Source organism: Streptomyces sp. NPDC002499 (assembly GCF_053595415.1).
The window spans coordinates 1-57,671 of sequence record NZ_JBSFXO010000021.1 but is presented as its reverse complement, the minus strand read 5'-3'; the positions used below and the strand labels follow the sequence as shown (position 1 = coordinate 57,671).

Below are 57,671 nucleotides of genomic sequence, written 5' to 3'. Positions count from 1 at the left end.
CGCAGCGGTTCTTGCCCTGCCCGTTCGGACCGGCCGGCGAGCGCATGTACCGGACCGGGGAGCGGGTGCGGTGGGTCGCCGAGGGCCGCCTCGCCTACCTGGGTCGGGCCGGTGCCCCGATCGAGGTACGGGGTGTCCCGGTCGAGCCGGCGGAGGTCGAGGAGGTGCTGTCCGAGCACCCCGGGCTCGCCCAGGCGGTGGTGGACGTCAGGAACGACGCCGTGGGACAGCGGCGGCTGGTGGCCTTCGTGGTCCCCGCGGCCGGCCGCGGCCCCCGGGGCGGCCCGTCGGCCGGGGACCTGCGCCGGTTCGCCGCGGAGCGGCTGGCGGAGGTCATGGTGCCGTCCGCGTTCGTGGTGCTGGAACACCTGCCGGTGACGGCCGGCGGGAGGGTGGAGCGGACGGCACTGCCGGAGCCCGCCTTCGACGACGAGCACTACCGGCCGCCGCGCAACCGCACCGAACGGGTGCTGGCCGAGGCGTTCGCCGACGTGCTCGAACTGGGCCGGGTGGTGGGCATCGACGAGGACTTCTTCGACCTCGGCGGCAACTCGCTGCGGGCGATCAAACTGGTCGGCCTGATCCGGGCCGGGCTGCACCAGGAAGTGTCCATCCGCACACTGTTCGCGGCCCGCACCGTCGCCGGCCTGTCCGACCTGTGGAAGGACCTCGCCCAGTCCAGCAGGCCCGCCCTGCGGCGCAGGACGAAGGACGGCGAGCTCCTGCTCTGAGCACGCGCGAAAAACGGCCGACGGCCCACCGCAGATGCGTGCGGTGGGCCGTCGGCCGGTGATGGCGCCGCAGGTCAGCGGCTCGTGGTGCCCTCGCGCAGCCGGTCGATCATGTGCCGGGTCGTCTCGATCGGAGTCTCGGACAGGTCCTGGGAACGCACCGGCAGTGCCCCGTTGAGCCGGGCGGCCTCGGCGTCCCACTCCTCCTGGCCGGCGAACGGGATCGTCTCGCCCTCCTGGTACATGGGGAACGGACGGTAGCGGTTGAAGCCGTTGGTGTCCGTGCCGCGCACCAGCAGCGGGTCGATGTAGACCCGGTCGCCGTGGGTGCGCGTGTTCGTCGAGATGTAGCCCATGTCGAGACCGCAGCGCCGCTTGGCGGAGGTGTTGGGGTCCGAGCAGTGCAGCAGGTTGGGGTGGTGGATGGAGACATCGCCCGGCTGCAGCTCGATGTGCACGATCCCGCGCTCGCGCACCCACTCCCGCACCAGGTCCTCGTCGGAGGAGGAGAACAGCATGTTGTCCGTGTCCGTGCGGGACGTCGGCCGGTGCAGCGGCAGCACATGGCTGCCCGGGATCATCTGCAGGCAGCCGTTCTCCTTGGTGCTCTCGTCGACGGCCAGCCACACCGTGAACGCCTCCATGGGCGTCAGCGGCCAGTACGCGCCGTCCTGGTGCCACAGCACGGGCTGACCATCATACGGAGGTTTGCATATGTAATGGGCGGTGAATGACGCCACATTCGGACCGAGGAAGTATTCCGCGATGTCCACCAGCCGGGAGTCCGAGACCAGCCGCGCCCAGAAGGCGTCGTTACGGATCAACGGGTGGTGGAAGTGCTCGGGGCGAAGATCCGGATACTTGCGGGTGAGCCAATCGACGTGCGCGTTCACCTCTTCCAGGAGTTCTTTCGGCACGACGTTGCGGATGATGGAGAAGCCCTGTTCGGCGTATTCCGCCGCAGCCTTCTCCAGAACACCATCGCCGAGTGTTTCCATACGTCAGCTCCTTCTCGGTGTCTCGGTACTCCATGCCTTGCGGAACGAGTTCGTGGAGTCGCCCGCAGCCACACGGCCCGCGGCGTCGGAGGGCGTTCCCGCAGCAGATCAGTATTCTCCGGCCGGCCGTCCCCGAAGGCGCCGCTCCGCCCTTCCGGGGCCTTTTCGTGTCCCGTCGACAGGACAGCGGAGCGGACGCCGGCGGTTGCCGGTTATTCTTCAGATCCCTCGTCGCGGCCGACCCTAGGACGTCCCCCGACCGTACGTCCATTCCGTCACAGAAAGACGGACCAGAAATCGGCAGCCGGAAACCCTCCCGCACCGGGACGGCTCACCCTACGTGCCGGCCCTTGCCCGCGGAGGAGATTTTGTGGTGCACGGGCGACTTCCAGCTAGACTCACATTCGTGGCACATGAAGACGGGAATCAATTCATGGACCCGCATTGCAAATCTTTGCAAACGGATAGCGAATCATCTTTCGCACACCGGACGACATCGACCAGAAGCGGGGCGAGTACGCTGACCGAGTTGGAACAGCTGGTGCGCGACGTGCCCGATCCGGTCGTACGCGAGTTCCTGCTGATGGCGGACGACAGCATCGTCGCGGTGCTCCCCTACACCCTGGCCATCGCCGCGCGGCTGGGCGTGGCCGACGCCTGCGCGCCGGACGGGTCCTCCCCCGAGGAACTCGCTGCCGCCGTCGGCTTCGCGGCGGAGCCGCTCACGAGCCTGCTCAACGCCCTCACCGGAGCCGGCTTCTTCGCCCGGGACCACCGCGGGCGATTCGCCCCCACCGACCTGGGCGCGGTGCTCACGACCGGTTCGGCCGTGTCGATGCGGGCCACGCTGTCCAACCTGGACTCCCACCGGGCCTGGCTGCAGGCGGCCGACGCCGCCGCGAACCGGCAGCCGCTCCCGGCGGCCCACGGCGAGACCTTCTTCGTGGACCAGGACGAGAAGCCCACCACCGAGGCCGCCTTCAACACCCGGATGAAAGAGCGGGCCAAGCGCCTGTACAGCGGCCTGGCCCACCTGCCGGTGTGGGACACGGCGCACACCGTCATGGACATCGGCGGCGGCACCGGCACGGTGCTCTCCACCATCCTCCAGGCCCAGCCGCGGCTGAAGGGCGTGCTGTTCGACCGCCGCCCGGTGATCGAACTCGCGGCCCACGACTCCCCGCTCGCACCGGTCCGGGACCGGTGCGAGCTGGTGGCCGGCAGCTTCTTCGACGGGCTTCCCGAAGGCGCCGACACCCATCTGCTGGGCAGCGTGCTGCACGACTGGGACGACGAGAAGGCGGCCGACATCCTGCGCGCCGGCGCCCGGGCCCTCGCCCCCGGCGGCCGGATCCTCGTGTGCGAACTCGTCGTCCCGGAGAGCGCCGCACCCCATCCGGCACGGTGGAGCGACCTGGGCATGCTGGTGCTCCTCGGCGGCCGGGAACGCACGCTGTCGGAGTTCGACAAGCTGTTCGCCGCCGCGGGCCTGGTCCGCTCCGGGGTGCTGCCGGTCGGCGAGTCGAGCTTCAGCCTCATCGAGGCCGTTCCCTCCGGCCAGGCCCCGCAAGGCACCTGACAGCCGGTCCGGACCCGTGCGGAGCCCACCGTAAGGGCGGGCTCCGCCGGAAAGCACCATCCGTTGGCAGGCGCCACCGGAACGTCGAGCAACGCCCGGGTGCGTCCGCAGCATCCTCTTCCGTTGCCGGCCCAGGAGGGGGAAATGATCTCGATGAAAGACGCCCTGGTGGTGGGCACCGGTCTGATCGGGACCTCGGTCGCACTGGCCCTCAGGGCCCGGGGGGTGACCGTGTACCTGCGGGACGCGGACCCCGCCGTGGCCACGATCGCGGCCTCGCTCGGCGCCGGCACCGCACAGGACCCGCCGAAGGCCGTGGACCTGGCCGTGCTGGCCGTCCCGCCCGCGCTGGTGGCCGACGTCCTCGTACAGCTGCAGGCCGAGGGCGTGGCGAGGCACTGCACCGACGTCGCCAGTGTCAAGGGCAGGCCGCAGCACGACGCGATCGCCCTCGCCTGCGACAGCACGCGCTACGTCGGCGGGCACCCGATGGCGGGCAGCGAGCGCAGCGGGCCGCTCGCCGCCCGGGCCGACCTCTTCGACGGCTGCAACTGGGTGCTCACCCCCACGGCCGACACCGGCACCGACACGCTGAACGCCGCACTCGAACTCGTGGCGATGTGCGGGGCCGTGCCCGTACTGATGGAGGCCGCGGCCCACGACCGCGCCGTCGGCCTGGTCTCGCACGCCCCGCATCTCATGGCGAGCCTGGTGGCCGCCCTGCTGGAACCGGCCGAGGAACGCATGGTGAGCCTGGCGGGCTCCGGCGTCCGCGGCCTCACCCGCACGGCGGCCGGCGATCCGAGCCTGTGGGTGGACATCCTCGGGGCCAACGCGCTCGTGGTGGCCGACCTGCTGGAGGAGCTGGCGCAGGACCTGGACGACGCCGTCCTGGGGCTGCGCGCCATGGGGGCCACCGACGAGGACAAACGCAGTGGCGGCGCGCGCGTGGTCGAGGACCTGCTGCGCCGCGGGCAGGCCGGGCGGGCCCGGATCTCCGTCAAGCACGGCACCGGCCCGCAGCAGTACGAGAAGGTCACGGTCATGATCGGTGACCAGCCCGGCGAGCTGGCCCGGCTGTTCACCGACGCCTCCCGCGCCGGTGTCAATGTCGAGGACGTCCACCTGGAGCACTCGGCCGGACGGCCGACCGGTCTGGTCCAGCTCAGCGTCACCCGGGAGCTGCGCGAGGTACTGGTGAAGGCCCTGCACAACCACGGGTGGCGGCACCGCTAGGTCCCCCACCCGGATGCGGCCGGGCGCGCGGGGCCCCGGCCCGGCGCCGCGCCCGGCCGCGTCGTCGCCGGTCGCCACGGCCGCGCCACGTCCTCTCCCCCGGCCCCCGGTCTCCGGTCTCCGGCCGGGGGCCTCCGCGTTCGCCCTGCGACGCGGGGCGCCGGAGCCCCGCTCCCTGGTCCGGCCCGATCCACACCGACGACCCCGGCGCCGTGACCTGCGGAAAACCTGAGGGGCGGCCCGGCTCGTGGCCTGGCCGCCCCTCAGGTTCGCTGCTTCCGGGACCGTCCGGCACACCGGCCGGCGGTCCGTGTCCGCCGCGCCGGGCGTGCCCCTCTACCGCGGCAGGACTGCGGGGGTCCGGTGGTGGCGGGCCCGGTCGCCGGCGTCCGCGGCGGACCGGACGAGGCCGGGACCGATGCCGGCCAGCGCCTGGACGCCCGCGAGCGTCATGGCGTCGGTCAGTTCACCGAGCAGGATCTCCAGCACGTCCCTCACCCCCTGCTCCCCGTCGACGGCGAGGCCGTGCAGGACCGGGCGGCCCAGAAGCACCGCATCGGCGCCGAGCGCGAGCGCGGCGAGCACGTCCCGGCCACGGCGCACTCCCCCGTCGAGCAGCAGGGGGAGGCGGCCGGCCAGCGCTGCCGCGATCTCCGGCAGCACGTCGAGGGTCGCGGGAACACCGTCGAGCTGCCGTCCGCCGTGGTTGGACACGATGACGCCGTCCGCCCCCGCCTCGGCGGCGCGCACGGCGTCGGTGTCGGTGAGGATCCCCTTGAGCAGGACCGGCAGCGCGCTGACCGAGCGCAGCCAGTCCACCACCGACCAGTCCAGTGCCGGGGCGAACTCGGCCCTGGTGTGGGCGGCCGGCACCGTGAAGTCGTGCCCGTCGAGGTTGGCCGGGCCGATGCCGTCGGGGAGCTTGAAGCCGTTGCGCAGGTCCCGCAGTCTGCGCCCCATGTGGGGGGTGTCGACGGTGAGGACGAGCGCCTCGAAGCCCGCTGCCTGCGCCCGCTCGATCAGCCGCCGCGTCATCGAGCGGTCCCGCAGGCAGTAGACCTGCAGCCACAGCGGACCGTCCGCGGCGGCGGCCAGTTCCTCGATGCCGCGGCCGGCGAAGGTACTGACCACGACCGGCACGCGGGCCGCCGCCGCCGTGCCGCGGACGGTGGCCAGCTCGCCCAGCGGGTGGGCCAGTGTCTGGTAGGCCAGCGGGGCGACCGCGACCGGCGCCTCCCAGCGACGGCCGAGGATCGTGGCCGCGGTGTCGGGAAGGCCGGCACCGCTCAGGACCCGTGGCCGCAGCCACAGCCGGTCGAAGGCTGCGGCATTGGCCGCGAGCGTCCGTTCCTCGCCCGCGCCGCCCTCGAAGAAGTCCCAGACCGCGGGGTCGAGCCGGGACCTGGCCGCCCTCTCGAAATCGCCGAGGGTCAGTCTCATCGCCTGTCCTCCACGGCGCTCGTCGCGGGCGCGGGGGCCCGGCCGCCGGCGCGGCGCACCTCAGGCCTGGCCGGTCGGGTTGGCCGTCTGCTGACGGTCCACGGCCTCGTAGAGGGCCTTGATGTTGTTGCTGCCGAAGGTGTGGGCGCCCCGGCGGTCGATCAGCTCGTAGAAGAGCGTGCCCCTGGGGTGCCGTGACTCGGTGAAGATCTGGAGCATGACCCCGGTGTGGTCGCGGTCGGCGAGGACGCCCACCTCGCGCAGCGCGTCCACCGGGACGCCGATCGGGCCCAGGCGCGGTGCCAGCATGTCGTAGTAGCTCTGCGGTGTGCGGAGGAACCGCACGCCCCGCTCCGCGCTGCGGGGCACGGCGGTCAGGATGTCCTCGGTCAGGAACGCGATGTGCTGGACCCCGGCGCCGTCGTGGGCCGCGACGAACCGGTCGATCTGGCCCGGAGCACGGGTGACGTCCGGCTCGATGATGGTGAGGGTCAGCCGTCCGGACCCGCTCTGGACGACCTTGGAGTCCATGGCCTGGGACCCGACGACGATCCGCTCCTCGAAGGTCTGGCGCAGGCCGAAGATCTCCTCGTAACGGTGCACCGTCTCCTTCAGCGTGCCGGCGGGCACGCACACGGCGAGGTGGTCGATCTGCGTGAACAGTCCCTGGTCGAAGCGGCCGGGGCCGCTCTCCTCGATCAGGGGGGCGAACGGGCCGTCGTGGCGGCCGCGGGAGACGAAGCGGTGTTCCACGTCGCCGAACGCGCCCACCGAGGCGAAGACGACCTGGGCTCCCGCGCGGCCCGCCGTCTCGGGCGGGGCGATGGGTTCGGCCCCCCGCTCGACCGCCTCGGCGAACGCGGCCTGCGCGTCCTGGACCCGCAGGCCGATCACGCCGACGCCCTCGCCGTGCCGCTCGACGTACTCGGCGGCACGGTGGCCGGGGCTGGTGGCCGAGGTCACCAGCAGGGTGATGTCGTGCTGGCGCAGCAGCACCGACTCGCAGCCGCGCAGCCCCGTACGGGCCCCGCCGCGGCCGGCGACGACGAAGCCGAACCGGTCGCACAGCCCCAGGGCCGCTTCCTCGGCGTTCTCAACGAAAAGCTCTATGTGGTCGATCGCCTGGATCTCCACAGGTCACCTCCATGGTGCGCACGTGAGCGGACTTTGCCGCGGGAGTGCCGCGGCAACCTCGGACTCGACGAAATCGGCCAGCCGCCGGAGCCCCTCCTCCACGTCCTCGTGGCTGAGGTAGCTGGTCGACAGCCGGATGGTGTGATCACCCCCGCCCTGCGGATGGAAGTAGGACATCGGCGTCCAGATGACCCCGAAGTCCTGTGCGGAGCGGCCCAGCGCGGCGTCGTCGGCGCGGAAGGGCACGTGCAGGGTCAGGAAGAAGCCGCCGGCGGGCGCGTTCCAGCTCACCCCGAGCCGGGAGCGGCGCTCGGCGGGGAACGCGCGCTCCAGGCCCCGCAGGGCGACGCGCAGGGTGTCCCCGTAGTGGGCGGCCGCCTGCGCGTTCAGTTCGGAGAGGCGGCCGCCGGACGCCAGCAGGGCACCCGCCACGGCCGCCTGGCTCAGCGCGGAGGTGTTCACGGTGATCATGCTCTTGATCTTGGCCAGCTCGTCGGCGAGCAGACCGGTGCTCCCGTCCGCCCTCGCCACCCTCTGGTCGGCGACCGCGTAGCCCACGCGGGCGCCGGGGAAGAGGGACTTGGCGTACGAGCCCAGGTGGATCACCCGCCGGCTGCGGTCCAGCGACTTCAGCGTGGGCACCTGGGGGCCGGGGCTGACCAGCCGGTAGGGGCTGTCCTCCAGGACCAGGAGGTCGAGCCGGTCGGCCAGGGCCAGCAGTTCGTGCCGGGTGTCCAGGGCCATCGTGGTGCCGGAGGGGTTGGAGTGGTCGGGGACCACGTACAGCGCGCGGGGCCTGCGCCCGCGCCGGCGTTCGGCCAGGACCGCGCTCTCCAGGTCGGCGCAGGACAGCCCGTCCTGGCGTTCCTGCACGGCGACCACCTCGGCGTCCAGGAGCCGCGCCGCGCCGGTGATCCCCACGTAGCAGGGGCTGGAGACCAGCAGCACGTCCTGGGGCGCGGACATCAGCGCGCGCAGCACCAGGAACATCGCTTCCTGGCACCCCACCGTGACCACGATCGACTCCGCCGGGACGTCGATGCCCTCGTCCGCGCGCAGCGAGTCGGCGACCAGTTCGCGGATCAGCCCGGCGGACGGCCCGTACTGGAAGATCGCGCTGCGCACCTCGGCCGGTGAGCGTCCCTGGGCGGCCAGGTGGTCCAGGTAGCGGCGCAGGTGGGTGAAGATCTGCTCGGTGTCGAAGAGTTCCTCATACGGCCTTCCCGGGGCGAAGGAGATGGCCCGGGGGTAGGTGAGGGTGACTTCGTTGAGGAAGTTCATCGTGTCCATCACCGGGTCCGCGACGCCGGGGTGCAGGTCCTCCATGGCCAGCACCACCGCCTGGCCGGCCGCCGGGGCGGAGCGCGGGCCGTCGTCGGTGCTCACAGGCGCACGGGGAACGCGGCGAGCGGCCTGGCGCCGCCGGCGACGGGCTCGTGGTAGCTCAGGCGGCCCGCGATCTCCAGGCTGTCGCGCTGGATCAGCAGATGGTCCAGGGCCACCTCGCCCTCGATGTACGCGAGGGTCGCGCCGAGGCAGTAGTGCGGTCCCGCGCCGAAGGCGACGTGGCTCTCCTTGCGCTTGGGCATCCGCTCCACATCGCAGCGTTCGGGCTCGGGGAAGAGGCTGGGGTCGTAGTTGGCGGACTGCAGGGAGCCCGTCAGGGCGTCGCCCTTGCAGATCGGGACCCCGGCGAACTCCATGTCCTGGGTCGCGTACCGGGGGCCGGCGAGCGGTACGGGGTTGGCGACCCGCATCAGCTCGTACATGGCGTGCGGCAGGGCTTCGGGCCTGGCGCGCAGCAGGGCCAGCTGGTCCGGGTTGTCGAAGAGCGTGAGGATCGCGTTGGGGATGAAGTGGGCCGTGGAGTGGTGCCCGTTGTTCACCACCACGAGCACCAGCGAGACGATCTCGGCCTCGGTGAGCCGGTCGCCGTTCTCCTCGCTCTTGCGCAGCAGGAAGGAGATCATGTCGTCCGCGGGTTCGGCCCGGCGCCGCGCGATGAGCTCCTTGACGTACTCGACCAGGCTGCGGATGCTCGCGGCGATGTCGGCATCGGCGTCGGCGTAGTCGTTCATCCACTTCCGCACCTGCGGCTGGTCGGGCTCGTCGACGCCGATCAGTTCGCAGATGACGGTCCCGGTCAGCGGTGAGGAGTACTCGTCGATGAGGTCCCCGGACCCCTTGCGGGCCAGGTCGTCGATGAGCGCCGCGGAGATCTCCTCGATGCGCGGCCGCATCGCCTTCATGCGCCGGGCGCTGAACGCGGGGGTCACCAGCCGGCGCAGCCGGGAGTGGTACTGGCCGTCCACGAGCATCAGGTTGGCCGCCAGGTACTCGCGGAAGTCGTCCGGCAGGTCGAGGGCCGCGATCGCGTGGTCGGCCAGGCTGGGCCCTCGATGGCCCGGTACGTTCTGGTAGTCCACCACGAGCCGCGGGTCGCTCAGCGCCGACGAGAGGTCCTCGTTGCGTGTGATCATCCACACCGGCGGTCCGCCGGGGAACCCGATGCGGACCAGCGGGGACAGTTCCCGCAGGCGCGCGTAGGCGGCGATGGGGTCGTCGGTGAATTCCGGGTCCAGCAGGCTCACGATCGGCTCGGGCATGGTCTTTCGTCTCCTCGACGTCCTCATCGGACGGTTGTGGGGCATGACAGGCGTCGACAGGACAGGCGTCCCGCGCCGGACGGGTCCGGCGCGGGACGCCGGCGGCCTCAGGCGGTTTCCGCCTCGATCAGGTCCAGGACCTCCCGGCCCCGGTCCACCAGGTACATGTGGTCGCCCGGGAACTCCGCCCAGCTGAACCCGGCCGTGGTCGCCTTGCGCCACTCCTGTGCCTGTTCCGCGCCGACCAGGCCGTCGTCGGCGCCCCGTATCGAGCAGATCGGCACCGACACCGGTTCGTCGGTGCTGGGGACGTAGTTCTCGTGCATCTCGCAGTCGGCCTGCAGCGCGGGAAGGATCAGGTCGCGCATCTCCGGGTGGTCCAGGGCCTCGTGCCGGAACCCCGCGAACTCCTCGACCCGGGCGAGGAACTCCTCGTCGGGCAGCCCGGTGGCCCGCCGCTCCCGCTGTGTCCACGGCCCCGGCGAACCGCTGACGAACAGGTGCTCGACCTGCACGCCCCGCGCGCTCAGCAGGTGCACCAGTTCGTAGGCGAGCACCGCGCCCAGGCTGTGCCCGAACAGCACGGTCCGGGCCCCCTCGCCGAGGTCCGCGACGATGTCGTCGAGCGACTTGCGGGCCGCCTCGACGACGTTGCGGTACGGCGTCTGCATGATCCGCCGCTCCCTGCCGGGCAGCTCGAGCGAGGTCACCCGCCACCGGTCGCCGGCCAGGGCCCGCCACGGGTGGAAGAACGACGCTCCCGCCCCGGCGAACGGCACGCACAGCAGCACCCCGCGGTGGCGGTCCTGCCCGCTCATGCCAGGTCCCCCAGCCTGCGCGCGATGACCTGCATGACCTTGCCCGCGGGCTGCGGCATGTGCAGGTCGTTGTGCGAGGCGTCCACCGGGTGCTCCTCGATCGACCCGAGGACGAAGGGCTTCCAGTCGGGTGCGTACGAGGTGTCCTTGTCCTTCGTCGCGCTGAAGAACAGCAGGTCGCCGCGGAAGACGGGGGACTCGAACTCGGCCATCCGGTTCAGGTTGTTGGAGCCCACCCGCGACATGTTCTCCAGCAGGGAGTCCATGTTGCTGGTGTTCATGAACTTGCCGAAGACCTCCTCGAGGTCGCCCCGGTACAGCTCCGCCGTCCGGCCGGCGATGGCCTTGAACCCGCTGCCGGCGTCGGAGCTGGCGGGCTGGGCGTCCAGGACGGCCAGGAGGGCGACCTCGTGTCCGCTGCGGTCCAGGGCGGCGGCGAGGGCGTGTGCCATCGGGCCGCCGAAGGACCAGCCGACCAGGTGGTAGGGCCCCTCCGGCTGGACGGCGACGATCTGGGCGAGGTAGTCCTCGATCATCTCCTCCACCGACGCCGCGAGCGGTTCCGTGCCGTTGGAGCCGCGGGACTGCAGGGCGTAGGCGGGCCGGTCCAGGTAGGGCGCGAAGGTGAAGTACGCCCAGCCCAGGCCGCCCCCGCCGTGGAGGAACCACACCGGCAACTTGCCCGTGCCCGGATCCCTGTTCAGCGGCAGCACGACGCCGAACGCGTCGGCGTGGTCGCCGGGGATACGGCCGGTGAGAAGCAGCGCGGCCAGCTCGGCCACCGTGGGGAACTGGATGATCGTTCTGAGGGGCATGTCGAGGCCGAACTCCTTGCGGATGCCGGCGCTGAGGCGGGTGGCCAGGAACGAGTGCCCGCCGAGGGCGAAGAAGTCGTCGTGGATGCCCACCCGCTCCACGCCGAGGAGTTCGCTGAAGAAGGAGCACAGCTTCTCCTCGTGGGAGTTGCGCGGGCCTCCGCCCTGCTCGGCGGTCGTGTGCTCCGCGGGCAGTGCCCGCCGGTCGAGCTTGCCCGCCGGGTTCAGCGGAAGTTCGGCCAGCGGCACCAGCACGGCCGGGACCATGTACTCCGGAAGGCGTCCGCGCAGGTACTGGGGCAGTTCGGCCAGCAGCGGGCCGAGCGTCGTGGCCAGGGCGGGGGTGTTGGTCCGGGTCCGCTCGGCCCCGGTACCGGGAACGAACCCGCCGCAGACGACCGTCCGCCCGGCTTCCCGTGCCGGTACAAGGACCGCGTCGAAGGCGTGGACGGTCTGGCCCGACCAGGTCACAACCGCCTCCAGGTCCTGCTGCTTCGCCCAGGCGGCGAGGTCGTGCGGGTCCACCGGCGGGCCGGCCGGTGCGTCCGTGCGCACCACGCCGGCGGCGGCCGCCGCGGCGGCCTCGTCCACCAGGCGTGCGTTGGGTATGCCGGTCACCCGCACCGAGCCGCCCGCCCGCCGCACGCAGCCGGCCAGGGCGCCCAGCTCGGACACCTCACGGCCCCACGCCGCCGAGGGCACCGCGGTCAGGTCCAGGACGTCGGCCGGCTCCTTGTGCAGGACGACCTCGTAGCGGTGCCGGGTCAGCGCGTTGTGCGCCTGCCCCGCCTTCAGCCGGATGTCGGCCCCGACGCGACGGCTCGCCGCCCAGGCGGCGAACCAGTCCGGGGCGACCACCAGCTCCCGCTCGGCGAGAAGCGCCTGCTCCACCTGCGCCCGCACCTCCTCGTGCGAGGCGTAGGGCTGCGCCGCGCGCTGCTTGGCGGTCAGCAGGAGGCGGAGGGTCGCGGCGTTGCGGACGTCACCGACGATGACGCGGCCGCCCGGCGCGAGGAGTTCCATGGCCTGCTCCAGCACCTGCTCCAGGTAGGAGGCGCTGGGGAAGTACTGCGTCACCGAGTCGAGGACGACGGTGTCGAACCGGCCGGGGGGCAGCCCGCGGACGTCGTCGGCGGCCTGGACGCTCAGCCGGACCCGGTCGCCGTGGCCGGCCTCCCGGGCCTGCGCGCGCACCCGCTCGACCGCGGTGGCCGAGAGGTCGGTGCCCCAGTACTCCTCGACCTGACCGGCCAGCCGGGCCAGGAGCAGGCCGGACCCCACCCCGATCTCCAGCACCCGGCGCGGTGCGAACCGCAGCACCTGTGCCACTGCCGCGTCCCGCCACTGCGCCAGCTGGTCCTGCGCGACGGGCTCACCGTCGTAGAGCGACCGCCACGGCTGGAAGTCCTCGCCCCACACCTCGTCGGCGGACTCGGCGTGGCCGGCGTCCCACAGCCGGCGCCACTGATCGACCTGGGCGCCGGTGTCGGCCGCCGCGGCGTCCGGGTCGGGGACGACATAGCCCACCAGGTGCTTGTCGCCCTGCGGGGCCTCGCGCACCACGGCCACCGCCTGCGCGACGGCGGGGTGTCCGGCCATCGCGTGCTCGATGTCGCCCAGTTCGATCCGGTAGCCGCGGACCTTGACCTGGAAGTCGCTGCGGCCGATGTACTCCAGCCGGCCCTCCTTGTCCCAGCGCACCAGGTCGCCGCTGCGGTACATCCGCGCGCCGGGCTCGCCGTAGGGGCAGGCGACGAACCGGTGCGCGGTCAGCGCGCTCTGCCCCAGGTAGCCCCGGGCCAGGCCGGCGCCGGCGATGTACAGCTCGCCGGCGACCCCCGGCGCGACCGGGCGCAGGGCCGTGTCCAGGACGTACACCTGGACGTTCCACAGGGGCACGCCGATCGGCAGCCGGTCGGCGCCCGGCTCGTACTGCCAGGCCGTGGCCTCCACCGCCGCCTCGGTGGGGCCGTAGTGGTTGTGCGCCCCGCAGCCGGGCAGCAGCTCGACGAGCCTGCCCGCGAGCGCGGCGGGGAACGCCTCCCCTCCGGACTCGATCCAGCGCAGGCTGGTGCACTGCTTCGCGGTGGGTTCGGCGACGAACGCGGCCAGCAGGGAGGGGACGAAGAAGGCGCTGCTCACCCGCTCGCGCCGGATCAGTTCGGCCAGGTAGGCCGGGTCCCGGCGGCCGTCCGGGCGGGAGACGACGACGGCGCCGCCCGCCTGCAGGTTGGCGAACATCTCCTGCACCGAGGCGTCGAAGCTGACCAGCGTGCTGAACAGCATCCGGTCCTGGTCCGTGACGGCGAAGTGGTCCAGGCCCCACCGCATCCGGTTCATGATCGACCGGTGCGAGACGGGCACGCCCTTGGGGCCGCCGGTGGAGCCGGAGGTGAAGATGACGTAGGCGACGTTGTCCGGCGACAGCGTGCGCCGCGGGTCGGTGTCGGGGTAGCCGCCGACGTCCGGGAACGCGTCGTCGAGCACCAGCAGCGGCCGGGCGCTGTCGAGCATGTGCCGCACCCGGTCCTGGGGCAGTTCGGGGTCGACCGGCACGTACGCGGCGCCGGTCTTGACCACGGCGTAGATCGCCGTCAGCAGGTCGACCGAGTGGGGGATGCGCACGGCGACCAGCTGTTCGGGGCCGGCGCCCTGCTCCAGCAGCCAGTGGGCCAGCTGGTTGGCGCGCCGGTTGAACTGCGCGTACGTCAGCGTCTCCTGCTCGCCGATCACCGCGGTCCGCTCCGGGGTGCGCCGGGCCTGCGCCTCGAAGGCGTCCGCCAGGGTGTCCGCGACGAGCGGGTGCGCGGTGTCGTTGACCTGCCCCAGCAGCCGCTCCCGCTCCTCCTCCAGGAGCGTCTCGATCGTGCTGACCGGCGCGTGCGGCGCGGCGACCGCCTGCTCCAGGACCCGCACGTACCGGGCGGCGAGGGCCTGCACCGTGTCCCGGTCGAACAGCTGGGTGGCGTACTGGATCTCGCCCCGCAGCTCCCCCGAGTCGTTCACGTCGAAGAACAGGGTGAGGTCGACCAGGGACGTCTGCGTGACGTGCTGCTCGAACTCCACCTGGAGGCCGGGGAGCTTGAAGTCCTGCTTCTCGAAGTTCTGCCAGGCGAGCATCACCTGGAACAGCGGCTGGTAGGCGGTGGAGCGGTCGGGGTTGATCAGCTCGACCAGCGTCTCGAACGGCACGTCCTGGTGCTCGTAGGCCTTCAGCGTCTTCTCCCGCACCTGCGTGAGCAGGTCGGAGAACGAGGGGTCCCCGGTGAGGTTGACCCGCAGCACCTGGGTGTTGACGAAGAACCCGACCAGGTCGGCCAGCGCCTCGTCGGTGCGTCCGGCCATCGGGCCGCCGATGGTCACGTCGTCCCCGCCGCCCAGCTTGCCCAGCAGCACCCCCAGCGCGGCCTGCAGGACCATGGCCATGGTCATCCCGCGCTCGTCGGCCAGCTTCTGCAGGCCGCCGCCGACCCGCGCGTCCGCGGTGAAGGGGACCTTGTCGCCCTGGGGGTCCCGTTCGGTGGAGCGCGGGCGGTCCAGCGGCAGGTTCAGCGGCTGCGGCACCCCGGACAGCTCGTCGCGCCAGTACTGCGCCTGCGCCGCGGCCAGGCTGCCCGGGTCCGCCACGTCGCCGAGCAGCTCGCGCTGCCACAGCGCGTAGTCCTTGTACTGCACGGGCAGCGGCTGCCAGTGCGGCGCCCGGCCGTCCAGGCGCGCGGTGTAGGCGATGCCGATGTCCCGTGCCATCAGCCCGCCCGAGACGCCGTCGGAGGCGATGTGGTGGACGAGCAGGACCAGCAGGTGGTCCTCGGGGCCGCAGCGGAACAGGGTCGCCTGGAAGGGGATCTCGGTGGCCAGGTCGAACCGGTGGGTGATGAACTTCTCGACCGCGCCGGACAGGTCCTGGGACGTCACCTCGACCACGGGCATCCGCACCGACGCCTCCGCCGGCGAGAGGATCCGCTGGTGGGGCTCGCCCTTGTCGTCCGTCACGAAAATGGTGCGCAGGGGCTCGTGCCGCTCGGCCAGGTCACGGATCGCCGCGCCGAGGGCGGCCTGGTCCAGCGCCCCGGTCAGCCGGAACGCCGGGGAGATGTTGTAGGTCTCGGCCCCGCCCTCCAGCTGGTGCGTCAGCCACATGCGGCGCTGTGCAAACGAAAGCGGAATCACTGGTTTTGCTCCTCTGTGATCATCCTGCGGAGATGGGGGCGAAGCGGAACAGCCGATTCCTCCGTCCACGCGGCGAGCGCGGATACCGTCGGCAGGTCGAAGATCGTGCGGATGGGTATCTCGATCCCCAGCTCGGTGCGGGCCCGGTTGATCAGCCGGGTGGCGAGCAGGGAGTGCCCGCCGAGCTCGAAGAAGCCGTCGTCGACGCCGACCTTCTCCAGGCCGAGGACCTCGCCGAAGAGCCCGGCCAGTACCTCCTCGCGGGCGGTGCGGGGAGCCCGGAACGGTGCGGCGGGGGTGAGGTCGGCGGCGGGCAGGGCCTTGAGGTCGAGCTTGCCGTTGGCAGAAAGCGGCAGCCGCTCCAGCGGGACGCAGGCGGCCGGGATCATGTAGTCGGGCAGCCGCGCCGCCACGTGGGCGCGCAGTTCGTCGGCGGGCGGGACGGCCGCGCCGGGCTCCGGGACGAGGTAGGCGACCAGGTCGGGGGTGCGGTCGCCGTGCTGCTGGACCACGACGGCGGCCTGGGCGATGCGGGGATGGGCCGTCAGCGCGCTCTCGATCTCGCCGGGTTCCACGCGGTAGCCGCGGATCTTGACCTGGGTGTCGACGCGGCCCAGATGCTGCAGCTCCCCCTCCGGGGTGAGCCGGGCGATGTCGCCGGTGCGGTACATCCGGGCGCCGGGGGGCCCGTAGGGGTCGGGGACGAAGCGTTCGGCGGTCATGACGGCCTGGCGGTGGTAGCCGCGTCCGGCCCCGGCGAGGTAGAGCTCGCCCGGTGTGCCCGGGGGCAGCGGGCTCAGGCCCGGACCCAGGATGTAGGCGCGCACGCCGGGGAAGGGCCGGCCGATGGGCACGCCGTCGGCGTAGGGCCGGCCGGGGTCCAGGAGATGGGCGGTGGCGTAGAAGGTCTCGCTGGGGCCGTAGCTGTTGATGACCCGCGCCCGCGGCCACAGGGTGCGCACCCGCTGCGCCAGGGCCGGGGTCAGCACCTCCCCGGAGATGTTCAGCGCCGTGGGGTCGATGCGGTCGCCGAGCTGCTCGACGAGTTCCGCGAAGGCCGACGGCACCGAGCAGACGACGTCGACGTCCCAGCTGTCGCGCTCGGTCAGCGCCAGCACGTCCCGGACGATCTCGACGCTGCCGCCCCGGGTCAGCGCGGAGAACAGCTCGAAGGTGGCGACGTCGAAGCCGAACGAGGCGGCGAGCAGCACCCGCCGGCCGGACTCGATCCCGGCCTGCGCGGCCATGGTGTCCACGGCGTTGACGATGGTGGTGTGGGTGACGCCGACGCCCTTGGGCACTCCGGTGGAGCCGGAGGTGTAGACGACGTAGACGAGGTTGTCCGGGCGGGCCGCGCGCCGCGTTGCCGCCTTCTCGCCGTCCGCGGCGGGAGTCTCGAGCTCGAGGTCCTCGACGAGGACGACGGGGACGTCTGTGGCGGGGACGACCGGCCGGGTGGCGGCGTCGGTGAGGAGCAGGTGGGGCCGGGCGCCGGGCAGGATGCGCGGGAGGCGGGCGGCGGCGTAGGCGGGGTCGACGGGCAGGTAGGCGCCGCCCGCCTTGAGCACGCCCAGGAGGGCCACGACCATGGTCGCCGTGCGCGGCAGGACCACGCCCACCACGCTCTCCGGTCCCACCCCGCGGGCCGCCAGCTGGGATCCGAGCCGCTCGGCGCGGGCGTCCAGCTCGGCGTAGGTCAGCGACTCGCCCTCGGCGACCACGGCCACCGCGTCGGGGGTCCGCGCCGCCTGGGCCGCGAAGAGCTCCGTGAGCGTGGCCTGCCGGGCCGGGCCGGAGGTGTCGTTCAGCACGGCCAGCATCCGCTCGTGCTCGCCCGGCTCCAGGGAGTCCACCTGCGCGATCCTCAGCCGGGATCCGGCGGCGAACTGCCGCAGGATGCGGACCAGGCGGGCCGCGTACGTCTTTACGGTGGCCCGGTCGAAGACGCCCGGGGCGTAGTGGACGATGCACTCCAGGTGCGGGGCGGCCGCCGCCATCAGGCACAGCGGGTAGTGGTTGCCCGCGGACGGGCGGAAACCGTCGTAGCCGATCCCGTCCCGGGCGGCGGAGGCGGCACTGAGCGCGTCCTCGTCCACGGGGAACGACTCGAAGACGACCAGGGTGTCGAAGAGGGACTTCAGGCCGGCGGACCGCTGGATCTCCGCGAGCCCGTGGTGGTGGTGGTCCACGAGGCCGCTCTGCCGGCTCTGCAGCCGGGTGAGGAACTCGGCGAGGGTGTCGCCGGGCGCGTACGTGACGCGCACGGGAACGGTGTTGATGAGCATCCCGATCATCGACTCGACGCCCGTCACCGCGGGCGGGCGCCCGGACACGGTGGTGCCGAACACCACGTCCTGGCGGCCGGTGAGGTCGCCGAGCAGCAGGGCCCAGGCCCCCTGCACCACCGTGTTCATGGTGATGCCCAGCTCGGCGGCCAGCCCCTCGAGGCGTTGTGCCACCTCGCGCGGAACGGTGACGGCGATCTCGCCGCGGCCCTCGTCGTCGGTGCCCGCGAAGCCGGGGGCGAGCAGGGTCGCCTCCTGGAGTCCTTCCAGCTCCCGGGCCCACACCCGTGCGGACTCCTCCTTGTCCTGCCGGGTGAGCCAGGTCAGGAAGCCGCCGAAGTCACGGGTCGCGGGCAGCCCGGAGGGGTCGCCGCCGGAGGCGTAGAGCAGCAGCAGATCCTGCAGGAGCAGGGGGGTGGACCAGCCGTCGTAGAGCGCGTGGTGGGCGGTCAGTACGAGTTCGGGGCGCTCGGGGTCCAGGACGGCGAGCGCCATCCGTATCAGCGGGGGGTCGCCGGCGTCGAAGTACGTGGTCCGGTCCTGCTCGAGGAACTGTTCGAACGCCTCCTCCCGTTCCGTCTCCTGGAGCCCGGTCAGGTCGAGGTGGCGCCACGGCAGGGTCACCGTCTGCGGCACGACCTGCACGACGTCGCCGTCGGCCCGGTTGACGAACGCCGCGCGCAGCACCGTGTGGCGGTCCAGCAGTGCCTGTCCGGCCCGGCGCATCCGTTCCGGGTCGACCGCGCCGGTCAGGTGGAACACCAGCTGGAGGTGGTAGGGGTCGAACGACGCCCCGGCCAGGGTCGCCTGGAAGAGGATCCCGGACTGTGCCGGCGTCGCCGGCCACACCTGGGCCAGCCTGCCGAAGCGGGCCTCCCAGGCCTCGATCTCCTCCTGGCCCACCTCCACCAGCGGGGCGTCGCTGGGGGTCAGTCCGCCGGCGCCGGGGGTGGCGGCGTGCCGGGCCAGGGCGGTCAGCGCGCTCACCCACAGCCCGGCCAGCTCGCTGACCTCCTCGCGGGTGAGGACGCCGGTGGGGAAGCCGAAGTAGGCGGTCAGTTCTTCGCCGTGGGCCGTGTCGGCGGCCACCGCGCTGATCTCCAGGGCCGACAGCACCGGCAGGTCCGCGTCCGGTGCGGCGATCAGGTCCTGGTGCGTGGTGTCCAGGCCCCAGCCCAGCCCGCGCAGCCGCGCGGGGATGTCCGCGCCGGAGGACTTGCCGAGGTAGTTGAACCCGATCCGCGGCTGCCGCGCCTTCGCCAGCCCGGGGGCGGTCCTGGTGTTCAGGTGGCGCAGCAGGCCGTAGCCCATGCCGTGGTCCGGTACGGCCCGCAGCTGTTCCTTGACCGCCTTGATCGCTCGGCCGGCGGCCCGACCGCCGGCGAAGGCGTCCGCCAGGTCGACGCCGGCCACGTCCAGGCGGACCGGGTACATCGCGGTGAACCAGCCGACGGTGCCCGAGAGGTCGGCGCCGGGCACCAGGTGCTCCTCGCGGCCGTGTCCTTCGAGCCGGACGAGCGCGGAGGTCCCGCCCTGGCCCCGGGTGCGGCGCCAGTGGGCCAGCGCGAGCGCGAGGCCGGTCAGCAGCACGTCGTCGACGCCGCCGTGGAACACCGCGGGCACCACGTTCAGCAGGGTGTGCGTGACGTCGGCCGGCACCTGGACGCGGACGGTGTCCGCGGTGGCCGTGACATCGCGCGCCGGGTCCAGCTCCCGGCTGCCGAGCACGGGGTCCTCGCCGTCCAGGATCTCCTGCCACACGGGCAGTTCCGCCGCCCGCGTGGGGGTGGTCGCCTCCTCGGCCAGGGCGTGCAGCCAGCGCCGCAGCGAGGTGCCCGTCCCGGCCTCCGGCACCAGGTGGCCCGCGCGGACCCGCTGCCAGGCGGACGCCAGGTCCGGGAAGAGGACCCGCCAGGACACGCCGTCGACGGCCAGGTGGTGCAGCACGATCAGCAGCCGGCCCGCCTGCGCGGGCGTGTGGGGGGTGAACCACACGAACTGCGCCATCACGCCCGCGCCCGGGTCCAGACGGTCCGCGGCCGCGTCCAGCTCGCCCTGCACGTCGGCGCCGTCGTAGGCGACCTCCCGTACCAGGGCGCGGGCGTCCACACTGCCCACCGGTCGCATCCGCAGGCCCGGTACGACCCGGTCGAGCTTCGAGCGCAGCACGTCGTGACGGTCCAGCACCGCCTGCAGCGTCGTGAGCAGTCCCGCCCGGTCGATGTCCTTGGGCAGCGTCAGCATCGCGGACATGGACAGCCGGTCGATGCCGCCGCCGAGCGCGAGGATGTGCGCGGCCGTGGGCGGCAGCGGGGCCCAGCCGACGCCGCCGCCCGGCAGTTCGGCCAGCGTCACCCGCTCCTCCTCGGCCCGCCCCTCGACCAGCTCCGCGAGCCGGGCGACGGTGCGGTGCTCGAAGATCTCCCGTGTGCTGACCACGACGCCGCGCGTCTTGGCGCGCGCGACGACCTGGATGGAGCGGATGCTGTCGCCGCCGCTGGTGAAGAAGTCGTCGTCGATCCCCACGTGTCCGGCGCCCAGCACGTCGTCGTACACCTCGGCCAGCACCCGCTCCGCCCGGGTGCGGGGCGCGCGGTACTCGGCCCCCGAGAACTGCGGCTCGGGCAGCGCGGCCCGGTCCAGCTTCCCGCTCGCGGTCAGCGGCAGCCGGTCGAGCACCACCAGCTGGGCGGGCACCATGTAGTGCGGCAGCCGCTTGGCCACGAACCGCCGCAGCTCCGCCACCGGGAGCCCGGCGGCCGGGTCCGTGGCGGCGTCCGGGGCCGTGTCGGCGTCCGTGGAGATCGCCGGTGCCACGTAGCCGACGAGCCGCGCCGCTCCGGCGTGGTCCTGGTGGACGGTGACCGCGGCCTGGCCGACCGCGGGGTGCTGGGCGAGGACCGTCTCGATCTCGGTCGGCTCGACGCGGATGCCGTTCACCTTGACCTGGGCGTCGGCCCGTCCCGCGTACCTCAGCCGGCCGTCCCGGTCCCATCGGGCCAGGTCGCCGGTGCGGTACATGCGGGTGCCGGCGGGACCGAAGGGGCAGGCCACGAACCGCTCCGCGGTCGCCCTGCCGTTGCGGTGGTAGCCGCGGGCGAGCCGGCCGGCGACATACAGTTCGCCGACCACGCCGGGCGGGACCGGGGCCAGTTCGGGCCCCAGGACGTGGACGCGCATGTTGGCGAGCGGCTGTCCGATGGGCACCGCGCCGGTCTCGGTCCACTGCCGCGGGAGCGTGCACGTGGTGGCGTAGAAGCTCTCGGTCTGTCCGTAGGCGTTGACGACCCGGACGCCGGGCAGGGTGTCGTGCGTCGTGCGGACCAGGTCGGCGGAGAGCGCCTCGCCGGCGAGGACAACGGTCTTCACGTCGAGTTCGAGACGCTCCGGGCCCTCGTCGGCGATCCGGTCGAGCAGGGCGGAGAACACCGTCGGCACGGCGCTGAGGGTGGTGCCCGACCAGCTGCCGCGTTCGGCGAGTTCGAGGACGTCGCGGACGATCTCGACGCTCGCTCCGGTGGTGAGGGCGGTGAACATCTCGAACACGGAGACGTCGAAGTTGACCGAGGTCGCGGCGAGCATCCGGGATCCCGGTGCGACCTGCACCACCCGGCGCAGGTCCCGCACCCCGTTGGCCACGGCGGCGTGGGTGACGGCGACGCCCTTGGGGGTGCCGGTCGACCCGGACGTGAACATCACGTAGGCCAGGTTCTCCGGCCCGGCCGAGGCGTCCGGTGCCTGCCGGCCGGGACCGTCGGGGTCCGGGCCGTCGAGGTCCGGGCCGTCGAGGTCCAGGCCGTCGAGGTGGAGCAGCGACGGCCGCCCCCGGACCGTCGTCTCGGCGGTCGGGTGATCGGTCAGGATCAACAGCGGATCGGCGGTGTCGAGCAGAAGGCCGACGCGCGCGGCCGGGTAGTGGGGGTCGATGGGCAGGTAGGCGCCGCCGGCCCTGAGCACGCCCAGGAGGGCGACCGCCAGGTCCGCCGACCGCGGCAGCGCCACGGCGACCAGGACGTCCGGGCCCACCCCCCGCTCGCGCAGCACCGCGGCCAGCCGGCCGGAGCGGGCGTCCAGCTCCGCATACGACAGGCAGGTCTCGCCGGACACCACCGCCGTCGCGTCGGGTGTCCGTGCCGCCTGGGCGGCGAACAGCTCCGCCACCGTCGCCTCGGGCACCGGTGTGCCCGTGTCGTTCAGCTCCGTCAGCCGGGCCCGTTCGGTGCCGGTCAGGGCGTCCAGGGCGCCGATCCGTGTCCGCGGGTCGGCGACCGCCTGGCGCAGGAGGCGGAGGTAGCCGTCGATGAGCCGTTGGGCCGTGGCGTGGTCGAAGAGTTCCGCCGCGTACTCCAGGCGCCCGTAGGCACCACCGCAGGAGTCCGGGACGAAGTTGAGGAACAGGTCGAACTTCGCCGTGCCGGTGCCCACCGGAAGGGGGGTGACCCGCAGGCCGGGCACCTCGATCTCGGACCACGGGAACTGCCAGGCCAGCATCACCTGGAACAGCGGCGGGTAGGAGGTGGTGCGCTCCGGTGCCAGCAGCTCCACCAGGCGCTCGAAGGGCAGGTCCTGGTTGTCGTAGGCGGCCAGCGCCCTGCGCCGTACCTGCTCCAGGAGGTCTGTGAACGAGGGGTTGCCCGACAGGTCGACGCGCAGCACCCAGGTGTTGACGAAGAACCCGATCAGGTCGTCGAGCTGCTCGTCGGCGCGTCCTTCGATCGGGCTGCCGATGGTCAGGTCGTTGCCGGCGCCGAAGTGGTGCAGCAGCACCGCGAGCACCGCCTGGGCCACCATCGGCGCCGTGGCACCGCGGTCCGCGGCCAGCTTCCCGACGCCGGAGAACAGCTCCGGTTCCAGGGCGAAGTCGACGTGGCCGCCGCGGTGCTCGGTCAGCGTCGGCCGCGGCCGGTCCAGCGGCAGCTGCACCGGCTGCGGCACACCGGCCAGTTCCGCACGCCAGTACTCCAGCTGTGTCGCGGTGATGCTGCCCGGGTCACTCTCCTCGCCCAGCAGCTGGCGCTGCCAGAGCGTGTAGTCCTTGTACTGCACCGCCAGCGGCGTCCAGTGCGGTGCGGTGCCCTCGCGGCGGGCGGTGTAGGCCGTCAGCAGGTCCCGCAGGAACGGTGCCATCGACGCGCCGTCCGCGGTGATGTGGTGGAAGACGAACGCCAGCACGTGCTCCTGCGCGGCGATCCGGAACACGGTGGCCCGCAGCGGGAGTTGGGTGGACAGGTCGAACGGCTCGCACGCCGCCTCGTGCAGCGCGGCGTCCACCGCGTCCGCGGCCACGTCGGCCAGCCGGAGCGGGACGGCAGCCTCCTGCGGCGGCAGGATCCGCTGCTGCGGGGTGCCGTCCGCGTTCTCCACGATCAGGGTGCGCAGACTCTCGTGCCGGGTGACGACGTCCCGCACCGCCGCGGTCAGGGCGGCGATGTCCAGGGGACCCTCCAGACGCAGCACGAACGGGCCGTTGTACGTGGCGGACGGGCCCTCCAGTCGGTGGAGGAACCACATGCGGCTCTGGGCAAAGGACAACGGGATCATCGACGCTTCTCCTAAACGGTCATCTGACGCAGCTGGGGCCGGTTCGACGTGGCCTGTTCATCGAGCTGATCCGCCAACTGGGCGACGGTCGGGCTGGCGAAGATCGTCGTGACCTTCACGTCGATGCCGAGTTCGTTGCGTATGCGGCCGATCAGCCGGGTGGCCAGCAGCGAATGGCCGCCGAGGTCGAAGAAGCCGGCGTCGATGCCGACCTTCTCCACGCCGAGCAGTTCGGCGAACAGCCGGCACAGGACTTCCTCTTTGTGGTTGCGCGGCCCGCGTCCGGCCGCGGCTTCGGCGTGGTCGGGGGCGGGGAGCGCGGCCCGGTCGAGTTTCCCGGTGAGGGTCTTGGGGAGTTCGGCGAGCGGGACGATCGCCGAGGGGACCATGTACTGCGGCAGCCGCTCCTGGAGCAGGCCCGTCAGGGCCTCGACGTCCAGGCCGGCCGGGTCCATCGGGGCGGCCGGTACCACGTACGCGAGCAGTCGCTGGTCGCCGGCGGTCTCCTCGCGCACGACGGCCACCGCGCCGGCGACGTCCGGGTGGGAGGTCAGCGCCGATTCGATCTCGCCCAGCTCGATGCGGCGGCCGCGGATCTTGACCTGGAAGTCGCTGCGCTCGACGTACTCGAGCTGGCCGTCCTTGTCCCAGCGCACCAGGTCGCCGGTGCGGTACATCCGTGCGCCGGGCTCACCGTAGGGGCAGGCGACGAACCGGCGTGCGGTCAGCTCGGCCTGGCCGAGGTAGCCCCGGGCCAGTGCGGTGCCGGCGAGGTAGAGCTCGCCGGCGACTCCCGGTGCGACCGGGCGCAGCGCCGTGTCCAGGACGTACACCTGGGTGTTCCAGATCGGGGTGCCGATCGGCAGCCGGTCGGCGCCCGGTTCGTGCCGCCGTGCCGTCACCTCCACCGCCGCCTCGGTGGGGCCGTAGAGGTTGTGCGCGACGCAGTCGGGCAGCAGCTGGGCGAACCGGTTGGCCAGCGCGGCCGGGAACGGCTCGGCGCCGACCTCGACCCAGCGCAGGCTGGTGCACTGTTTCGCGGTGGGCTCGTCGACGAACGCGGCCAGCAGGGAGGAGACGAAGACGGCTGCGGTCACTCCTTCGCGCTGGATCAGTTCGGCCAGGTAGGCCGGGTCCCGGCGGCCGTCCGGGTGCGCGATCACGACGGCGGCCCCTGTCTGGAGGGGGGCGAACATCTCCGGGACCGAGGCGTCGAAGCTCGGCGCCGTGCTGAACAGCACCCGGTCCTGGGCCGTGACGGCGAAGTGGTCCAGGCCCCACTCGATCCGGTTCATGATCGACCGGTGCGAGACCTGCACGCCCTTGGGGCCGCCGGTGGAGCCGGAGGTGAAGATGACGTAGGCGACGTTGTCCGGCGACAGGGTGCGCCGCGGATCGGTGTCGGGGTGGCCGCCGACGTCGGGAAGGCTCTCCTCGAGCACCAGCAGCGGCCGGGCGCTGTCGAGCATGTGCCGCACCCGGTCCTGGGGCAGTTCGGGGTCGACCGGCACGTACACGGCGCCCGCCTTGAGGACCGCGCAGGCCGCCACCATCAGGTCGACCGATCGCGGGATGCGCACGGCGACCGGCCGTTCGGGGCCCGCGCCCTGCTCCAGCAGCCAGTGGGCCAGCTGGTTGGCGCGCCGGTTGAACTGCGCGTACGTCAGCCTCTCCTGCTCGCCGATCACCGCGATCCGCTCCGGGGTGCGCCGCGCCTGCGCCTCGACCGCGTCCGGCAGGGTGTTCCCGGACACCGGGTGCGCGGTGTCGTTGACCTGCCCCAGCAGCCGCTCCCGCTCCTGCTGCGACAGCACCTCGATCGCGCCGACCGGGGTGTGCGGGTCGGCGAGCACCTGCTCGAGCACGCGGACCAGCCGGGTGCCGACGGCCTCGGCCTCCGCCAGGCTGTAGAGGTCCTTCTGGTAGTCGAGGGAGAGCCGCAGGTAGGGGTCGGCGGCGCCGAGGGCGAGCGCGTAGTGCGCGCCGGCGATCGGCCGGATGGCATCGATGGTCAGCCCGGCCGAGGTGTTCGCGTCGACCATGCCCTCGCGGTCCATCGGGTAGTTCTCGAACCCGATGAACGTGTCGAACAGGGCGGGCAGTCCGCTGTCGCGCTGGATGTCGGCCAGGCCGTAGTAGTGGTGGTCCAGCAGCGTCGTCTGCCGGTTCTGCAGCGCGGTGACGACGTCGGCCACGCTGTGCTCCGGCTGCCAGAACACCCTGATCGGCAGGGTGTTGATGAACAGGCCGACCATCTCGTCGGAGCCGATGAGATCCGCCGGGCGGCCGTTGACGGCGGCGCCGAACACCACGTCCTGGCGTCCGGTCAGCTTCGACAGCAGGACCGCCCACGCCCCCTGCAGGAGCGTGTTGAGGGTGACCCCCAGTTCCGCGGCGCGCCGGGCGAGCTCGCGGCCCTTGTCGATCGGCAGCGGCACCTCGACCTTCCCGATGGCCGAGGCCCCTTCCCGGACGGAGGCGTCCGGGGCCACCAGGGTCGGCTGGTCGAATCCGGCGAGTTCGGCCTTCCAGCGGGCGGCCGACGCCTCGCGGTCGTGGGTGGACAGCCAGGTCAGGTAGTCGCCGTAGCTGCGGACCGGGGGCAGTTGGCCGGTGCCGGCGTACAGCCGGATCAGGTCCCTGATCACCAGCGGTGAGGACCAGCCGTCGAAGACGGTGTGGTGGGCCGTGATGACCAGCTTGGACTGCTGCGGTCCGCAGGTGAGCAGTCCCAGGCGGAACAGCGGCGGCCGGGCGGGGTCGAGCCGGTCGGCCCGGTCCTGGGCCAGGAGGGTGTCGAGCGCCGTGTCCTGCTCGGCCCGGCTGCGGCCGGTCACGTCGGTGTGCCGCCAGGGCAGGGCCACCTGCTCCGGCAGGACCTGCACGGGGTCGCCGTCGGCCGTGGTGCAGAACGCGGCGCGCAGGTTGGGGTAGCGCTCCAGGAGCTGCTGTCCGGCCGCCCGCATGCGGGCGGGGTCCACCGGTCCGGACAGGTGCAGCACCAGCTGCATGTGGTAGACGTCGTAGGAGTCCTGGGCGAGCGCGGCCTGGAACTGGATGCCGGACTGCCCCGGGGACTGCGGCCACACCGCGGTCAGCCGACCATGGCGTGCCTCCCACTCCTCGATCTCGTGCTGTTTCACCGCGACCAGCGGGGCGTCCGAGGGCGTGAGCCCGCCGGCCCGCGGGTGCGTGGCGTGTGCGGCCAGGCCGCGCAGCACCTGGACCCACAGCTCGGCCAGTTCCCGCACCCGTTCGGGGCGCAGCACGCCGGTGGGGAACAGGAAGACGGTCTGCAGCCGGGTGCCGTCGGCGGTGTCCGTGGCAACCGAGTTGACCTCGAGGGCGGACAGTGCGGGCAGGTCCGGGTCGGGTGCCGGGATCAGCTCGGCGGACCAGGGGGCCGGTCCCCAGCCCTGGGCGCGCAGGTGCTCGGGCACGTCGGTGTCGGAGATCCGGCCGAGGTAGTTGAACCCGATCTGCGGTGCCGGGCGGCCGGCGAGGCGGGCGGCGGTGCGCGGGTTGAGGTGGCGCAGCAGGGCGTAGCCCACGCCCTTGTCCGGGATCCGGCGCAGCTGCTCCTTGACCCGTTTGATCGCCTTCCCGGCCGCGGGACCGCCTGCCAGAACCTCGGCCAGGTCCAGGCCCCGTACGTCGACGCGGGCCGGGTACATGCTGGTGAACCAGCCGACGGTCCGGGAGAGGTCGGCGCCGGGCACGACGTCCTCCTCGCGGCCGTGGCCCTCGAGGCGGACCAGGGTGGAGCGGTGTGTGCCGCTCCACCGGTCGACCGCCAGGGCGAGCGCGGCCAGCAGCACGTCGGTGCCGGTGGCCTTGAACGCGGCGGGCAGCGCGGTCAGCACGGCGTCGGTGACGTCGGCGGGCAGCTGCACCCGTACCGTGTCGACGGTGGACCACACGTCTGTCGCCGGGTCCAACGCGCGTGTGCCCAGAGGGGGTTCGGGCTCCTCGGTCTGTTCCAGCCAGTAGGCCAGTTCCGCTTCCCGGCGCGGGCTGAGCGCCTCGTCCTGGAGCGCCAGTGCCCAGCGGCGGGCCGAGGTGCCGGACGCGGGCAGTTCGGGTGTCGTGCCGGAGCGGATCTGCTGCCATGCCTCGGCGAGGTCCGACATGAGGATCCGCCAGGAGACGCCGTCCACCACCAGGTGGTGCAGCACCACCAGCAGCCGGCCGGCCCCCGATGCGGCGGCGAACCAGACGAACCGTGCCGTCGTGCCGGCTTCCGGGTCGAGCAGGCCGGCCGCCTCGTCCAGTTCGGCCTTGGCCGCGGCGAGCGCGGACGGCTCGTCCCAGCGGCCGTCGCAGGCGACCCGGCGGATCAGGTCGGCCGCCCGCACGGCGCCGGGCGGGCGCACGTCCAGGGAGGGTTCCTGGCCGCGCACCAGCCGGGCGCGCAGCAGGTCGTGCCGGTCGAGGACGGCGTCCAGCGTCGCGGCCAGCGCGCTCGCGTCGATGCCGTGGGGCAGTTCGAGCGCCATCGCCATGGCGAACCGGTTCATCCCGCCGCCGTGCTCGAACACCTGGCGTGCCACCGGCTGCAGCGGCATCGGGCCGACGCCGCCGCCCGCCTCCTCGGCGAGCGCGGGCGCGGGTGCCTGGTCCGGGCGGGCGCAGGCCACCTCGGCGAGGCGGGCCGCCGTACGGCACTCGAAGATCTCCCGGGTGGTCAGTCTCAGGCCTCTGGCCCGGGCCCGGGCGACCACCTGGATGGAGCGCAGGCTGTCGCCGCCGGCGGCGAAGAAGTCGTCGTCGATGCCGACCCGTTCCACGCCGAGCACGTCCACGTAGGCCGCGACGATGATCTCCTCGGTCTCCGTGCGGGGTTTGCGGTAGACCTCGCCGGTGAACTCCGGGTCCGGCAGGGCCGAACGGTCCAGCTTGCCGGTCGGTCCCAGCGGCATCCGGCCGACGGTCACGAACGCCGAGGGCACCATGTAGTCGGGCAGCCGGGACGCGACGAACCTGCGCAGTTCGGCGGCCGACGCTCCGGCCATTGTGTTGACGTCGCCGACGCCGCCGGCGCCGTCGTCGGGGACGGCTCCGTCGCCTTCGTGCACCACGTAGGCGACCAGCCGCCGGCCGCCCGCGGGCACCTCCCGGCTGATCACCACCGCCTCGCGGATGCCGGGGTAGAGCTCGCACACCGCTTCGACCTCGGCCGGTTCGATGCGGAAGCCGCGCACCTTGACCTGGCCGTCGCTGCGGCCCAGGCACTCCAGCTGGCCCTGCGCGTTCCAGCGGGCCAGATCGCCGGTGCGGTACATGCGCTCCCCCGCCGGCCCGAACGGGCTGGCCAGGTAGCGCTCGGCGGTCAGGCCCGGGCGGCCGTGGTAGCCGCGGCCCAGGCAGGTGCCCGCCACGTACAGCTCACCGACCACGCCCTGCGCCACCGGGGCCAGTCCGGGGCCCAGCACGTAGGCGCGCATGTTCCCCAGCGGGGTGCCGATGGGGGCGACCTCGCCCTGGTCCCACTCCTGGGAGGGGGCGAGGCAGAACGTGGTGGCGTAGAAGCTCTCGCTCTGCCCGTAGGAGTTGATGATCCGCACGTTTGGCAGGGCCTGGCGCACCTGGCGCACCAGCCGGGCCGGAAGGACGTCGCCCGCCAGGACGAGCGTGTGCACGTCGGTGGTCTTGTCCAGGTGCTCCACCAGTTCGCCCAGCACCGAGGGGACCGTGCTGATCACCTGGCCGTCCCAGCCGTCCCGCTCGCCGAGCACCAGCGCGGAGGAGACCATCTCGGCCGTGCCGCCGGTGGACAGGGTGGACAGCAGCTCGAAGACCGAGACGTCGAAGTTCACCGAGGTGCCGGCCAGCATCCGCCCCGCGGGCGGCGCGTCCAGCACGCGCACCAGCTCCCGCACGCCGTTGACGACATTGCGGTGGGTGATCGCCGCGCCCTTGGGCGTGCCCGTGGAGCCGGAGGTGTACATCACGTACGCCAGGTTGTCCGGCGCCGGCGGCGGGATCCGGCCGGTGTTCTCCGGTGTGGTCCCGGGCCGCTCCCACTGCGTCCGCAGGTCCAGGTTGACGCATGCCATGTCGTTGTCCGGCAGCTCGCGTGCCGTCGCGGTGTCGGTGACCACGAACCGCGGTGCCGCTTCGGACAGCACCGTCTGCGCCCGCCCGCTGAGGTACTGCGGGTCCATCGGCAGGTAGCCCGCACCGGACTTGAGGATCCCCAGCAGACCGGCGGCCAGGTCCTCGGTGCGCGGCAGTGCGAGGACCACCAGGTCCTCCGCTCCCGCGCCGCGCCTGACCAGCTCGCGGGCGACGGCGTCGGCCCGCGCGTCGAGCTCCCGGTAGGTCAGCGTGCGCTCGCCGCACACCAGTGCCGGGGCGTTCGGCGTCCTGGCGACCTGCTGTTCGAACAGCTCCGGGACCGTCAGCGCGGGCACCGTCGTGGTGGTGGTGTCGTTGAACTCGGTGAGCAGCCGCTCCCGTTCGGCCGCCTCCAGCACGTCGATGCCGTCGATCGGGCGCCCGGGGTCGGCCACGAGCCGGCCCAGCACCCGCACGAAGCGGGCCGCGAGCGCGCGGGCCGTGTCCGGGTCGAACAGGTCGGTGCGGTACTCCAGCCGGCAGTCCGCCCCGCCCGAGCCGTCCGGGATCAGGTTGAAGAACAGGTCGAACTTGGCCGTGGCGGTCTCGAGCTTGTCGACGTGGACCTCGAGGCCGGGGAAGTCCATCCGCGGAACCGGCTCCTGCCAGGCGAGCATGACCTGGAACAGCGGGTTGTAGGCGGTGGAACGGTCGGGGTTGAGCAGCTCCACCAGCCGCTCGAAGGGCAGGTCCTGGTTGTCGTAGGCGGCCAGCGCCCGCTCCCGCACCCGCTGGAGCAGCTGTGTGAAGTCCGGGTTGCCCGACAGGTCGGCGCGCAGCACCCAGGTGTTGACGAAGAAGCCCACCAGGTCGCGCAGTTCCTCGTCGGTGCGGCCCGCGATCGGCGCGCCGATGGGCACGTCGTCACCGCAGCCGAGGTGGCGCAGGAGCACCGCCAGTGCCGCGTGCATGACCATCGACACCGTCGTGTCCGCCTCGGCGGCCAGTTTCTGCACCGCCCGCAGCAGGTCGCCGTCGATGGTGACCGCGGTCATGTCGCCGCGGTGGCTCATGGCCTTGGGGCGGGGGCGGTCGGTCGGCAGGGCCAGCGGCTGGGCCAGATCGGCCAGGGTCTGGCGCCAGTACGCCAGCTGCCGGCCCGCCAGGCTGTCCGGGTCGGACTCGTCGCCCAGGACGTCCTGCTGCCACAGCGTGTAGTCCGCGTACTGCACCGGCAGCGGCTCCCATGCCGGGGCCCGGCCCTCGGTGCGGGCCGCGTAGGCCGTGTTGAGGTCACGGAACAGCGGGCGGAAGGACTCCCCGTCCACGGCGATGTGGTGCATCACCAGCACCAGCGTGTGCTCGTGCGGCCCGCACCGCACCAGCCGGGCGCGGATGGGGATGTCGGTGGCCAGGTCGAAGGTGGCGGTGGCGAACTCCCCGACCGCGGTGTCCCGCTCCTGCCGGCCCGCGGCCCGGAGCACCGGCAGGTCGAACGCCGTGCGACCAAAGGGCAGCACCTGCTGGTGCGGGACGCCGTCGTCGTCCTCGACGATCACGGTGCGGAGGATCTCGTGCCGGTCGATGACATCGCGCAGCGCCGACTCCAGCGCACCCACGCTCAGCTCACCGGTCAGCTGCAGGGCGAAGGCGCCGTTATAGGTCGCGGACGAACCGTCGAACCGGTCCACGAACCACAGGCGGCGCTGCGCGAACGACAACGGGATCATTGAGTCTCCAAATCGGCAGGCCTGTCGGGGAGCGATCCGCCGGTCAGCTCTGGTCGAGTACGGTCAGCAGTTCGTTGTTGTAGAAGTCGTCGAAGGAATAGGCGCCCGACACCGTCGAGAAGTAGCGGTCGACCAGGTCCTGGTGGCCGGCCAGCTTGCGCACCATCTCCGTGTGCCGCTCGGGCTTGAGTTCGGCCACGTTCAGGGCGCCCTGGTAGAAGCTGTAGAACTTGCTGTCCAGGTCGCGTTCGTAGCGCCGCAGCGCCGCCGTGAGCGCGGTGTCGTCGTGCAGCTGCTTCCCGATGTGGTCGGTGAGCGTCTGCGCCTGGATGAAGGCGTCGGTGATGCCGCGGGCGGTGATGGAGTCCTTGTGGTGCACCGCGTCGCCGAGCAGGACCCACCCGGGCCCGGAGGCCTTGCGGAAGTAGTTCTCCTGGGCGCCCGTGCCGTACATCTGCTCCACGCGCCGGCCCGCGGACATCCGCTCGTACAGTTCGGGGGCCGTGGTGCGGACGGCTTCGAGGTAGTTGGACTCCACCGCGGTGCGGACGCTCGCGAACTCGCTCTGCGGGAAGTAGGTCATGATCAGCGTGAGGCCGTCGTTGGTGGGGGCCAGGGCGATCCAGCGTCCCGGCCGCTCGTACAGCTCGAAGTGGGCGGGGACGCCCTCCCAGTAGCTGTAGTAGGTGCAGGTCATCCGCGGGCGCTCGACGACCTTCGGCGCGCCGACCTTGCGGGCCACCAGCGAGCGCATGCCGTCGGCGCCGACGACCAGGCGCGCGCGCTCGGTCGCCTCGGCCCCGCCGGGCGTGGTGTACCGCACGCCGACCACCCGGTCGCCCTCGAACAGCAGGTCGTTGACCGTGCAGGACTCCTGGAAGTCCACGCCGGCGGCCACCGCCCCGCGCGCGAGGATCGGGTCGAGCACGAAGCGCCGGGGCGCGTACGTGGTGCGGTGGCCGTCGACCGGAAGGGAGAACCCTTCGAGCCGGACGCCGAGCGCCTCGTAGCTCTGGTGGTCGATCGGCCGGCAGCCCGCGGCACGCAGCTCGCCGAGCAGCCCCCACCGGTCGAGCAGCGCGATACCCGGCTGGTGGATGTAGTGCGAGGACAGCGTGTCCTGGGGGAACCTCGCCTTCTCCAGCAGCAGGACACGGTATCCCTGCCGGGCGAACAGCATGGCCGCCGGCGAACCCGCACACCGTGCACCGATGACAATCACGTCGTACATGACGGCGCCTTTCTTGCCGAATGGATTCATGGATCTCATCGGCCGCAGCCGGAAGAGTCATTGCGATGGAGCACTGTCGACGCAGCGGACGGATATGCCGCCGAAAACGGAATCAATTCAGCACGGGATCACGAGACCACCGAGTCCATGGACTCGATGTAGCCGGAAATCGAGGCCACCGTCGGGTTGAGGTACATCTGGTCCATCGTGACCTCGACACCCAGTTCCTCGATGAAAGCGATCTGGATCTTCGCCATGGCCACGGACTGGCCGCCGAGGAAGAAAAAGTCGTCGTCGGCCGATATGTCATCGCGCCGGAGTTCCCGGCACCATATGGCGTGCACCCTGTCGGCAATCATCACAGTCCTCTCGGAATTCATCAAGGTCCGCCGGCTACGCCGTCGCGCCGATTTCGGCGAAATGATTACGGCACGCCTCGGCCAATGCCTTTCGGTCCACTTTTCCGTGGGGGCTCAGCGGGAGCTGCGGGATGGGGATGTAGCGGGCCGGGACCATGTTCCGCGGCAGGACCTCCAACAGGCGGGTGCGCACGTCGCTCCCGGTGAGCTCGCCCTGCGACGGGACCAGGAACGCGACCAGTTCCGCCTCACCGGCCCCGCTCTGGCCGATCACCACGGCGGCCTCCCGGACCCCGGCCAGCCCTCCCAGCGCGCGCTCGATGTCGGCGGGATCGATGCGCATGCCCCGCACCTTCACCTGCGCGTCGATCCGGCCCAGGACGACGAGGTCGCCGTCCTGGGTCACCCGGCCGCGGTCGCCCGTGCGGTACAGCCTGCGCGGCTCGCCGTCGACCTCGAGCGTCGTGAACCTCCCGGCCTCGGGGCCGGAGCCGTTGAGATAGCCCGCGCCCACACCGGCCCCGGAGATGCAGATCTCACCGCTCTGCCCCGGCGCGACGGCGCGCAGCTGCTCGTCGAGCAGGTGGATGTCGGTGTTGTGGGCGGGCCTGCCGACCGGGGGGATCTCGTGTCCGCCGGGCCAGTGGCCGGCGAGGTCGTACGAGGTGGCGACGTCCGTGCACTCGGCGACGCCGTACTGGTGCAGCAGGGTGCACGTAGTGCCCTCGCGCTGCGCCCAGGCGGCGATCCGCTGGGTCTTGAGCGGTTCCCCGCCGAAGAGCACGTAGTCGAGCCGGCCCAGCGCCTCTTCCCCGCGCGCGCTCTCCCAGTCCACCAGCAGGTACAGGGTGCTGGAGGCGCAGTGCACGGTGCGGATGTCGTGGTCGGTGAGCATGCGGTACGCCATCAGGGCGTCGAAGTTCCGGCTCGCCATGAGGTATTGGGTGGCGCCGCAGAACAGCGGTGTCATCAGGCTGCGCTGGGAGAGGTCGAAGCCGAAGGCGCTGACGACCAGGTTGTGCGACCCGCGGTGCAGGCCGTACTCGAGCATCAGCCAGTTCATCAGGTTGAACCAGCCCTCGTGGCGCACCGCGGTCAGCTTCGGGGTCCCGGTCGATCCGGAGGTGAAGACCGCGTAGCAGATGTCGTCACCGGTGACGGTGACGTCGGGGCCGGTGGCGGGCAGCGTCTCCAGCCGGCCGGAGAGCCGCTCCAGGTCGACGGCCTCCACGTCCGTGGGCCCCAGCAGTCCCGCCGTCGCCGGGGAGGCCACGATCAGGGCGAGTCCGGGCACCTGGTCCAGCAGCAGCTGAAGCCTCTGCGCCGGGTAGGCCGGGTCGAACGGCACGTAGGCCGCTCCGGCCTTCAGCGTGCCGAGGACGGCGACGAGCAGGTCGATCGAGTAGTCGAGACAGACCCCCACCCGCGCCCCCCGGCCGTGTCCGCGCGCCAGGAGGTAGTGGGCGAACCGGTTCGCCCGCCGGTCCAGCTCCGCGTACGTCACCTGCCGGCCGGCGCAGACGACGGCGACGGCGTCGGGGGTGTCCGCCGCGTGCGCCTCGAACCGCTTGTGGACGACGGGTTCGGGGGGAAGGGCGACCCGCTTTCCCTGAAGGATCATCAACTGACTCCGATGTGAGAGGTGTCCGGTCGGGCAGGGCGCCGGACACCACGGACGACATGCCGGGCGACGCCTCCGGCCGGCCGGCGGTGGAACGGCGGGGCGGTGGTGGGGCGGTGGGGTGGTCCTGCTCCGGTGGCGGCCGGGGCCACGGCGTAGCGCTCAGGCGATCGAGGCGGCCGCCCCGGTCGTTCTCGTCGACGACCGCCGCGGCGGGTTCTGCGGGACCCTCCCGTGCTCCGGTGCCATGTCCCTCCCGGCCCCGGCCCGCCGCCGCCTGCGTCCGCCCCGTTCAGGGGGTCTTCGCGGGTCCGGACCGGTCACCGGGCCGGGCGGCGATCACCCGTGCGCTTCGCGGACGCCGCCGGGCCGCGGACGTCGCCGGGCCGCGGACGTCGCCGGGCCGCGGGTACCGGGGGGGTGGGGTTGCGGCGCCGGGCACCGCGCATCCCGCCGGCGGGGATGCGTACGGTGTTCAGTCCGCCGCCATGGCCTCGCGCAGGCTCCTGGGACGCAGGTCGCTCCAGTGCCGCTCGACGTACTCCAGGCACTCGGCCCTGGTCGCCTCGCCGAAGACGACGCGCCAGCCCGCGGGCACCTCGGCGAACACCGGCCACAGGGAGTGCTGCTCCTCGTCGTTGATCACGACGTTGAAGCGGCCGTCCTCGTCATCGAATGGGTTCGTGCTCAACTGGCACCGTCCTTAAGCGTCATGGGGTGACTCGCGATGGGCGATCGCCGGGCCGGGTGCGAAGGAGCACCGGGCGCGGGTCGCCGGCCGGCGTTGTCCGGTCGACGGGACATCCGGCACGGGGGGCGACCCCGGCATGCCACGTCACCGTATGGACGCGGCCGCCGGCGCAACAAGGCCGGCGTGCCCGCGGCCGGCCGGCCGTCCCCGCCGGCCCGCACTGTGCCGGGATCCGCTGTACCGCCTGGTGTTCCTGTGCCACGATGCCCGGCCCCCCGGGTGGCCGGGACGGGCCTGCCGGATCGCGCGGGATCCGGATCGGCCCCCGAGGATCGCTCGAGAACCGCCGCAGCCGTGGCGGAGCTCCTCTCGTGCCCCCGCCCCGCCCGGCGGGCACCGCTTACGGTCGGTGCGGCACGGCTCGATCCGAGGGGGAGCGATGAAGAGCACACCACCTGTCTTGCGCCTGTTCGTCCTGCATCACGCGGGGGGCTCTCATCTGCTGTACCGGACCTGGCCGGCCGGGCTGCCGGACACGTGGGACGTGCGGCTGCTGGACGCCCCGGGCCACGGGCACCTGCTCGACCTGCCGCGGATCACGGACGTCGGCGACCTCGCCGAGTTCCTGCTGCGCGACATCGGGCCCGACCCGGCCTGCCCCTACGCGCTCTTCGGGCACAGCATGGGCGCCGTCCTGGCCTACGAGATCACCCGCCGGCTGGTGGACCGGGGCCTGCCGGCGCCGGTGTGGATCGGTGTCTCCGCCCATGCGGCACCGCAGTCGACCCGGCGGGAAGACGAGTACCAGGAGCTGTCCGGGGCCGGCCTGAGGACCTATCTGAAGCTGATGGGCGGCACCCCCGACGAGGTGCTCGACGACCCCGACCTGTGGGAGCTGTTCGAACCGATCATCCGGGCCGACCTGCGCCTGGTGGACACCTGGCGGCCCGCTCCCGACGCCGGTCCGCTGCCGGTGGCGCTGTCCGCCTACGCGGGCACCGAGGACCACTCCGCCGCACCGCCGCGGATGGCGGGCTGGCAGGAGCACACCGGGCAGTTCCTGGGGCTGCGCGCCTTCGACGGCGGCCACTTCTACTTCGTCGACGACCCGGGGCCGCTGCTGCGGCAGATCGAACGGGACGTGAGCGAGGCACTGCACGCGGCGCGGACGGGCGCACCGGGCCCTGCGGCCGGACGGCTGTGACCTCCCGCCGCCGGGAGGACTCCCCCGGTCAGCCCGCCGGACCCACCACGTGCCCGGCCCTCCCACAACCGCCGGTGACGCCGGTGCCGCCGGCGGCGGTGCGGCGCCGCACCGCGCAGCCGTATCGCGCGCAACCGTTCGGCGCGCAGCCGTTCGAGCGGCGCTCCGGCGCCGCTTCAGCCGTCCCCACGAGACTTCCGGCCGGTGGCAGGCACCCAACCCATGGAGGCATGATGGCGCGTCAGGCCGGTGGAACCCCGGGGTCGCACGACGGCCCGGCGGCCGCCCTCCCCCCGACCCCGTCCCCCCGGCCCGCCGCGGCGGGCGCGCCGGGCCGGGGCCAGGTGCTGACGACCAAGGTGGGGCTGCAGATGCCCACCGGCATGGCCTACGACGAGTGGGAACGGTCCGGACGCCAGCTCGCCGGCGTCCTGGACTCGTCCTCCTGGTGGCTGGGCGACTGGCTCGTCTACGGCAAGGACAACTACACCGACCGCTACCAGCGCGGGATACGCGCCGTCGGCCTCTCCTACCAGACCCTGCGCAACTACGCGTGGGTCTCCCGGCGTTTCGACCTCACCCGGCGCCGGGCCGCCCTGAGCTTCCAGCACCATGCCGAGCTGGCCTCCATGCCCCTGGAGGAACAGGACCTCTGGCTCGACCGCGCCGAGCAGCGGCAGTGGACCACCAAGCAGCTGCGCGGCGCCCTGCGCGCCACCCAGCAGGGCGAGCAGCAGCAGTCCCGCGCCGCCGCCGAGCCCAGCCGCCGTCTGGAGCTTCCCGGCAGCCGCCTGCAGTGGTGGCACAAGGCCGCGCAGCAGTCGGGCGTCGACTTCGAGCAGTGGGTGACGGCCACCCTGGACAGCGCGGCCGCCAACGCCCTGGACGATCTCGGTGAGCCGCCGCAGCGGGAGGTCCCCCAGCTCACCGGCGTCACGGTGGCGGCCGTGCCGGGCGCGGGCTCCCTCCAGGACAGCCCGCGGCCCGGACACCTCACCGGGCAGGCCTCGCCGGTGGCCGTCGGCAGCTAGGCCTCCCGCGCCGGGATCCGCGGCCCGTCACAGCAGCCGGCCCGTCACGGCAGCCGGCCCATCAGGGCAGCGGTCTCCCGCCGGTATCCGCACGGGCTCTGCTCGAACGTCTTCTGCACCCGCTCGCGCACCTCGCCCGGCTGCTCCTGGCTGAGCTTGAACATGCCGTCGGCCCCGGTCACCGTGAACCGGAAGGCCCCCACCGCGGGCGCGATCTTACGGAAGTAGCCCAGCGAGTCGGTCATCTCCCAGCCGTCGCCGAAGGCCCCCTCGAAGGCGCGCACGGTGGACTGCACCACGCCCAGGGTCTCCTCCCTCGAGTCGATCTTCTCCACCACGCCCCGGACGTGCACCGCGGTGAAGTTCCAGGTCGGGGCGGCCGGTGTGACCTCGTACACCGAGGGCGACACATAGGAGTGCGGGCCGGTGAACGCCAGCACCAGGACACTGCCCGTCTCCAGTGCCGCCCAGTGCGGGTTGGCCCGGTTCATGTGTCCCAGGAGCACGGTTCCCGGCAGTTCGCCGGACCGGCCGCCGGGCGTCCCGGGGTCGAAGATGACAGGCAGATGCGTGGCAAACGGACCGTTCTCCGGGCTGCCGTTCGCCATTGCGAGCGCCAGTGGATTGTCGCGGATCAGGTCGACCATCCACGAACTCTCCGGTTCGCGGTAGAAGCGGGGCACAAACATCCGGATTCACCCTTTCGGAAATTGGCTCAGGGCATGACTGCGGCTCGGGCCATGGCTGGTCGCACGCTTTGAAGAAGCGGCGGCTCCGGCCGCGTCATGCAGCGGTTCTGGAATCCGCGCCGACCGTATCTCCGTCCCGTCAACAGGACAACTGTCCCGAATGCAGAGCGCTTCTGCAGAAGTCTTCGAATGGACTTCATGGCGACTTCGAGTTGCCTTTGAGGCGCTCCCCGGAGCACACTGCAGAACGGTCTCTCGGGCCAAATGCCGAGTTTTCCATACGCAAATCGGGAGAGTTTTCAATGGGTATAACGGGCAGGCGCAGTCAAGAGATCTACGACGTGGTCGGCATCGGGTTCGGCCCGTCCAACCTGTCGCTCGCGATCGCCTTGGAGGAGCACGGGGCGAGTGCCCCGCGGCATCCGGTCACGTCCCACTTCTTCGAGCGGCAGCCCGCTTTCGGCTGGCACCGGGACATGCTGCTGCCGTCGACGACCATGCAGATCTCGTTCCTCAAGGACCTGGCGACCTTCAGGAACCCGATGTCCCGGTTCAGTTTCGTCTCCTACCTGCACGCCTCGGACCGGCTGGTGCAGTTCGTGAACAACCAGGACTTCTTCCCGACCCGGCAGGAGTTCCACCAGTATCTGGAGTGGGCGGCGGCCGGCCTGGGCGAGCAGGTCACCTACGGCGCCGAGGTCACCTCGATCCGGCCCCGCCGCGCGGCCGGAGCCCGGGCACAGGACCTCCTGGAGATCGAGGTGCGCGGCAGCGACGGCACCACCCGCACGGTCACCGCCCGCAACGTGGTCCTCTCGACGGGCCTGGTGCCGCGACTACCGGACGGCGTGCGGGCCGGCGAACGCGTCTGGCACAGCTCGCAGTTCCTCAGCCGCTTCAACGCGCAGGCCCCGGAAGACCTCAAGAACGTGGCGGTGGTCGGCGCCGGCCAGAGCGCGGCGGAGATCACCCGGTTCCTCCACGACACGCTGCCGCACGCCGAGGTCTCGGCGGTCATCCCGTCCTACGGCTACTCCGTCGCCGACGACACCCCCTTCGCCAACCAGGTGTTCGACCCCGGCGCGGTCGACGAGTACTACTTCGGCACCCCGCAGGCGCAGGACGCGTTCTGGCGCTACCACCGCAACACCAACTACTCGGTGGTCGACGCCGACGTCATCCGGGACCTGCACCGGCGCACGTACGACGAGCAGGTGCGCGGCAGCCGGCGTCTGCACTTCCGCAACCTCACCCGGGTCGACGAGGTCAACGGGCTCGAAAGCGCGGCCCAGGTGGTGCTGCGCTCACTGCTCGATGGCCGCAGGGAGGAACTGAGTGTCGACGCGGTGGTCTTCGCCAGCGGCTACGACGGCCTGGACCCGGCCCACCTGCTCGGCGACTTCGACCAGCACTTCCAGCGCGACACGGCGGGCAGGCACCGCATGGAACGCGACTACCGCCTCGTCCCCGCATCGGGGCTGACCTGCGGTGTCTATCTCCAGGGCGGCACCGAGCACAGCCACGGCCTGTCATCGGCGCTGCTGTCGAACATCGCGGTGCGCAGCGGCGAGATCGCGGACTCCATCGTGCTGCAGCGCACCGGGCGCGAACTGGAGGGCGACCGCCCCGCCGAGAAGGCGCCCTCAACCGTCTGAAGCGGCCGGCCCCCGGGGGCGCCGCCGGCAGGCGCACGGTCAGCACGGTCACCTCACGCGGCAGCGGGACCGGCTTCCCCTGTGTCCTCAGGGTTGTGCGGTCGCGAATCCTTTCGCTGCCCGGCAGCAGCCGGCCGCCCGGGCCGTCGAACGGATCACCGCCCACAAATCCACTCCGCTTCAAGCCGTCCGCAATTGAATCCCGAGCACAAAGCGGAACGGAACCGCTCTCGCAGGAGAAACGGCCGGCCGTGTCGAACGAGTCGACGGGAAAGAAGCTTTCCCTGGTTCACGTCCGCGCCCCCCTGACGGAGCGCGATCGCGGCCCGCACCGACCGGCATTGCGACCGGCATTCAGCCTCTCAGGAAACCGCACCGCGGCCACGTGTTCTCATGCCGGGCTCAAGGGCATGTCCACCGGCCGCAGGGGCCCGGCCCGCCGCCGCGGTCCTCCACCCAAGGAGTCGTGCCCATGAGCACCCACCCGCCCGGCCGGCCTCGTCGCCCGGCACTCGCTCCGCCGAGCGCCGGCACGCACCCGGCCGTCGCCGGCGATGCCCTGCCCTGGCCGGCCCGGCACCGGGGCCGGACGGTCGTCATCAAGCTGGGCGGCCACGCCATGGTCGACGACAGCCTCACCGAGGCCTTCGCCCGCGACATCGTCTCCTTGCACCGGGCCGGGCTGCGGCCCGTGGTGGTGCACGGCGGAGGCCCCCAGATCGATGCCGAACTCACCCGACGCGGCCTGGAACGCACCTTCAGGGCCGGACTGCGCGTCACCTCACCGGCCGCGATGGACGTCGTACGGATGGTCCTCGCCGGCCAGGTGCAGCGCGAACTGGTCGGACTGATCAACCGCTTCGGCCCGCTGGCCGTCGGGATGACCGGCGAGGACGCCAACACCCTCACGGCGGTGCGGCACGTGCCGTGGGTCGACGGAGAGCCCACCGACATCGGCCGGGTCGGCCACATCACCGGTGTGGAGACCGGTGTCCTGGATTGCCTGCTGGCGGACGGCAGGATCCCGGTGGTCTCGCCGCTGGCCCGCAGCGCGGAGGACGGCCTGGTGCACAACGTCAATGCCGACACGGTGGCGGCGGCCCTCGCCGCCGCGCTGCACGCCGAGGCCCTGGTCATGCTGACGGACGTCCCGGGTCTGTGCTCGGGCTGGCCGCACAGTGCCGAGGTCATCGAGCGGCTGACGGCCCACGAGCTGGAAAAGCTCCTGCCGGAGCTGAGCGAGGGCATGGTGCCCAAGATGACCGGCTGCCTGCACGCCGTCCGGGCAGGCGTGGGCGCGGTCCGTGTGCTGGACGGACGGATCCCGCACATCCTCCGGGAGATGTTCGCCGGGGACGGGATCGGCACGCTGATCGTGCCGGACCCGCACGAGGCGGAGATCCCGTCGTGACCGGCCGGCGCCACCGGCGGCTGGGCGGCCCGCCGCCGGCCGCCGACAGCGGCCGGTGCCCGCTCCCCGGCACCCCAGCGGCGACACTCCGACGAAGGCGAGGGCAGTGCCTGTGACACACACCCCCTGGGCCCCAACCCCGGCCGGCGGCCGCGCCCCCGCGCCGCCGTCATCCCCTCCGGCGGAGCGGCCCGCCCACGGACCGGGCGAGCCGGTAGGCCCGCCGCCGCGCTCCGAGCGGCCGACGCACCGCGCGGATCCCCCGCCGTACCCGGCGGGCCTCGGGGCACAGCTGGCCGCCGCGGCCGGTTCGGACCGGGCGGAGGCCCGCCGGCTGGCCCGCCTGCTGGCCGCCTCGCTCACCCCCACGGCCCGGCTGGTGCTGCTCGACGCCCTGGCCGAAGCCGGCACCCCGCACGGCAGCGGCCGCCCCGGTGCATCCGGCAGCGACCGGGCCCCGGCCCGCGAGACGGCCCCACCTCCCTGCGGCCCGGAGACGGCGCCAGGGGGTCCCGGGCCGGGCCGGGATGCCTCCCGGAGCGGGCCGCCGAGCGCTCTGATCCGCCTGCGGTTCGCCGACACGGCCGCCCTCGAACGGGCCGGCGCCGCTTTCGGCGCCCGGCTGCCCCCGGGCCTCGGCCGTCCGTCCAGCGACCGCGCGGCGCTCACCCTGCGGCTGAGCGGCGACGCCGGCACCCAGACCCTGCGGGCGGTGCTCGCGGTCCTGGAGACGGCAGCCGTCACCGCCGAGTCGCTCACGGTGCACACCCACGAACTGGACGACGTCTTCGCCGCGTTCACCGGCCTGCCCTGAGCTCTCGGCGGCACCAACCCTCAGCCCCGGCGGCGGCGTGTCATGACAGGGCCAGGGTGCAGCACTTGACGCTGCCGCCCGCCTTGAGCAGTTCCCCCAGGCTCACCCCGATCGGGCGGAAGCCCCGCTCCTTGAGCTGTGCGGCCAGCCCGGTGGCCGCCTGGGGCAGCAGCACGTTCAGTCCGTCGCAAAAAGCGTTGAGGCCGAACACCGCGGCGTCCTGGGGCGAGGCGAGGACCGCGTCCGGGAACATCTCCCGCAGCACCGCCCGGCTTCCCGGGCTGAAGGCGGCCGGGTAGTACATGATCTCGTCCTCGGAGAGCACCGACAGCGCGGTGTCCAGGTGGTAGAAGTTCGCGTCGACCAGGGTCAGGCCCGTCACGGGGATGCCGAAGAACTCCTGTGCTTCGGCGTGGGAGCGCACGTCGGTACGGAAGCCGGTGCCGGCCAGCAGCCGGCGTCCCACCCTCAGGTAGTCGCCCTCCCCCTCGTTGATGTGCTCCGGCCACAGCAGCTCGCGGAAGCCGTTGTGCGCGAACCAGTCGAGATAGGCCGGCCCCTCCGCGGTGCGCTGCTGATGGCGAAACCGCGCGCCGAGCACCTTGCCGTCCATCACGGTGGCCCCGTTGGCGGCGAAGACCATGTCCGGAAGCCCCTGGATCGGTTCGATCACCTCGACGGTGTGCCCGAGCGAGAGGTACAGCTCCCGCAGCTGCTCCCACTGCAGCAGAGCCGTCTCGGTGTCGGTCGGCTTGTCCGGGTTCATCCAGGGATTGATGCTGTAGGTCACGTCGAAGTACTGCGGGCGGCACATGAGCAGACGGTGCGCAACGGCCCTGCGTTCCGCCCGGGGCGCCCGTTCGTCGGTCGCGGCACTGGTGGTGGACATGGTGGGTTCCTCCGTGTGTCCTTGGTGGGACTGTCCTTCGTGGGGACGGGGATACGCGCTCGGTACGGCGGGGCGGGCGGCGGCTGCCCCGGGCCCGTGACCAAGGTGCTCGGACGGCGGTGGCCGCGCAGCGCTGCGGGTCCGGCCCACCCGCGCTCGCCGGACCGCCGACGGACCGTCCCGCCGGCCTGGACAGGGCGGTGCGCGCCGGGTGCCCGGCCGCCCGGCGGACGGGGACCGCCCTCCCTTTGTGCCGACTGTGTCGACGCGCCCGCCCCGTCGCAGGTGACGGGGCGGGCGCGGGCGGGGAGTGCTGCCACCCTAGGCACCGGACAGGCCCCGGCCGCCCTCGCTGTGCGGAACGTCGAGCTCAGCTTCAGGGGGTCTTTACCGGCGGACAGCCGGCCGGCGCCCGCTCGGGGCATGCGGGCCGGCTCGAGTCCGCCCGGGCCAGATCGTCGCGGACCACCCGGCGGTGCGCGGTGCGCCACACGCCGCGGGCGCCCACCAGGACATCCTCCATGACGTACACGGACAGGACTCTGCCGCTCCCGCCGTGCGGGGTCAGGTAGACCAGGGCCGAGCAGCGGGTGCGCAGCGACCCGTCCGCGCGGGGCTGGAGGTCGAGCTTGCCGACCCAGTGGTTGAGACGGCTGCCGGCCCGCTGCCGGCGTTCCGCGCCGGCGCGCAGGTAGTGGGCGAGCCCGGCCCGGCCGCAGAGCGGCCCGGGCAGGGACGGCAGCTCGAAGACGGCGTCCGGGGTGAACGTGCGCGCCCAGCGCTGGCTGTCATGGGTGTCCAGGAGCTGCATCTGGTGCGCGTAGAACTGCTGCACCTGCGCGTACAGGGCGGCGAACTCCAGGCCGTGCAAGGGGGGTGCGGCGGTGTCCGCGAGTACGGCGGTGTCCGCGAGTGCGACGGTCATGATCTCGGTCCCCGATTCCGTCGTGTCCTTGAGATGGTGAGGGACGCCGGGGGTTGCCGGCGCATTCCAAGGCATCCGAACTCGGTAGGGAACACTCTTCGCACCGGATCGAGCATCCGTCGAATGCTCCTCGAGCGGCCCGCGCAGCAAACGGCCACCGGCCCGGTCCAGGCCGCCGGGACGCGCCGGCCTGGACCGGGCCGGTGTGCACGGCGCCCTGCTCGGGGCCCAGGGCTCTGTCCACAGCCGCGTGAGGAGCGCCCTCGGCCTCGCCCCCCGGGTCGGGAGCGGTCAGGGTGAGCGGGGTGGGGGTGAGCGGGGCGGGCGGGTACCGGCGGGGCCGCGCGGCGTGTCGGTCCACGGCGCGGTCCTGGTGTCCTGCGGGTCAGCCCGCCGCCGCCTGCCCGAGCGCCCGGGCCAGTTCCTGCACCCCGTCGCCCTCGCCGCTGCCGAGCACCACCAGCGGAGGGGTGCGGCCCGCCGCCATCAGGTGGCGGGCGATCTCGTACGCGATGGCGCCCGCGCCGGAGATGCCGCCCAGCACCAGGCGGCCGCCCGGGCCGGCGAGCGGGCCGAGGGCGGCCGCGCCGCCGCGGGGCCCGTCCGCCGCTGCCCGCAGCACGAACAGCGCCTCGGGGCCGTCGTAGCAGCGCACCAGGGTGCGCCACCATGCCTGGTGCGCGCCCGGAGCGGCGACGAGGCAGATCGTGGCCCGGCCCGGCGAAGCCGCCGCGCGCAACGGGAGGAGCCGGCTCGCGGGGCCGGGCCGGTCGTACAGCAGGGGCAGCTGCTCGCCGCCGAGCGGGCCGATGACTTCGGCGACGGTGGTCAACTCGCGCACCGTGTGCGGCAGCCGGCGCAGCAGCCGGGCGCTGTGCACGAGCATGGCCTGTGCGCGGTCGTCCTCCAGGCGCTCACGGTCGTGGACCGCGGACAGCGTCAGGGCGCCCTGTCCGTCGTGGTGGGCCAGGACGCCCAGCGCGCTCGCGGTGCGGGCCGCGGTGGGCACGGGGTGCTCGACGTGCACGCCGTGCGCGGCGAGCGCGTCGGTGAGCCGGTCGCCGCTGAGCAGGGTGTGCTCGAAGGCCAGCAGGGTCTCGGGGGGTGCGGCCTCCGTCCTGCCCAGCCACTGCTGGATGCGGCCCAGCGACGCCCATTCGTAGGCGGCCATGTCCAGCACCCGGTCCCGCAGGGTGCGCAGCAGCTGGGCCACCGTGTCCGCCGGGTCGACCTCGACGGCCAGCGGCAGCGGGTTGACCAGCGGGCCCGGGATCCGCTCGATGTCCTCCAGCAGGCCGCCGCGGCCCGAGAAGGACACGCCGAAGCCGATCCGGGCCGGCCCGCGCATCGGGCCGGTGGCCCGGTACAGCAGCATCGCCCATACGGTGTGCAGGGCGTTGGACTCGGTGGCACCCCACCGGGCCGCCCAGTGGATGAGCCGGGTCGTCTCGGCCCGGGAGAGCCGGGTGCGGCTGTGTCCGCTGCCGTGCCGGCCGGTGTGCCGGGCGGCGGCGCGCGGGAGGCGGGCGGGGGCGGCGCCGGCGGTGGCCCGCCAGAAGTCCCGGGCCGGCGCGGGGTCCTGACGCTCCAGCCAGCGGGTGTAGTCACGCAGGTCGGGACGGCGTTCGCCGCCGGGCAGCGTGCCGCCGGCGAGGTAGGCGCGGTAGAACTCGCGGACCAGCAGGCGCACGCTCCAGCTGTCCAGCAGGGCCCGGTGGTAGGTGAGCACCACGTCGGTGGACGCCTCCTCGCCGACGCGGCCGGCGGGCGGCCGGTCCAGCAGAGCGACGCGCAGCAGGCCGGGGCGGCGCAGGTCGAACCCGCGGGCACGCTCCGCGCTCAGCAGGCGCTCGCGGTCGGCGAAGGTGCCGTGCGCGTGGTGGGCCACCTCGAGCTCCCCCTGACCGAACAGGACGGCGCGGGGGTCGGGTTCCCAGAAGAACGCGGACCTCAGGACGCTCTCGCCGTCGGACACCGCCCGCCAGGCCGCGGCGAACCGGCCGGCGTCCAGCGGCCCGTGCCACCGCCAGGCCAGCTGCTCGACCTGATGGTCGGGGCCGTTGCCCGCGTCGGTGAGCAGCTCGTGCTGCAACGGGGTGACGGAGAACGTCTGCGGCAGCGCCCCGCGCCCGCCCGCCCGGTCGGGCGTGCTCGCCCGGTCGCCTCCGCCGGCGGCGGAGGTGGAGGCGGGGCCGGGGGGTGTCACCGCGGTACTGGTGATCAGGTCGGCGAGGAGTCCGGCCGGGTAGGGCGCCGGATCACCGGCCGGGGCGGGCAGTTCCACACTGTGGTGGTCGGGTCCGTGCCGGTGCAGGCGGGGTTCACCGGTGAGCGCCCCGGGATGGCCGGCGGCGATCCGCTCCAGCGCCGCCCGGAACAGGGCCGTGTCGAGCCGGCCCCGCAGCTGGAGCACCGGCCGGGACTGGTGTCCGGGGTCGAGGACCACGGTCATGGTCGGTGCCTGAGAGCGCTCCGTCGGCATCGGTTTCCTCTTCTCCTGGCTCACGGACCTTCGAGCGTGGAAGGCCACGCCACTCGCCACCGGCGTGACGCTGCCGCAGGTCGGCAGGGTGGGGCACCGGTCCCCACACCCTGCGTGCTCCCGCGGACCGGGGGGCGCGGGCACGGCGGGTGCGACAGCGTCCGCACCCGGGCCCCAGGGGGTGCGCACACCCCCGGCCGGGCGGCCCCGGCGCTGACGCGGACGGCGCCGCCAACCGGCGCGAAGACGCTGCCGGGGACGGTCGCGGGGGCCGGGCCCGGCTTGCGTGTCCCGCCCTGGGACAGGGCCGGGGCGGTGGGCGGTACGTCCAGGATGACGTGCCGCTCGTCCATGACTGCCTCCCCTTTTCGCTCGATACCGGTCACGGTAGTGGCGCGTCCGCGCACCCCCCGGTTCTCTCCGGTGCTTCCCCAGCGTTCCGCGAGCGGTCGCGCCTGCTGGTGCCGGGTGCGGGGTGCCGGGTGCGGGGTCCGGCGGTCCTGCCGGGACGACCGTTCGGTGCGGCCAGCCGGCTCCGGCACGGGGCGGGTCCGCGGGCCGGGGCTGCCTGGCAAGGAGGGGTACTCCGGGCTGGCCGCCGTCGGCGGCGGTGGCGGTGGCAGCTGCTCGGCCCGGGCGGGGACGCTGCGTGGTGTTGCCGCACACCGTGGGTGCGGAAAGGTCCGGCCTCGGCGTTGCCGAGCCGGGGGCGGAGGGCCGGCAGCGGCTGCCCGGACGGCCCGTACCGCCGCAGGCAGCAACAGCGTGCCAGTGACATGCCCGGCGGCGAGTGCACCCGCCCCCCCGCCCGCAACGGCCACCGCCCGCAGTCCCCGCCGGCGGCCACAGCCGACACCATTTACGGTCCCGGACGACCGGCCACCGGCCGGTGCGGTCCGTCACCAGCACGGGCACGGGCGTGAGCGTCTGCCGGCGGGTCCGCGGGCGGGAAGAACACACGCCGCCTGCACAGGGCGGGCCACAGCCCGCGCCGCCCGGTTCACGAGCGGCGCTCAAGCCGGTGCCGCTCCTGCCCCCGGACGTCTTTGCCGCCTGCTTCGGCCCTGTCGTTGTCGGGGCGGGCCTGCTTCGCGTGCCTCTGCGGACGGTGCCCCTCGTATCCCGGGCCGCCGGCAGGGCGGACGAGAAACCCCGGACAGCCGCGCCCTTGCAGACCCACCGCATCCCGGCCGGACCGGCCTGACGAGACACAGCGGGGGGTACGGGGTGCGGGGTGCGGGGGGGTGTCCTTGGGTGCCGCCATCCGTGACGGTGGGGGTATCGCGGGTGCGGGCATCAGGCGACGAACAGGTCGAACGTCGAGGTGTGCCGGGGTCCCGCCAGTATCTCCAGCTGCGGGTTGACGGCGAGCACGGCCTGGTGCAGCCGCTGCAGCTGCGGCGAGGGCTCCACACCGAGCTCGTCGATCAGCCGCTTGCGCAGTTTGCGGTAGATCTCCAGCGCCCCGGCCTGCCTTCCCGACCGGTACAGCGCCACCATGACCTGCGAATGCAGCCCCTCGTGCTGGGGGTGACGTGCCGTCAGATCGGTCAGTTCGGCGATGAGTTCGGCGTGCCGGCCGAGCCTGAGGTCGGCGTCGATGCGGCGCTCCAGGGTGACCAGGCGGCTCTCCTCCAGCCGTCTGACCTCGATCTCCAGGATCGGCCCGACGCGTACGTCGACCAGGGCCGAGCCCGTCCACACATCCAGAGCCGCCCGGAAACGCTGCGCAGACATCTCGTTGTCCCCCAGGTCGAAGGCTTCCTGTCCCTCCCGCGCGAGCCGTTCGTACTCGTGCACGTCGACACTGCTCTTGGCGATCTGCAGCAGGTAGCCCCCGTGCCGGGTGGCCAGCACGCTCTTCGCGCTGCCGGGGGAACTCGCCCCCATGGCGGCGCCCAGCCCCCTGCGCAGCTGCAGGATGTAGGTCTGCAGGGTGGTGAGCGCACTCCGCGGCGGCCTGGCTCCCCAGATCTCCTCCATGAGTAACGCAACGGGCATGACCCGGCCCGGATGGAGCGCCATCAGCGACAGGAGCTGCCGCGGCTTGGCCGCTGTCGGAACGATCGATCCCCCGTTGACCTCGGCACTCAACGGACCCAGAACCTGAATCCTCACTGTGTCCTCCGTAGTGGTCGAGTCCTCTGTCCAGTTCCTTTGATTGGCCAGAAATACATGCCGCGAGTCACGCTAGCCGGGCCCGTTTCCAGCAAACGAAGATCTGTAGCAGCTCTCGAGCCGGCCTCCAAGTACGCCTGTCACGACAGCGGCCGGGCCGCCGGAGAAACCTTCCGCACACCCCCGTACGGAATACCCCGTTCCGTTCTTTCGGCGACCGCCCCGGACGGCCTGCGGTGGTTTTCGCCGCATTCTTTATGCCGCGGCCCGGGCGGAGACGCGACGGAATTCCAGCTGCCTCGGCCACCGCGGTCACCGGCCGCCCGGCACAGGGTTTGAGCTGCGTCTCTTCACGTCCCCGCCCGGGGGGATACCGCAGTCGGTTGTTTGGGGAGAGGGCTGATCGCTTTTCGCCGGAACGGCATACGGGAACACCGGACGAACCGGGCCCCGGGGAGTTTCCGGACACCGCCGCCCGCACCGGGACGAGATTCCCCTGGGGCATTTCCCCAGCCGGCACTTACCGGAGATCATCGGCGACCGTAATGCCGTACTCCGTTCGCGTCCGATGACCACCGGACGGAATCCGTCGCGGCATTCGAACCGGCCCGCCGGAATTCGACGGAAGAACCGACTGCGCCGGTATGGCCGGGAATGCTCGGCAGTACCCCCGCACAAGTGCTTGCCGCCCCGCACTCCTGAGCGCGGCGCGAGCCGGCGGGGGGGGGCGGGCTGCGGCTCCCGGCGCCGGTGGAGGTGCGTCACGGCACGCACCGGATGGCACCGGGCGGGGCCGTGCGGGCGGCGGGTCCGGCCGGTGCGCCCCGGCCACCGGAGCCGGGCACGCCCTGCGCGCCGGACGGCTCACCGGCCGGCCGTGGCGCACCGGTCCCCGCACGGCTCGGGCAACATCGTGCAGACGCGGGCAACGCCGTGCCAGGCGCACGCCGCCCGTTTACGCAGGCCGCTCGCGTCCGTGGACGGTCCGGCGGCCGTCATCGGGCCCACCGTGCCGCGGCCGAGCGGGACATCCACCACCGCCGGTCACCCCCGCCGGCTGTCACTTCCGCCGGCTGTCCGTCGCGGAACGGGCCGCGCTTCCCGGTGCCTGCGGCCGTGCCGTCGCACCGCTGGAGCAGGCGAGGGGCCGGTGATGGGGCCGGCGCCCGCCGGCTGCCGGGGCGGCCCGATCCGGTACCGCGCAGCCGAGCGGCCGGCGGCGGGGGCGCGGTACCCAGCGGGGCTGCGCCCGGCACGCCCCGACGGCGTCACCACGCGGCCCGGGCTGCCGGCACAGCAACACCCGCTACGGCACGAGCAGTTGTGGGACCTGTCGATGACGGTCCTGCACCGTGCGGGCCGGCCGGGCGAGGCGCTTGCGCTCCACGAGCGGGTGCACGCCCGGCCCGCGGCCGAGCAGGGCGCCGAGCCCGGATCGGACCCGCGCCGCCGCCACGCGGCCCTGCCGCGCGACGACCCCCTCTCCCTTCCCCCTCCCCCTCTGCTCTCCCCGGGGCAGCGGGCCTGCTGCGGGCACGGCCGTGCGAGAGCTGCGGGCGGGACTCGGAGTGCGGTGGGCCGGACACCGGGAGCAGAGGTGGTGCGCATCGGCAGGCGGCCGGACGGGCTGTCCTACGAACTTGTGCGGCCCGGCACTGCCGGCCTGTTGGCAGGGGCCGTTGCCGCCGCTCCGCCGGGCCCCGACGGCGGGCGGTACCGGCCGGTCCGCGTGCCGACCGGCCCGGCCGGGGTGCTCCCCCTGGGGGAGGGAGGGGGAACGGATCGGCGGGGAGGGAGTGCGAAGGGGCTTCTCCCGCGGTGGAGCGGGACCGGCACGAGGGTGCGCACGGGGGTGCTCACGCGGTCCCGTACCCCCGGGTGGCCGGCCGCCTCATCTCCCGGGCCGCCGCCGGCCCGCTGCCGCGCAGACGCCCCGCCCGGCCGGCGGCCCGCTGCCGCGGAGTGCGGCGTCGGCCGGGCGGCCCCGCGAAGAACGCCGCCGCGCCGGGTTCCTCCCGCACGCTCCGCCGGTGCTCACACCTGGGCCATGTGCCCGCTGTCGGTCGCGGCGGCCGGAAGGCGGGCCGGCGCGGACGCCTGGTGGTCCATGGCCAGCGGGGTCTCGGGCACGGCCGTCAGGATCGACTGCTGCAGCCGGCGCAGCCGCGGCGAGGGCTCCAGGCCGAGATTGCGCACGAGGGTGCCGCGCAGCCGGTGGTACACGTCCAGGGCCTCGCCCCGCCGGCCCGAGCGGTACAGGGCCAGCATGAACTGGGCGTGCAGGTTCTCGTGGGTGCGGTAGCGGTTGGCCAGCACGGTCAGTTCGGCGAGCAGTTCCCGGTGGCGGCCGAGTTTGAGGTCGGCCTCGATGCGCTGGTCCAGCGCGCACAGCCGGCTCTCCTCCAGCCGCTTGGCCTCCATCTGCAGCTGCACGCCGCTTTGCACGTCGGCGAAGGCGGAGCCGTTCCACAGGCTCAGCGCCTCGCCCAGTCTGCGGGCGGCGCCGGGGAAGTCCCCCGCGTCCATGGCCCGGTAGCCCATGCCCGCCAGCCGCTCGAACTCGCGCACGTCGCTGGTCCCGCCGCCGGTGACGAGCAGATAGCCGCCGGGCGAGGTGACCAGGATGTCCTTGGCGCTGCGCCGCGGGCCCTCCCCGCCGGCACCGGCACCGGTGCCGGCGGCGTCTTTGTCCAGCGCCGCGGTGATCAGCTCGCGCAGCTGCAGCACATAGGTCTGCAGGGTGGTGCGGGCGCTGCGCGGCGGCCGGCCGGCCCACAGCTCCTCGATCAGCCCGGCGACCGGCACCACCTGGTCGGCGTGGAGTGCCAGGAGAGCCAGCACCTGACGGGGTTTGGGCGCGGTGGGGGCGATCGAGACCCCGTTCTCCCTGACCTTGAGTGCGCCGAGTACGTCGATGTCCACGCCGTCTCCCCCTGCTCCGTTGCGGCCTCTGGCACCGCCAGTAAAAAACAGCACGGACGGTTTGTCAATATCAAACCGTCCGTGCTCGTTCTTCAGGCGCGGCCGGACCTCCCATCGAGTCCGCTTCGACCGCGTTCACCAGCAATGACGTACGATCCCGCCCTTCCGGAGGGGTGGGAGTGCCGTCCGGCCCGGGGAGGGATTCGGGGATTTTTCCCCGGTTTCGGGGGCGGCCGACGGTCAGTAACAGACCGAATGTGCTGTTCAGTGCGGGCGGGGCGGCGCCGCAGCCGCGGTCCCGGCGGACACCAGCCGGCCCAGGGCGTCGGCCGACGCCAGCCGGGGCAGCAGCAGGTTCCAGAACTGCACGAGGGTCGCCGCCGACGTCCACGCGGGATCGTCCGCGCCCAGCTGCTCGAAACCGACGGTCGCGGCCACCACCGTGACCGAGGCGCCGGCCGCGGAGACGCCCTCGGCCAGGACGCCCTCGCGCTGGGCGGCCCGCAGCACCTCCTCCACCCAGTCGCGCCACAGCACCCGCACGTCCACCGTCCCCTCCAGCCGCGGCGGGCCGCTGCCCAGCTCGAACCCGGCCCGGACCACCGCGTCCCTGCCCAGCCTCGCCATCAGGTCATGCGTGGCATCGATGAGCCGCTGCAGCGCGTCGGGCCCCCCGGCCCGCGCCGGCGCGGCGATCGCCCGGATGACGGCGGCCGCCTCCTCCTCGACCGCGCGGGCCAGGGCCTGCTTGCTCTCGAAGTGGAAGTGCAGAGCGCCGCTGCTCACCCCGGCCTTCTTGCTGATGGAGGCCAGCGAGGCCAGCACGAATCCGTCCCGGGCGAACACCTCGGCCGCCGCCCGCACCAAAGCCTCGCGCGTACGCGCGGCACGTTCCTGTTTCACCATTCACGGCTCTCCTGACTAAAGGGCCGGCCGGCCTGCGCCGCGCCTCCCGCGTTCCTGCCCGGTCCGGCCGCGCAGCGACGGCCCCGCCGGGGTCCTTGACACGATCTCCGCGACGGCCCGGTGATACGCCGGATCCGCACCGGCGGCCGGCCGCACCGCCGCGGTACCCGCACGGACTCCCGACATCCTAACAAACCGCACGGATGGTTTCCTATTGCCGGGGTGGACGATCCGTGCAGATCCGCACCCCGGACCGACACCGGCACCAGCCGCCCCACAGCCCGGCACCGGCCACCCCCGTGCGACGCCGGTCCGGCACCGGCCGTCCCCACGGTCCGGCGTCCTCCGCCGGCGGCGGCCGGGCCGGCGTCGCACGGGGACGGCGGCGCCGGCGGAGGACGCCGGCGCCGCCGGACAACCCGCCTCTTCCGCGGCGGCGACCCCCGCCCGCCCGCGGCCGCAGATGCCCGCCGCCGTCCGGGCGGGAGCCGGAGCGGGCCGGGGCGGGGCCCGGGGCGGGCCAGGATGGGGCCGGGGGCGGGACGGGATGGGGCCGGGGGCGGGACGGGGCGCTCGAGAACCGCTCGAGCCCCAGGAGTGCCCTGCGCCCTCACGCCCCGCGCGACGGCCGGAACATCACGCCCGCCCAGGACCCTTCCCGGCGGGCCGGCGGGCCGGTGAGCGGCCGGTTCTCCCCGCCGGGGGACACGGGGTAGAGGGGCGGCGGGACACCCCGCCTCACGCGGACCAGAGCGTTCCATTTCTGGTCCGCGTGGAGCGTCTGCTTCCGCTAGAAATTAAACCGGATGGTATGTATCTTCGCTTGCCTGAGGGGCTCGCCCTCAGGATTCAAGCCATCGCGGCTCAGGGGGAACCATGTCTGCGAGCACGTTCCGCATCGACCGCGCGACACGGGGCGCCCAGCGCTCCGGGAACGACATTTTACTGATCGAGACCGGCAGTCTGCGCTTCACGACCCTCACCACCACCGTGCCCAAGGAGCTCGTCCACCGTGTCAGCGTCTCGGAGGTCCTGCTCACCGGCTGGGAGCGCCGGGCGGACGACCGTTTCGCGCTGACCGCCCAGTGGCCGCGCGGGCACAGCTTCTTCACCAGCATCGACGGCTGCCACGATCCGCTGATCGCCGTCGAGACGGTCCGCCAGGCCGGGATCCTCCTGGCCCACGCCGAGTACCGCATCCCGCAGGGCCACCACTTCCTGGTCAACGACCTCGGTGTGGCCGTGCGGCCCCGGCACCTGCGGGTCGAGCAGACCCCGGCCTCGCTCGACCTCGACGTCAGATGCGTCGACGTCAAGGAGCGCGGCGGCGCCGTCACCGGATTCCGCATCGAGGTGGACATCCACCGCGACGGCAGCCTCGCCGCGACCGGGAGCGGCACACTGACCTCCGTCGCCCCCCGCGTCTACGAGCGGCTGCGCGCCGCCCGCGGCGGCGACCCCGCACAGGTGCTCCCGCTGACGGCCCCGGTGTCCCCGCAGACGGTGGGCCGCATGTCCCCCATGGACGTGGTCCTCTCCCCCGCCGGCGGGGAGGGGACCTGGCAGCTGCGGGTGGACACCCGCCACCCCGCGCTCTTCGACCACGCCGTCGACCACGTGCCCGGCATGCTGCTGCTGGAGGCCGCCCGCCAGGCGGCGGTGGCGACAGCGGGACCCGCCGGCCTGCCCCTGGAGATCGCGGGCGAGTTCCTGCGCTACGTCGAGCTGAACGCGCCCTGCATGATCGAGGCGCACCCCGCCGGGACGCGGCCGGACGGCACCCGCACCGTGCTGGTCAGCGCCCGCCAGGACACCGCGACCGTGTTCCGCTGCACCGTCACCCTGGCCCCGCCCCCCGCCTGACCCCCTCCACAAGGCATCCGCCGGCACGAAGGCCGCGGCGCCCCGGGCGAGACGGACACCGCCCCGGGCACCGCGGCCTTCGTGCCGGGGCCGGTGTGCCGGACGCCGCGGCCGGTATGCCGGAGCCGGTGCGCCGGACGCCGGGGCCGGCCGCTCACCCGTCCGGCACGAAGGCCGGCAGATGATCGGCGGCCCAGTCGCCGAACGTGCCCGCCGCACGGCCCGTCAGCTCCGCGAACGCCTCTCCCACCTGTGCCTTGGCGCCCGCCCGCTGCCGCCGCGCACCGGCCAGCAGCGCCTCCACCACCGGCTGCGGATAGCGGCGCGCCCACACCGCGCACGCCTCCTGCACGGTGAGCTCCTCAAACCGCAGCGGCACCCCCAGCAGCCGTCCCAGCTGCCGCGTCTGCCCCACCGCCGTGACCGCCTCCGGGCCGGTCAGCACATACGCGCGCCCGGCATGCCCCTCCTCGGTCAGCACCCGCGCCGCGGCCTCGGCGACATCCCGCGGATCCACACAGGCACTGCCCGAGGTCCCGTACAGCGCACGGACGGTGCCCGTGGCACGCACCGACGGCGCCCACGCCAGGGCGTTGGACATGAAGGCCCGCGGACGCAGCAGCGTCCACTCCATACCGGAGCCCACCAGCAGCTCCTCCCCGGCACGCTGCCACCGGGTGATCAGATCGTCCGCCCCCTCGTCCAGCACGGCCGCCGCGGACAGCTTCACCACCCGCCGCACCCCCGCCGCGGAGGCCGCCCGCAGGAACCGGACATCGTCGCCGCCGTCCAGCCGCGTGGTGAGCAAGAAAGCCGTCCGCACCCCCTTCAGCGCCCCCGCCAGCGAGAACGGATCCGCGAAGTCCCCGGCCACCACCTCCACCGCCCCGCCCGCCCCGGCCGCGGAGACCGCCGCGGCCGCCTCCGCCGGACGCCGGGCCATGACCCGCACCCCCGCCCCGGCCGGCAGCCGCCCCAACAGCTCCCGCCCCACCGTCCCCGTCCCCCCCGTCACCAGAATCACCCGGACCCCCTCCCCGCCCACCCGCCCCGCCCGCCCCGTCCCCGCGCACCGGACACGACGCCCCCACCGGAACGCACCCGGCACCCCGCCCCCGGACACACCCCGACACCCACCCGGCCATGCGCCCGGCCGCGCGCCCCGGGGCGTGCGGCGGGGCGGGGGGCGGGGCGTTTTCCGGTCACGTGCCGAACTTCGTCCGGCTGGAAGGTGGTGCGCACGCACCAACCATCTGTAATATACAAACTGGACGGTTTGTTATGTGGGTCTCCGGGCTCATCGACAGTGACAGTAAGGAGGCCGGCATGGCGAAGCAGGAACGCGCGGTCCGGACCAGGGACGCGATCCTCGCCGCAGCCGCCAGGGTCTTCGAGGAACACGGCTACCAGGCCGCGACGGTCAACGAGATCCTCACCAGCGCCGGACTGACCAAGGGCGCCCTGTACTTCCACTTCCCCTCCAAGGAGCACCTGGCCGAGGGCGTGCTGCACGCCCAGGACCTGAACGTGCCCGTCCCCGAACGGGCCTGCAAGGTGCAGCAGCTGGTGGACACCGTGGTCCTGCACGCCCACCGGCTGCAGACCGACCCCATGGTCCGGGCCGGGGTGCGCCTCTCGCTGGACCAGCAGGCCCAGAGCCTGGACCGCAGCGGACCCTTCCTGCGCTGGAGCGAGGTGGGCGCCGCCCTGCTGCAGCAGGCCAAGGCCCAGGGCGAACTGCTGCCCCACGTCGTGCCGGCCCAGACCGCCGACGTCCTGGTGGGCGCCTTCGCCGGCGTCCAGGCCATGTCCCAGGCCCTGAGCAACTACCAGGACCTGCCCCCCCGGGTCAGCGCCCTGCTGCGGCACATCCTGCCCAGCGTGGTCGTCCCCTCCGTACTGGTCTCGGTCAACCTCACCGAGACCAGGGGCCTGGCCGTCTACACCGAACTGCAGGACCTCGCCCCCGCACCCCGGCCCGCCGCCGTCAGCTGAGCCCCGCGGCAACCGCACCCCGCGCCCCCGCCCCGCCGGCCTCACCGAAGTACTCCCTCAGCACCGCGGCCGGCCCCTCGCCCCCCGACGCCCACGCGATGTAGCCGTCGGGCCGCACCAGCACCGCCTCGCACGGGATCTCGGGCACCGCGTCCGCATACACCACCCGCACCAGGGCGCCCCACCCGGCCGCCTGCCCGGCATACCCGCCCCGCGCACCCCCCCGACCCAGCAGCAGCAGCAGCGGCCGCCCCTGGCGCAGCAGAGCGATCACATCGGTCCGCCCCTGCCGGGTGCGCAGGCCGACATTGTGCAGAAAAGTCCCCGCCAGCGGCGAGGACCCTGCCCCCGTCACCGGCAGCACCGTGTCCTGCGCACTGACCATGCCCGCCAGCACCCCGCTCTCCCCGCCCCCCGCCAGCAGCTCACCGAACAGCTCCCGCAGCGGATCCAGCTCGGGCCCCGGCCGCATCAAGGCCAGCTGCGCCCGCGTGTGCGCGACCACCCGCAACGCGGCCGGCCGGCGCTCCAGGTCATAACTGCCCAGCAGCCCCGCCCCCGCCCCACCCCGCACCGCCAGCGCCAGCTTCCAGCCGAGATTGACCGCATCCAGCAGCCCCGTGCTCAGCCCCTGCCCGCCGATCGGGAAATGCACATGCGCCGCATCCCCCGCCAACAACACCCGCCCCCGGCCATACACATCCGCCACCCGCGAGAAATCACTGAACCTGCTCAACCACCTCCCCTCCCCCATCCCCACCTCCCGCCCCACGATCCACCCCACCTCGTCCCGCAGCTCCCCCAGGCCCAACCCCGCCCCGCCCCGCCCCGCCACACCCCGGAAACTCAGCGTCCGCAACCGCACCACATCCCCCGCCACCCGCTTCACCACGATCCACCCCCGCTCCGTGCGATGCCACCCCGCCTCCAACGCCCCACCCTCCACAAGCCGCACATCACCCGCCATCGCCGACACCGTCGCCGGAAACGTCAACGACGAAAACCCCCCCTCCCCACGCACCACACTGCGCGCCCCGTCCGCCCCCACCACAAAAAGCCCCCGACACACCACCACCCCCGACTCCCCCTCCACCACCACCGACACCCCCCGCTCCCCCTCCCGCACCCCCACCACCCGATGCCCCCGCAAAACCCGCACCCCCACCGCCCGCGCCCGCGCCTCAAACCCCCGCTCCAACTCCTCCTGCGCACACTTCAACACCGCCTGCGGCTCCCCCACCGGCACCGAAATCTCCAACCCCCCCAACCCCGCAAAATGAAACAAACTCCCCACCCGCCCCACCCCCACACCCCCCACACCCCCCACATCACCCACACCGCCCACACCGCCCACCACCGCCAACCCACCCAAATACCCCCGCCGCACCAGACACTGCACCGCCCGCGCATGCACCGTCGTCGCCCTCGGCCACCCCGACACACCCCCACGCTCCTCCACCACCACCACCTGCACCCCCCGCACCCCCAACTCACACGCCAACAACAACCCCACCGGCCCCCCACCCACCACCACCACCTGCACCCACAACCCACCCACACCCCGCACCCCACCAACCCCCCGCACACCCCGCATCCCAGCAACCTCCCCCACCAACAGCCCGACACGACCACCCCATCCCAACACCCCCACCCCCCACAACACACCCCCCAGACAAGCCACACCCACACCCACACCCACCCGCACCCGCACCCGCACCCGCACCC

At 73.1% G+C, this 57,671-nt stretch carries 32 protein-coding genes and 1 pseudogene (1 of these 33 running past the window's edge); 11 read left to right on the top strand and 22 right to left on the bottom strand.

Annotation, left to right across the window (positions count from 1 at the left end):
* A protein-coding gene (locus ACWD5F_RS44265; protein WP_451261799.1) for an AMP-binding protein crosses the window boundary here: on the top strand, window positions 1–731 show its 3' portion. The gene continues 2,518 nt to the left of window position 1, outside the view; the window shows 731 of its 3,249 coding nt (coding positions 2,519–3,249); the start codon falls outside the window, past its left edge; it ends in the stop codon at window positions 729–731.
* A 74-nt stretch (window positions 732–805) separates the two neighbouring features.
* Here the strand turns inward: ACWD5F_RS44265 and ACWD5F_RS44260 are convergent, their stop codons facing one another.
* Window positions 806–1,729: a phytanoyl-CoA dioxygenase family protein gene (locus ACWD5F_RS44260; protein WP_451261798.1), complete on the bottom strand. Its 924-nt coding sequence runs from the start codon at window positions 1,727–1,729 to the stop codon at window positions 806–808.
* 529 nt (window positions 1,730–2,258) lie between these two features.
* On the opposite strand from ACWD5F_RS44260, the gene ACWD5F_RS44255 reads away from it, so the two are divergent.
* On the top strand, window positions 2,259–3,308 hold the full coding sequence (locus ACWD5F_RS44255) for a methyltransferase (protein WP_451261796.1): 1,050 nt from the start codon (window positions 2,259–2,261) through the stop codon (window positions 3,306–3,308).
* A 153-nt stretch (window positions 3,309–3,461) separates the two neighbouring features.
* Window positions 3,462–4,544, top strand: coding sequence for a prephenate dehydrogenase (locus ACWD5F_RS44250; protein ID WP_451261814.1), 1,083 nt, complete (start codon window positions 3,462–3,464; stop codon window positions 4,542–4,544).
* 336 nt (window positions 4,545–4,880) lie between these two features.
* On the opposite strand, the gene ACWD5F_RS44245 is transcribed toward ACWD5F_RS44250, so the two are convergent.
* The 12 genes from ACWD5F_RS44245 to ACWD5F_RS44190 all read right to left on the bottom strand — a co-directional run bounded on the left by ACWD5F_RS44245 (window position 4,881) and on the right by ACWD5F_RS44190 (window position 35,042).
* The gene (locus ACWD5F_RS44245; RefSeq protein ID WP_451261795.1) at window positions 4,881–5,984 is read right to left on the bottom strand and encodes an alpha-hydroxy acid oxidase; all 1,104 of its coding nucleotides are present in this window, start codon (window positions 5,982–5,984) and stop codon (window positions 4,881–4,883) included.
* 60 nt (window positions 5,985–6,044) lie between these two features.
* A complete protein-coding gene (gene hppD / locus ACWD5F_RS44240) occupies window positions 6,045–7,118 on the bottom strand; it encodes a 4-hydroxyphenylpyruvate dioxygenase (protein WP_451261794.1) in 1,074 nt (357 codons plus the stop codon).
* Between the two features lie 3 nt (window positions 7,119–7,121).
* Complete coding sequence (locus ACWD5F_RS44235) at window positions 7,122–8,504, bottom strand: aminotransferase-like domain-containing protein (protein ID WP_451261793.1); 1,383 nt, start codon at window positions 8,502–8,504, stop codon at window positions 7,122–7,124.
* On the bottom strand, window positions 8,501–9,724 hold the full coding sequence (locus tag ACWD5F_RS44230) for a cytochrome P450 (RefSeq protein ID WP_451261792.1): 1,224 nt from the start codon (window positions 9,722–9,724) through the stop codon (window positions 8,501–8,503). The genes ACWD5F_RS44235 and ACWD5F_RS44230 overlap by 4 nt, the downstream gene beginning before the upstream one ends.
* A 107-nt stretch (window positions 9,725–9,831) precedes the next feature.
* Window positions 9,832–10,542: a thioesterase II family protein gene (locus ACWD5F_RS44225; protein ID WP_451261791.1), complete on the bottom strand. Its 711-nt coding sequence runs from the start codon at window positions 10,540–10,542 to the stop codon at window positions 9,832–9,834.
* A complete protein-coding gene (locus tag ACWD5F_RS44220; RefSeq protein ID WP_451261790.1) occupies window positions 10,539–15,497 on the bottom strand; it encodes an amino acid adenylation domain-containing protein in 4,959 nt (1,652 codons plus the stop codon). Before ACWD5F_RS44220 ends, ACWD5F_RS44225 begins: the two co-directional genes overlap by 4 nt.
* Window positions 15,498–15,523: 26 nt before the next feature.
* On the bottom strand, window positions 15,524–23,353 hold the full coding sequence (locus ACWD5F_RS44215; protein WP_451261788.1) for an amino acid adenylation domain-containing protein: 7,830 nt from the start codon (window positions 23,351–23,353) through the stop codon (window positions 15,524–15,526).
* A gap of 11 nt (window positions 23,354–23,364) precedes the next feature.
* Complete coding sequence (locus ACWD5F_RS44210) at window positions 23,365–31,140, bottom strand: amino acid adenylation domain-containing protein (protein ID WP_451261787.1); 7,776 nt, start codon at window positions 31,138–31,140, stop codon at window positions 23,365–23,367.
* Window positions 31,141–31,183: 43 nt separating this feature from the next.
* A complete protein-coding gene (locus ACWD5F_RS44205) occupies window positions 31,184–32,371 on the bottom strand; it encodes an NAD(P)/FAD-dependent oxidoreductase (RefSeq protein ID WP_451261786.1) in 1,188 nt (395 codons plus the stop codon).
* Window positions 32,372–32,499: 128 nt separating this feature from the next.
* The gene (locus ACWD5F_RS44200; protein WP_451261785.1) at window positions 32,500–32,730 is read right to left on the bottom strand and encodes a phosphopantetheine-binding protein; all 231 of its coding nucleotides are present in this window, start codon (window positions 32,728–32,730) and stop codon (window positions 32,500–32,502) included.
* Between the two features lie 34 nt (window positions 32,731–32,764).
* Window positions 32,765–34,351, bottom strand: a complete 1,587-nt coding sequence (locus ACWD5F_RS44195) for an amino acid adenylation domain-containing protein (protein WP_451261784.1) — start codon at window positions 34,349–34,351, stop codon at window positions 32,765–32,767.
* Window positions 34,352–34,826: 475 nt separating this feature from the next.
* Window positions 34,827–35,042, bottom strand: coding sequence for an MbtH family protein (locus tag ACWD5F_RS44190; protein WP_451261783.1), 216 nt, complete (start codon window positions 35,040–35,042; stop codon window positions 34,827–34,829).
* Window positions 35,043–35,481: 439 nt separating this feature from the next.
* On the opposite strand from ACWD5F_RS44190, the gene ACWD5F_RS44185 reads away from it, so the two are divergent.
* On the top strand, window positions 35,482–36,246 hold the full coding sequence (locus ACWD5F_RS44185; protein WP_451261782.1) for a thioesterase II family protein: 765 nt from the start codon (window positions 35,482–35,484) through the stop codon (window positions 36,244–36,246).
* Between the two features lie 230 nt (window positions 36,247–36,476).
* The gene (locus tag ACWD5F_RS44180) at window positions 36,477–37,277 is read left to right on the top strand and encodes an LmbU family transcriptional regulator (RefSeq protein ID WP_451261781.1); all 801 of its coding nucleotides are present in this window, start codon (window positions 36,477–36,479) and stop codon (window positions 37,275–37,277) included.
* Window positions 37,278–37,321: 44 nt separating this feature from the next.
* On the opposite strand, the gene ACWD5F_RS44175 is transcribed toward ACWD5F_RS44180, so the two are convergent.
* On the bottom strand, window positions 37,322–37,966 hold the full coding sequence (locus ACWD5F_RS44175) for an FMN-binding negative transcriptional regulator (RefSeq protein ID WP_451261780.1): 645 nt from the start codon (window positions 37,964–37,966) through the stop codon (window positions 37,322–37,324).
* 302 nt (window positions 37,967–38,268) lie between these two features.
* Between ACWD5F_RS44175 and ACWD5F_RS44170 the strand changes: the two genes are divergently transcribed.
* The 3 genes from ACWD5F_RS44170 to ACWD5F_RS44160 all read left to right on the top strand — a co-directional run bounded on the left by ACWD5F_RS44170 (window position 38,269) and on the right by ACWD5F_RS44160 (window position 41,846).
* On the top strand, window positions 38,269–39,621 hold the full coding sequence (locus ACWD5F_RS44170; RefSeq protein WP_451261779.1) for a lysine N(6)-hydroxylase/L-ornithine N(5)-oxygenase family protein: 1,353 nt from the start codon (window positions 38,269–38,271) through the stop codon (window positions 39,619–39,621).
* A 472-nt stretch (window positions 39,622–40,093) separates the two neighbouring features.
* The gene (gene argB / locus ACWD5F_RS44165; RefSeq protein WP_451261778.1) at window positions 40,094–41,032 is read left to right on the top strand and encodes an acetylglutamate kinase; all 939 of its coding nucleotides are present in this window, start codon (window positions 40,094–40,096) and stop codon (window positions 41,030–41,032) included.
* A 106-nt stretch (window positions 41,033–41,138) separates the two neighbouring features.
* Complete coding sequence (locus tag ACWD5F_RS44160) at window positions 41,139–41,846, top strand: hypothetical protein (RefSeq protein WP_451261777.1); 708 nt, start codon at window positions 41,139–41,141, stop codon at window positions 41,844–41,846.
* Between the two features lie 40 nt (window positions 41,847–41,886).
* Here the strand turns inward: ACWD5F_RS44160 and ddaH are convergent, their stop codons facing one another.
* From ddaH to ACWD5F_RS44140, 4 genes are all read right to left on the bottom strand, one after another.
* Window positions 41,887–42,735: a dimethylargininase gene (ddaH, locus tag ACWD5F_RS44155; RefSeq protein ID WP_451261776.1), complete on the bottom strand. Its 849-nt coding sequence runs from the start codon at window positions 42,733–42,735 to the stop codon at window positions 41,887–41,889.
* Window positions 42,736–43,111: 376 nt separating this feature from the next.
* Window positions 43,112–43,660 (bottom strand): nuclear transport factor 2 family protein, encoded by a 549-nt coding sequence (locus ACWD5F_RS44150; protein ID WP_451261775.1) that lies wholly within the window; start codon window positions 43,658–43,660, stop codon window positions 43,112–43,114.
* A 385-nt stretch (window positions 43,661–44,045) separates the two neighbouring features.
* Entirely contained in the window at window positions 44,046–46,142 is a 2,097-nt protein-coding gene (locus tag ACWD5F_RS44145) for a condensation domain-containing protein (RefSeq protein ID WP_451261773.1), read from the bottom strand.
* 1,296 nt (window positions 46,143–47,438) lie between these two features.
* The gene (locus ACWD5F_RS44140; protein WP_451261772.1) at window positions 47,439–48,260 is read right to left on the bottom strand and encodes an AfsR/SARP family transcriptional regulator; all 822 of its coding nucleotides are present in this window, start codon (window positions 48,258–48,260) and stop codon (window positions 47,439–47,441) included.
* 568 nt (window positions 48,261–48,828) lie between these two features.
* On the opposite strand from ACWD5F_RS44140, the pseudogene ACWD5F_RS44135 reads away from it, so the two are divergent.
* Window positions 48,829–49,710 (top strand): annotated as a pseudogene (locus tag ACWD5F_RS44135) (BTAD domain-containing putative transcriptional regulator); the annotation flags it as partial.
* Between the two features lie 584 nt (window positions 49,711–50,294).
* Here the strand turns inward: ACWD5F_RS44135 and ACWD5F_RS44130 are convergent.
* Both ACWD5F_RS44130 and ACWD5F_RS44125 read right to left on the bottom strand, forming a co-directional pair.
* Window positions 50,295–51,182 (bottom strand): AfsR/SARP family transcriptional regulator, encoded by an 888-nt coding sequence (locus ACWD5F_RS44130; protein WP_451261771.1) that lies wholly within the window; start codon window positions 51,180–51,182, stop codon window positions 50,295–50,297.
* A 264-nt stretch (window positions 51,183–51,446) separates the two neighbouring features.
* On the bottom strand, window positions 51,447–52,088 hold the full coding sequence (locus tag ACWD5F_RS44125; protein ID WP_451261770.1) for a ScbR family autoregulator-binding transcription factor: 642 nt from the start codon (window positions 52,086–52,088) through the stop codon (window positions 51,447–51,449).
* Between the two features lie 876 nt (window positions 52,089–52,964).
* Here ACWD5F_RS44125 and ACWD5F_RS44120 point away from each other — a divergent pair.
* Window positions 52,965–53,951, top strand: a complete 987-nt coding sequence (locus ACWD5F_RS44120) for a ScbA/BarX family gamma-butyrolactone biosynthesis protein (protein WP_451261769.1) — start codon at window positions 52,965–52,967, stop codon at window positions 53,949–53,951.
* 154 nt (window positions 53,952–54,105) lie between these two features.
* Here ACWD5F_RS44120 and ACWD5F_RS44115 read toward each other — a convergent pair whose 3' ends face one another.
* Entirely contained in the window at window positions 54,106–54,975 is an 870-nt protein-coding gene (locus ACWD5F_RS44115; RefSeq protein WP_451261768.1) for an NAD(P)H-binding protein, read from the bottom strand.
* A gap of 302 nt (window positions 54,976–55,277) precedes the next feature.
* On the opposite strand from ACWD5F_RS44115, the gene ACWD5F_RS44110 reads away from it, so the two are divergent.
* Window positions 55,278–55,946, top strand: a complete 669-nt coding sequence (locus tag ACWD5F_RS44110) for a ScbR family autoregulator-binding transcription factor (RefSeq protein WP_451261767.1) — start codon at window positions 55,278–55,280, stop codon at window positions 55,944–55,946.
* Here the strand turns inward: ACWD5F_RS44110 and ACWD5F_RS44105 are convergent.
* Window positions 55,939–57,540, bottom strand: coding sequence for an FAD-dependent monooxygenase (locus tag ACWD5F_RS44105; protein WP_451261813.1), 1,602 nt, complete (start codon window positions 57,538–57,540; stop codon window positions 55,939–55,941). The genes ACWD5F_RS44110 and ACWD5F_RS44105 overlap by 8 nt on opposite strands.
* Window positions 57,541–57,671: the final 131 nt, after the last annotated feature.

Bases quoted from the DNA above. Each gene is read 5' to 3' on its own strand.
- ACWD5F_RS44200 (WP_451261785.1), bottom strand. From the start codon at position 32,730: ATGATTGCCGACAGGGTGCACGCCATATGGTGCCGGGAACTCCGGCGC.
- ACWD5F_RS44250 (WP_451261814.1), top strand. From the start codon at position 3,462: ATGAAAGACGCCCTGGTGGTGGGCACCGGTCTGATCGGGACCTCGGTC.
- ACWD5F_RS44120 (WP_451261769.1), top strand. From the start codon at position 52,965: ATGTCTGCGAGCACGTTCCGCATCGACCGCGCGACACGGGGCGCCCAG.
- ACWD5F_RS44125 (WP_451261770.1), bottom strand. From the start codon at position 52,088: ATGGTGAAACAGGAACGTGCCGCGCGTACGCGCGAGGCTTTGGTGCGG.
- ACWD5F_RS44180 (WP_451261781.1), top strand. From the start codon at position 36,477: ATGATGGCGCGTCAGGCCGGTGGAACCCCGGGGTCGCACGACGGCCCG.
- ACWD5F_RS44110 (WP_451261767.1), top strand. From the start codon at position 55,278: ATGGCGAAGCAGGAACGCGCGGTCCGGACCAGGGACGCGATCCTCGCC.
- ACWD5F_RS44195 (WP_451261784.1), bottom strand. From the start codon at position 34,351: ATGATCCTTCAGGGAAAGCGGGTCGCCCTTCCCCCCGAACCCGTCGTC.
- ACWD5F_RS44220 (WP_451261790.1), bottom strand. From the start codon at position 15,497: ATGTGGCTGACGCACCAGCTGGAGGGCGGGGCCGAGACCTACAACATC.
- ACWD5F_RS44145 (WP_451261773.1), bottom strand. From the start codon at position 46,142: ATGCCGACGGAGCGCTCTCAGGCACCGACCATGACCGTGGTCCTCGAC.
- ACWD5F_RS44230 (WP_451261792.1), bottom strand. From the start codon at position 9,724: ATGCCCGAGCCGATCGTGAGCCTGCTGGACCCGGAATTCACCGACGAC.
- ACWD5F_RS44215 (WP_451261788.1), bottom strand. From the start codon at position 23,353: ATGATCCCGTTGTCCTTTGCCCAGAGCCGCATGTGGTTCCTCCACCGA.
- ACWD5F_RS44105 (WP_451261813.1), bottom strand. From the start codon at position 57,540: ATGCGGGGTGTGCGGGGGGTTGGTGGGGTGCGGGGTGTGGGTGGGTTG.
- ACWD5F_RS44205 (WP_451261786.1), bottom strand. From the start codon at position 32,371: ATGTACGACGTGATTGTCATCGGTGCACGGTGTGCGGGTTCGCCGGCG.
- ddaH (WP_451261776.1), bottom strand. From the start codon at position 42,735: ATGTCCACCACCAGTGCCGCGACCGACGAACGGGCGCCCCGGGCGGAA.
- ACWD5F_RS44210 (WP_451261787.1), bottom strand. From the start codon at position 31,140: ATGATCCCGTTGTCGTTCGCGCAGCGCCGCCTGTGGTTCGTGGACCGG.
- ACWD5F_RS44170 (WP_451261779.1), top strand. From the start codon at position 38,269: ATGGGTATAACGGGCAGGCGCAGTCAAGAGATCTACGACGTGGTCGGC.
- argB (WP_451261778.1), top strand. From the start codon at position 40,094: ATGAGCACCCACCCGCCCGGCCGGCCTCGTCGCCCGGCACTCGCTCCG.
- ACWD5F_RS44245 (WP_451261795.1), bottom strand. From the start codon at position 5,984: ATGAGACTGACCCTCGGCGATTTCGAGAGGGCGGCCAGGTCCCGGCTC.
- ACWD5F_RS44225 (WP_451261791.1), bottom strand. From the start codon at position 10,542: ATGAGCGGGCAGGACCGCCACCGCGGGGTGCTGCTGTGCGTGCCGTTC.
- ACWD5F_RS44175 (WP_451261780.1), bottom strand. From the start codon at position 37,966: ATGTTTGTGCCCCGCTTCTACCGCGAACCGGAGAGTTCGTGGATGGTC.
- ACWD5F_RS44260 (WP_451261798.1), bottom strand. From the start codon at position 1,729: ATGGAAACACTCGGCGATGGTGTTCTGGAGAAGGCTGCGGCGGAATAC.
- ACWD5F_RS44150 (WP_451261775.1), bottom strand. From the start codon at position 43,660: ATGACCGTCGCACTCGCGGACACCGCCGTACTCGCGGACACCGCCGCA.
- ACWD5F_RS44185 (WP_451261782.1), top strand. From the start codon at position 35,482: ATGAAGAGCACACCACCTGTCTTGCGCCTGTTCGTCCTGCATCACGCG.